We start from the raw sequence: 55,852 nt of genomic DNA, 5'->3' as shown, positions 1-55,852 counted from the left end.
GGCTCCAGGGAGAAGACGACGTAGTCGACGTCCTTGCCCTTGGTGTCCGCGACCTTGCGGCTCTGGTCGCCGGAGGCGCCGTACGAACCGGAGAAGGTGACGTCCTTGCCGGCATCGGTCTTCTCGAACTCCGTCGCGGCGGCCTTGTTGCCGGCCTCCGGCACGGCGAACCCGACGATGTTGATGGTCTTCCCGTCGTCCTTGCCACCGGCGGCGGAGCTGCAGGCGCCGAACGCCAGCACACCCACGAGCCCCACGGCAACGGCCTTGATCGATCGCTTCATCGCACCCATTCCTTGCTTCGGCCCGGTGTCTCGGTACACCAGGAACCTTCAAACCAGATCGAAATAATACACATTAGTGAGTTAGTCGAACTGCTCGATAGACAAATCGACGAGTTGGCGTGACCGACGACACAGGCCTCCGAGCGCTTCCGCAGTGCCCATCTGGCGGCCTCGCGTGGGGCGCGGAGCGCAGGCGGACTATCGTGGTGAGGCCGCGCCGATCGGGCGGCCAGGCGCGAACTGGACAGGTGTCCACTGAAAGTGGAACGTGTTCTAGATTGGCTCTAGACTCGCGGCACCTGTCGCTGCCGTGACGACACGGCCGACGCGTAGTCGAGAGAAGTGGAGCAGGTGTGAGCCAGACCAAGCAGGTCAAGCAGCTGGACCGGGTGATCATCCGGTTCGCCGGGGACTCCGGTGACGGCATGCAGCTGACCGGTGACCGGTTCACCCAGGAGTCGGCCGTCTTCGGCAACGACCTGGTGACCCTGCCCAACTTCCCCGCCGAGATCCGGGCGCCTCAGGGCACCATCCCCGGCGTCTCGTCGTTCCAGATCCACTTCGCCGACCACGACATCCTCACCGCCGGCGACCGGCCCGACGTCCTGGTCGCGATGAACCCCGCCGCCTTGAAGGCCAACCTGGGCGACCTGCCCAAGGGCGCGACGATCATCGTCGACACCCACGACTTCACCAAGCGCAACCTCGACAAGGCCGGGTACTCCTCGAACCCCCTCGACAAGCTCGGCGAGGTCGACGACATCCTGGCCGGCTTCCAGGTCCAGCCCGTCGACCTGACCGGCATCACCGTCGAGGCCGTCAAGGAGTTCGGCCTCTCCCGCAAGGACGCCGCCCGCGCGAAGAACATGTTCGCCCTGGGCCTGCTCTCCTGGATGTACGGGCGCCCGACCGAGCCCACCATCGCGTTCCTGGAGAAGAAGTTCGCCAAGGTCGCCGACATCCTCGGCGCCAACATCGCCGCCTTCAAGGCCGGCTGGAACTACGGCGAGACCACCGAGACCTTCGTGGTCCAGTACGAGATCAAGCCCGCCACGATGGCAGCGGGCACCTACCGCAACATCACCGGCAACCTGGCCCTGTCCTACGGCCTGGTCGCCGCCGGCGTCCGCTCCGAGCTGCCGGTGTTCCTCGGCTCGTACCCGATCACGCCGGCCTCCGACATCCTCCACGAGCTGAGCAAGCACAAGGGCTTCGGCGTGACCACGCTGCAGGCCGAGGACGAGATCGCCGGCATCGGTGCCGCCATCGGCGCCGCGTTCGCCGGCCAGCTCGCCGTCACCACCACCTCCGGGCCCGGCATCGCGCTCAAGTCCGAGGCCATCGGCCTGGCCGTGATGACCGAGCTCCCCCTGCTCGTGGTCAACGTCCAGCGCGGCGGACCCTCGACCGGCCTGCCCACCAAGACCGAGCAGGCCGACCTCCTCCAGGCGATGTACGGCCGCAACGGCGAGGCACCCGTCCCGATCGTCGCGCCCCAATCACCCGGCGACTGCTTCGCCGCCGCCGTCGAGGCCGCCCGGATCGCGATCACCTACCGCACCCCGGTCTTCCTGCTCTCCGACGGCTACCTCGCCAACGGCTCCGAGCCCTGGGCGATCCCCTCGATCGACGCCCTCCCCAAAATCGACGCCAACTTCGCCACCGAGCCCAACCACTCCACCACCAACGCCAAGGGCGAGCCGGTCGAGGAGTTCTGGCCCTACCTGCGCGACGAGACCACGCTCGCGCGTCCGTGGGCGATCCCCGGCACCGCAGGTCTCGAGCACCGCATCGGCGGGCTTGAGAAGGGCGAGGGCCACGGCAACATCTCCTACGACCCGGCCAACCACGACCGCATGGTCCGCATCCGCGCCGAGAAGGTCCAGCGGATCGCCGACTCCCTGCCCCCGCTCGAGGTCGACGACCCCTCCGGGGAGGCCAAGGTCCTCGTCATCGGGTGGGGCTCCACCTACGGGCCCATCGGCGCCGCGTGCCGCCGCGTGCGCCGGGCCGGCTACAACGTCGCCCAGGCCCACCTGCGCCACCTCAACCCCTTCCCCAACGACCTCGGCGACATCCTCAAGCGCTACGACAAGGTCCTGGTCCCCGAGATGAACCTCGGCCAGCTCTCCCGCCTGCTGCGCGCCGAGTACCTCGTCGACGCCATCGGCTACAACCACGTCTACGGCCTGCCCCTCAAGGCCGCCGAGCTCGCCGAGGCCGTCGGCGCCCTGGTCGGCCAGGCCGAGGGTCGCGACGTCGACCTCGGCGAGCACGGAACCAATGCCCCTGCTGACCACGAGGAGGCTCCGGCCCGATGACGACCATCGACCTCGGAAACCCGTCCCTGCGCTCCGGCACCGAGCTGGTGCCCTCGCTCGCCGAGGGCGAGACCCAGACCGGCAAGGACTTCTCCAGCGACCAGGAGGTCCGCTGGTGCCCCGGCTGCGGTGACTACGCCGTGCTCAAGGCCGTGCAGTCGTTCCTGCCGGACCTGGGCCTGCGCCGCGAGAACATCGTCTTCGTCTCCGGCATCGGGTGCAGCTCGCGGTTCCCGTACTACCTCGACACCTACGGGATGCACTCCATCCACGGCCGCGCACCCTCGATCGCCACCGGCATCGCCACCGCCCGCGAGGACCTCAACGTCTGGGTCGTCACCGGCGACGGCGACGCCCTCTCCATCGGTGGCAACCACCTCATCCACGCGCTGCGCCGCAACGTGAACATGACGATCCTGCTGTTCAACAACCGGATCTACGGACTCACCAAGGGCCAGTACTCCCCCACCTCCGAGACCGGCAAGGTCACCAAGTCCACCCCGGTGGGCTCGATCGACCACCCGTTCAACCCGGTCTCGCTGGCCCTGGGCGCCGAGGCGTCGTTCGTGGCGCGCACCATCGACAGCGACCGCAAGCACCTCACCGCCGTCCTCGCCGCGGCCGCCGCCCACCGCGGCACCTCGCTGGTCGAGATCTACCAGAACTGCCCGATCTTCAACGACGGGGCGTTCGACGCGATCAAGGACAACGACACCAAGGCCCACGCGATCATCCCGCTGGTCCACGGCGAGCCGATCACCTTCGGCACCCGCGACGAGGCCACGGGGCTGGGCGACAAGGCCCTGGTCCGGACCGCGTCCGGCGCCATCGAGGTCGCCGACACCGCGGCGGTGGCCGCCGACGCCATCCTCGTCCACGACGCCCAGAACCCGGACCCGTCGACGGCGTTCGCGATCTCCCGGCTGACCGACGCCGGCTACCTCAACCGCAGCCCGATCGGCATCTTCCGCCAGGTCGACCGCCCGACGTACGACGACCAGGCCCGCGCCCAGGTCGCCGACGCCGTCGCCAAGGTGCAGGGCTCGCCCGAGGACCGGCTCGCCGCGCTCATCAACGCCGGCGACACCTGGACCGTCGGCTGACGCTTCACATCGCAGCACGAAGGGCCCCGCCGTACGGCGGGGCCCTTCGTGTGTCAGCTCAGGCGAGGATCAGTAGCAGATGATCTTGCCGAGCTTGATCGTCGTCTTGGCGTAGCCGCCGCTGGCCTTGAGGACCAGGCGCCACTTGCTGCCGCACTTGCCGCGGAACTTCACCTTGAAGCGGCCGGTGCTGGCGTCGGTGCGCTGCTTCTGCGCGGTGCTCCAGTTGCGCGCGCCCTTGTTCTTGCGCTGCAGGATGATCTTCTTGCCCTTGTAGGTGACGGCGTTGCCCTTGGCGTAGAAGCGACCCGTGTTGCGGATCTCACCGGCCTGCAGGTTGGGGATCTGGTGCTGCGGGGCCGCGGCGGCACGGTCGGAGACGCCGGTCGCGGCCTGGCTGGGCGCCATCGTCAGGCCCAGCATGGCCGCGGTGAACGCCGCGACGAAGGCGGTGATGATGCGAGTGATACGCATGGGTGGAACTCCCCCTCGAGATCGGGATGGTGCAAGTGGACTAGATGTGTCGTGCCCACCGCGCGCGGCCCGAAACCTGGGGGGTCGTAAGGTCGGCACGCGCCTGACCAGCGACGCGGGCTCCTCCTCGGGTTCTCGGCCTACCTGATCTGGGGAGCCTTCCCGCTCTTCTGGCCGCTGCTCGCGCCGTCCAGCCCGGTCGAGATCCTCGCCCACCGGATCGTCTGGTCGCTGGTGGTCATGGGCGTGCTCCTCCTCTCGCTGCGGCGTACGGCGTCCCTGCGCGCGGTGCTGCGCAGCCGTCGCAAGACCACGCTGCTGGTGGTCGCCGCGGTGACGATCACGCTCAACTGGGGCACCTACATCTACGGCGTCAACAGCGACCGCGTGGTCGAGACGTCGCTCGGCTACTTCATCAACCCACTCGTGACCGTGCTGCTGGGCGTCCTCGTGCTCGGGGAGCGGCTGCGGCGTCTGCAGTGGGTGGCGCTGGTGATCGGGTTCGTGGCGGTCACGGTGCTGACGGTCGACTACGGGCGGCCGCCGGTGATCGCGCTGGTGCTGGCGTTCTCGTTCGGCACGTACGGGCTGGCCAAGAAGTCCGCGGACGTCGGGGCCATCGAGAGCCTGACCTTCGAGACGGCGGTGATCGCGCCGTTCGCGCTGGTCTTCCTGGTCTGGCTCGGCAGGTCCGGCGAGGGGCACTTCCTCGGCGAGGGCGTCGGGCACGTCGCGCTGCTCGTCGGGAGCGGCGTGGTGACCGCGATCCCTCTGCTGTGCTTCGGGGGCGCCGCGACCCGGGTCTCGATGACGACCCTCGGCCTGCTGCAGTACCTCACGCCGACGCTGCAGTTCGCGCTCGGCGTCACCCTCCTGGGCGAGCACATGCCGGCGGGGCGCTGGGTGGGCTTCGCGCTGGTCTGGCTCGCGCTGGCGATCTTCACCGCCGAGGCGCTGCGCCACCACCGGCGCGAGCTGGGACGGGCCGCGGAGGCCACCGCCCTCTGAACCCGGTCCCGTCGTACCGGACGAAATGGTCGTGGATCGGGCCGAATCACGACCATTTTGTCCGGTGCGACGGGGGTTGGGAGCCTCGTACGACGGCGGCGGGGTGCACGCCACCGCCGTACGAGGCGATCGGGGGCGGCCCTAGGCGGGTCGCTCGAGACGGCCGAAGCCGCTGCGGTGGAAGACCAGCGGGTGGCCGGCGTCGTGCTGGGCGCCGGGCTCGACCGCGCGGACGCGGAGCAGGACGAGCACGTGGTCGCCGGCCTCGACCTCGCGGTAGAGGCTGCAGGTGAAGCGGACCAGGCCCTCGTCGAGGGTCACCGCGCCGCCCTCGCCGACGCTCAGCCGCACGCCGTCGAAGCGCGAGTCGACGGGTCCGGAGAGCTGGCGGCACACGGCGTCGTGGTGGTCGGCGAGCACGGTGACGCCGTACTGCTCGGCGCGGCGCAGGTCCGGCCAGGTCTTGGACGTCGTCGCGACCGAGACCGAGACCAGGGGCGGGTCGAGGCTCACCGAGGTGAAGGAGCTCGCCGCGAGCCCCACGGGCCGTCCGTCGACCTCGGCCGCCAGGGCGACCACGCCGGTCGGGAACACCCCGAACGCCTGGCGCAGGGCGGCGGGGTCGAGGTCCTGGTTCGTGGCCAACACGGTCATGCCAACAAAGTTAACCGGGCTAGTAGCATTTCACGAGCCGGAGGCGCCATGGTTCGGCCGAGCCCGTGACAGGTGGAGCCTGTCAGGCTGGCTGCTCCGCCTGGGGCGTGGTCCTAGGGTGGCGGGATGGAGCCCGACGTCGCCCTGGTGACCGGCAGCACCCGCGGGCTCGGCGCCGCCATCGCCGCCCGGCTCGCCGCCGAGGGCGTCACGGTGGCGGTCAACGGCCTCGACCCGGACGAGGCGGACGCCGTCATCGCGCGCATCCGGGCGGCGGGCGGCACCGCCGCGCCGGCGCTCGGGGACGTCACCGACCCCGACCAGGTCGCCACCCTCGTCGACGGCGTACGACGCACGCTCGGCCCGGTCCGCACGCTCGTGCTCAACGCGACCGGCCCGCAGCCCGACATCGCCGTCGAGCACACGAGCTGGCGCGACCACCTCGACCAGCTCGACTTCTTCGCCCGGAGCCCGGTGCTGCTGCTCGACGCCCTGCTCGACGACCTGACCGCCAGTGGCGCCGGGCGGATCGTGATGGTCGACTCCGAGGTGGTGGACCGGCCACCGCCGGGCCGCTCGGCCTACGCCACCGCGAAGAGCGCCCAGGTGGGGCTGATGCGGGCCTGGGCGGTCGAGCTGGCCGGGCGCGGGATCACCGTGAACGCGGTCGCGCCCGGCTTCGTGCCGGTCGAGCGGCACGAGGGCGTCGACGTCACCGGCTACCTCGCCACCGTCCCGGTCGCCCGGATGGGCACGCCGGACGACGTCGCGAACGCGGTCGCCTTCTTCGCCGCCCGGGCGGCGTCGTTCGTGACCGGCCAGCGGCTCACCGTCGACGGCGGCCGCTCGCTCGCCTGAGCGGGCGAGCTCAGGCCGAGCGGACCGCCACGACGTCGGCGAACGCCTCGAGAGCCCCGCGGACCGCACCCTGCGGGAGCACCTCGAGCAGCTGCTTGGCCTCCTGGGCCCGGGCCACGACGTAGGCCTGCGCCTCGGCCATGGCCGGGTGCTTGCGGAGCAGGTCGAGCGCCTCGGCGTGGAGGTCGGCGTCGGCGGCGAGGTCGGTGCGCTCGGGGTCGAGCAGCTCGAGCAGACGGGCGTCGGCCGGGTCGGTGGACGCACGGGCCATCAGGACCGGGAGCGTCGGGACGCCCTCCTTGAGGTCGGTGCCCGGCGTCTTGCCGGACTCCTCGGTCTCGGAGGCGATGTCGAGGATGTCGTCGGAGAGCTGGAAGGCGGTGCCGACGAGCTCGCCGTAGGCCGTCAGCGCGTCGACGACGGCCGGCTCGGCCCCCGCGAAGCGGGCGCCGTAGTGGGCCGAGGTGGCGATGAGCGAGCCGGTCTTGCCGGCGACGACGTCGAGGTAGTGGGCGAGGGCGTCCTCGCCGGGGCCGGGCTTCACCGTCTCGAGGATCTGGCCCTCGACGAGCCGGGTGAAGGTCTCGGCCTGGATCTTGACCGCCTCGGGGCCGAGCTCGGCAGTCAGCTCGGAGGACTTGGCGAACAGGAAGTCACCGGTCAGGATCGCGACCAGGTTGTCGTAGCGCGCGTTGGCGGAGTCCTCGCCGCGGCGCAGCGCGGCCTCGTCCATGACGTCGTCGTGGTAGAGCGAGCCCACGTGGGTGATCTCGACGACGCAGGCCGCGGTGAGCACCTCGGGCGCCTCGGGCCGCGGTCCGGCCTCGGCGGCGAGGAGCACGAGCAGCGGCCGGAAGCGCTTTCCGCCGGCGGCGAGGAGGTGCCGCGCCGCCTCGGTGACGTACGTCGTCCGGCTCGCCGCATGGCCGTAGAGCGCCTCTTCGACGGACGCCATCCGCGCCCTGAGCCGGTCGGCCAGGGCGGGGTCGTCGATCGGCAGGGCCAGGTCGGCGGGACGCGCAGCGGAGGTCACCTGATGAAGTCTCCCGCACTGGTGACCAGATCGAGAACCGGGCCCGGCAGGATGCCCAGCGCCAGGGTCGCGACGAGGCACACGACGATGGTCCCCGAGGTCAGCAGGGACGAGCGGGTGACCGTGCCGGCGCCGTCCGGGTGGGGGTCGGTGAAGAACATCAGCCGGATGTGGCGCACGTAGAACGTGATGGCCACGATGCTGCACCCGATCGCGACCAGGACCACCGGCCAGGCGCCCGCCGACATCGCGGAGGTGAAGACCGCCCACTTGCCGATGAAGCCCGCGGTGAGCGGGATGCCCGCCATCGAGAGCAGGAAGAAGGCGAAGGCGCCGGCCACCAGGGGGGAGGTCCGGCCCAGCCCGGCCCACCGGTCGTACGCCGTCGCCTCGCCGCCCGCGTCGCGCACCAGCGTGACGATGGCGAAGGCGCCGATCATCGCGAAGCCGTAGGTGGTGAGGTAGAAGAGCACGCCCTCGAGCGAGGTGTACTGGCCGTCGGCCAGCTCGCCCGCGCTCTGGACGCCGAGCACGCCGACGAGCAGGAAGCCGGTGTGGGCCACCGAGGAGTAGGCGAGCATCCGCTTCACGTCGCTCTGGACGATGGCGAGGACCGCGCCGAGGACCATCGAGGCGATCGCGATCACCCAGAGCATCGGCTGCCAGCTCCAGCGCTCGCCGCCGAAGGCGACGTACATGAGGCGGAGCAGGGCGCCGAACGCGGCGACCTTGGTGCCGGCCGCCATGAACGCGGTGACCGCGGTGGGCGCGCCCTGGTAGACGTCGGGGGTCCAGGCCTGGAAGGGCGCGGCGCCGACCTTGAAGAGCAGGCCGACGGCGAGCAGGCCGATGCCGGCCAGCAGCAGGACGTGGTTGTCGGCGCCCGCACGGACCGCCTCGTTGATGCCCGCGAAGGTGACCGAGCCGGCGTAGCCGTAGACCAGCGCGGCGCCGTAGAGGAAGAAGCCGGAGGCGAAGGCGCCGAGGAGGAAGTACTTCATCGCCGCCTCCTGGCTCAGCAGGCGCCGGCGCCGGGCCAGGCCGCAGAGCAGGTAGAGCGGGAGCGAGAGGATCTCGAGGGCGACGAACATGGTGAGCAGGTCGCCGGACGCCGGGAACATGAGCATGCCGCCGACCGCGAAGAGCAGCAGCGGGTAGACCTCGGTGTGGTCGAGGCCGCGGGTGGAGGCCTCGCGCTCCCCCTCGGTGCCGGGCAGCGCCGCCGCCTGGCCGGTGAAGGCGGACACGCCGCCCTCGAGCCGCTGCTCGGCGAAGAGCGCCACGCCACCGAGGGCGAAGACCAGGATGAGTGCCCAGAGGTAGATCGTCGGGCCGTCGACCACGATGCTGCCCATCGCGCCGACCAGGCCGCGACCGGTCGCGCCGGCGGCACCGGTGTGCTCGTCGAGGTGGGTGCCGACCAGGATCGTCGCGACCAGGGCGCCCACCACGACCAGTGCCGAGAGGACGATCTGGGGCAGCCGGCGCAGGCCGCGCGGCACGAACGCCTCGATCGCCACGCCCACGCAGGCGCCGCCGAGGACGATGAGGAGCGGGAGGAGCTCGGCGTACTCGAGCTCGGGCTTCACGAACTCCATCAGTGCGCCTCCTCGGTCTCGTTGCCGGCATGCTCCACCGTGGGTGCCGGATCGTGGACGCCGACCTGCTGCATCAGGTCACCCACCATCGGGTTGCTCACGTCGAGCAGCGGCGCCGGGTAGAAGCCGAGGAACACCAGCGCCACCACGAGCGGCGCGACGGCGGCGATCTCGCGGACGCCGAGGTCCTTGGTGCCCTCGACCTCGGGCGGGGTCGGGCCGGTCATGGTGCGCTGGTACATCCAGAGCACGTAGATCGCGGCCAGGACGACCGCGGTGATCGCGATCGCGCCGACGTACCAGGCGTACTGGAAGGCACTCATCAGCACCAGGAACTCGCTGACGAACGGCGAGAGCCCGGGCAGGCCGAGGGTCGCGAGGCCGGCGACGAGGAAGAGCCCGGCGAGCACCGGCGTCACCTTCTCGAGGCCGCCCATGCGGCTGATCAGCGGCGTGCCCCGGCGCTCGCTGAGGTAGCCCGCGACCAGGAAGAGCGCGGCGGTACCGAGGCCGTGGTTGACCATGTAGAGGATCGCGCCGGTGTTGCCCTGGCTGGTCATCGTGAAGATGCCGAGCGTGATCAGGCCGAAGTGGCTCAGCGAGGTGAGACCGATGAGCCGGAAGACGTCGTCCTGGCCGATCGCGACGAGCGCGCCGTAGACGATCGAGATGAGCGCGAGCGTGACCACCAGCGGCGTCGCCCACTGCGAGGCCTCGGGGAAGATCCCCAGGCAGAACCTCATCATCCCGAACGTGCCGATCTTGTCGAGGATGCAGACGAGCAGCACGCCGGTGCCGGGCGTCGCCTTCTCGGTGGTGTCGGCGAGCCAGGTGTGCAGCGGGAACAGCGGTGCCTTGATCGCGAACGCGATGAAGAACCCGAAGAACAGCCAGCGGCCCGGACCGGTCGCGATGTCGAGGTCCTGCAGGTCCGAGAGGAGGTACGACGGCGTGCCCTGCTGGGCCGAGACGACGTAGAGGCCGATCACGGAGGCGAGCAGGATCAGGCCACCGGCGAGCTGGAACATCAGGAACTTGAGCGCCGCCGCGCCCCGGCCCTCGCGGCCGAAGCCGCCGACCAGGAAGTAGGCCGGGATGAGCGTGGCCTCGAAGACGACGTAGAACAGGAAGACGTCGGTCGCGCAGAAGACGGCGAGCGAGAGGCCCTCGAGCGCGAGCGCCCAGGCGAAGAAGGCGCGCGCGCCGGCGCTGCCCTCGGCGTCGGACTTGAACCACTCGGCGCCGAGCACGAGCGGCACGAGCAGGACGGTCAGCAGCACCAGGAGCAGCGCCAGGCCGTCGACGCCGAGCGCGTAGTGGACGCCGAAGGCCTCGATCCACTCGTGCTCCTCGCGCAGCTGGGTGCCGCCGTCGAGCTCGTAGGACGCCGCGACCACCACGCCGATGACCAGCGTGGCCAGCGCGACGCCGAGACCGGTGACCTTGGCGAGGTGGCGCGGCAGCAGCGCGACCGCGACGGCACCGGCGATCGGGAGCCAGACGAGCAGGCTGAGGATCGGGAAGTCGTTCACAGGTTCACCGCCACCAGGGTCAGGACGAGGACAACGGCGCCGCCGAGGATGCCGAGGGCGTAGGACCGTACGTAGCCGTTCTGCAGGCGCCTCAGCAGCTCTCCGGTGCCGGCGAGCACGGTGGCCCCGCCGGTGAAGAGGCCGTCGACGAGCGTCCGGTCGCCCGCGACCAGGCTGCGGACGCCGGCCTTGCCCGGGTTGACCACGAGGCCGTCGTTGATCGCGTCGCCGTAGAGGTCGGCCCGGGCCGCGCGGGTGGCGAACGAGACGTCGGCGGGTGCCGTGCGCGGCACGTCGCGCTGGCCGACCAGGAACCAGGCCAGGCCGACGCCGGCGAGCACGACCGCGATCGTGATGACGGTCAGCACGATGACCGGCAGCGGGGGCTCCGCGTGCTCGGCGTGACCGACGACCGGGCTGAGCCAGTCGACGATCCAGTTGCCGGCGAGCATCAGGCCGCCGAGGGCGGAGAGCGCGGCGAGGACCATCAGCGGGATGGTCATCACGAGCGGGCTCTCGTGGGGGTGGACGCCCTTCTCCCAGCGCTTCTTGGTGAAGAAGGTCATCAGCATCATCCGGGTCATGTAGAAGCCGGTGATGCCCGCACCCAGGAGCGCGCAGATGCCCACGATCGGGTTCTCGGTGAGCGCGACCTCGATGATCTTGTCCTTGGACCAGAAGCCCGCGAAGGGCGGGATGCCGATGATCGCCAGGAAGCCGAGCGCGAACGTCGCGAACGTGATGGGCAGCGCCTTCTGCAGCGCGCCGTAGTGGCGCATGTCGACGTCGTCGTCCATCGCGTGCATCACCGAGCCGGCCCCGAGGAACATGTTGGCCTTGAAGAAGCCGTGGGTCAGCAGGTGGAAGATCGCGAACGCGTAGCCCGCGACGCCGAGACCGGCGCCGAGCATCATGTAGCCGATCTGGCTCATGGTCGAGCCGGCCAGGCCCTTCTTGATGTCGTCCTTGGCGCAGCCGATGATCGCGCCCCACAGCAGCGTCACGGTCGCCACGATCACGACGACGGTCTGCGCGGTCGGGGCGAGCTCGAAGATGAAGTTGGAGCGGGTGACCAGGTAGACGCCGGCGGTCACCATGGTGGCCGCGTGGATGAGCGCGGAGACCGGCGTCGGGCCCTCCATGGCGTCGAGGAGCCAGGCCTGGAGCGGGACCTGGGCCGACTTGCCGCAGGCGCCGATGAGCAGCAGGACGCCGACCCAGTTGAGCGTCGTGGTGGTCGCGCCGCCGCTCAGCTCGCTGATGCCGGTGAAGCTGGTCGTGCCGAAGGTGACGAACATCAGGAAGATCGCCAGGCCCAGGCCCATGTCGCCGACCCGGTTGATGACGAACGCCTTCTTGGCCGCCGCGGCCGCGGAGGGCTTGTGCTGCCAGAAGCCGATGAGGAGGTACGACGCGAGGCCGACGCCCTCCCAGCCCAGGAAGAGGCCCACGTAGTTCTCGGAGAGGATCAGCATGAGCATCGCCGCGACGAACAGGTTCAGGTAGGCGAAGAACCTGCGCCGGCGCGGGTCGTGCGCCATGTAGCCGATCGAGTAGACGTGGATCAGCGAGCCGACGCCGGTGATCAGCAGCAGGAAGAGCGCCGACAGCGGGTCGTAGAGCAGGTCGAGGCCGACGTCGAGGCGGCCCGCCTGGATCCAGTCGTAGAGGTGCTGGCTGATCTGCCGCTCACCCTCGTCGCGCCCGAGGAGGTTGACGAAGAGAACCAGGCTGAGCACGAACGACGCCGCGGACGTCGCCGTACCGAGCAGGTGACCCCACTTGTCGGTGCGGCGGCCGCCGAGGAGCAGCACCGCGGCGCCGAGCAGCGGCAGCGCGATGATCAGCCAGAGCAGCTGGAAGGGGCCGCTCGCGTCGGTCGGCGCGACCACCGGGACATGGGTCTCGGTGGCCGCGAGGGACAGCGCGGAGAGTGCGTTCACTGGCCAGGGCCTCTCAGAACTTCAGCAGGCTCGCGTCGTCGACCGAGGCCGAGCGACGGGTCCGGAAGATGGTCATGATGATCGCGAGGCCGACCACCACCTCGGCAGCGGCGACGACCATGACGAAGAACGCCGCGACCTGGCCGTCGAGATTGCCGTGCTGGCGGGCGAACGCGACGAAGGCGAGGTTGCAGGCGTTGAGCATGAGCTCGACGCACATGAACACCACGATCGCGTTGCGCCGGGTCAGCACGCCGATCGAGCCGATGGTGAAGAGGATGGCGCTCAGGACGACGTACTCAGTCATCGGACTCCCCCTTGTCGTCGCGGTCGTCGCGGTCGTCGTCGCGGTCGTCGTCGACGCCGAGCTGCGCCTTGATCGCCTCGATGTCGGTCAGGCCGGCGGACTGCATGGTGCCGCGGGCCGCCAGCACCCGCGAGACCGACGCCGGCGCGGGGCTGCCGTCGGGCAGCAGCGCCGGGGTGTCGACCGCGTTGTGCCGGGCGTAGACGCCGGGCGGAGGCAGCGGACCGAGGTGGGCGCCGGTCTCGGCGTAGGCCTTGAGCCGCTGGGCGGCGAGGTCGGCCTGGGTCTGCTTCGGCGAGAGCCGCTCGCGGTGGGCCAGGACCATCGCGCCGACGGCGGCCGTGATGAGCAGCGCGCTCGTCGCCTCGAAGATGAAGACGTAGCGCGAGAAGAGCAGGTCGGCCAGCGCCTGGACGTTGCCGCCGGCGTTGGCCTCGTCGAGCCCCGCCGAGCTGGTGAAGGTCAGCTGGGTGAGCGCGACGACCATCGTCACCACGAACAGCAGGCCGACGAACCAGGCCATCGCGCGCTGGCCCTTGATCGTCTCGACCAGGGAGTCGGAGGCGTCGACGCCGACCAGCATGAGCACGAACAGGAAGAGCATCAGGATCGCGCCGGTGTAGACGATGATCTGCACCGCGAAGAGGAACGGCGCCTCGAGGACGGCGTACAGGATCGCGAGGCTGATCATCACGACCGCCAGCAGCAGGGCCGCGTGCACCGCCTTGCGGACGAACAGCAGGCCGAGCGCCGCGACCACCATGATCGGCGCGAGCACCCAGAACGCGATCACGACCGGTCCTCCTTGAACTCGCCCCGGTAGTAGTCGTCGTCGTTGCCGAGCAGCATCGCGTGGGGCGGCTGCTCCATGCCCGGCAGCAGCGGGGCGAGCAGGTCGGACTTCTCGTAGATCAGGCTGGCCCGGCTGTCGTCGGCAAGCTCGTACTCGTTGGTCATCGTGAGCGCCCGGGTCGGGCACGCCTCGATGCACAGGCCGCAGAGGATGCAGCGCAGGTAGTTGATCTGGTAGACGCGGCCGTAGCGCTCGCCGGCGGAGTAGCGGCCCGACTCGGCGTCGCCGTCGGCGCCGGTCACCGGCCCGTCGATGTTCTCGGCGCCCTCGACGTAGATCGCGTCGGCCGGGCAGGCCCACGCGCACAGCTCGCAGCCGACGCACTTCTCGAGGCCGTCGGGCCAGCGGTTGAGCTGGTGGCGGCCGTGGAAGCGCGGCGCGGTGGGCAGCTTCTCCTTGGGGTACTGCTCGGTGACCACCTTGCGGAACATCGTCCGGAAGGTGACGCCGAACCCGGCCACCGGGTCCCAGAGCTGCTCCTTGAGCGTGGGCCCCTGCGGGCTCTGGTCCGTGGGCTTGTCAGCCATTGCTCACCTCTCGGTCGGCCTCGGAGCGGAAGACGATCGGCGCCGCGGCACCGCGCACCGCACCTCCCGCGGGCATCGGCGGCGTCGGGAAGCCACCGGCACGCGGGGCGGCCGGCGCGGCCACCGCCTCGTCGGCGTCCTTCTCGGGCAGGAAGAACGTGAGCAGCAGGACCGCCAGCACCACGCCGATCACGATCAGCCAGAACTGCGGGTTGCTGCTGAAGCCCTCGTCGAAGACGCCCTCGTTGCGGGCGACCCGCATGGTGGCGACGGCGACGATCCAGACCAGCGAGATCGGGATCAGCCGCTTCCAGCCGAACGCCATGAACTGGTCGTAGCGCAGCCGCGGCAACGAGCCGCGCAGCCAGATGAAGATGAAGATGAAGAACAGCACCTTGCCGAAGAACCAGAGCACCGGCCAGTAGCCCTGGTTGGCGCCCTCCCACACGTGGTCGATCCAGAACGGCGCGTGCCAGCCGCCGAGGAACAGCGTGGTCGCGAGCGCGGAGACCGTCGCCATGTTGATGTACTCGGCCAGGAAGAAGAGCGCGAACTTCAGGCTGGAGTACTCGGTGTGGAAGCCGCCGACCAGCTCGCCCTCGGCCTCGGGGAGGTCGAACGGCGCGCGGTTGGTCTCACCGACCATGGCGATCGTGTAGATGATGAACGACGGCAGCAGGATCAGGCCGAACCACAGGTTGTCCTGGGCGGCGACGATGTCGCTGGTCGACATCGAGCCGGCGTACATGAAGACGGCGACCAGGGCCAGGCCCATGGCGACCTCGTAGGAGATCATCTGCGCGCTGGAGCGCAGGCCGCCGAGCAGGGAGTACGTCGAGCCGCTCGACCAGCCGCCGAGCACGATGCCGTAGATGCCGATCGAGGCGATCGCCATGACGAAGAGCACGGCGACCGGCATGTCGGTCAGCTGGAGCGGCGTCTGGTGCCCGAAGAAGCTGACCTCGGGGCCGAAGGGGATGACGCTGAACGTCACGAACGCCGGCACCACCACGATCACGGGCGCCAGGACGAAGACCACCTTGTCGGCGGCCTTGGGGATCAGGTCCTCCTTGAACGCCAGCTTCACGCCGTCGGCCAACGACTGCAGCAGGCCGAAGGGACCGTGCACGTTGGGACCGATCCGGTGCTGCATCCGGGCCACGACCCGGCGCTCCCACCAGATGTTGAAGAGCGTCAGCAGGACCAGGATCACGAAGATCAGCAGCGTCTTGAGCCCGATCACCCACCAGGGATCGTTGCCGAACGCGCTCAGCCCGTCGCTCATCCGTGCACCCCTTCCGCTCCGGAGACGGTGACCCCGGTGCCCGGGGAGGCCAGGTCGGCCAGGACGCCGTTGCCGACCGAGTTGGCCGGCACCCAGACGGTGCCGGCGACGAGGTCGTCGCAGATCTCGGCCGGCAGCGTCATCGACCCGCGGTCGCCGGTGAGGGTGACGGTGGGGCCGAGCCGGTCGTAGAGCGCCGGTGGGACCAGGACGACCGGCGTGCGCGCGGTCGCCTTGAGGTACTTGTCGCCGTCCTGGAGCGAGCCGTTGTCGAGCAGCTGCTTCCAGGTGGCCAGCGCGTGGACGCCGTCGGCGGGGGCCGTGGCGTCGGCGGCCACGCTCGGCGCGGCGGCGCGAGCGCCGTCCCAGGGGCCGAGCTGGCCCATCTCGGCACGGACCTCGTCGACGGTGCGGAAGCCGAGCGGCGTGCCGAGCTCGTCGGCGATGCCGGAGAGTGCGCGCAGCTCGGGCAGCGAGGCCGGGTGGTGCAGCGCGGCCTCCCAGGAGCGGACCCGCCCCTCCCAGTTGACGAAGGTGCCGGACTTGTCGGTGGTCGGCGCGACCGGGAAGACGACGTCGGCCGCGTCGGTGACCTCGGTGCGGCGCAGGTCGAGCGCGACGACGAAGCCGGCCGCCGCGATCGCGGCGCGGGTGGCGACGGGGTCGGCGGTGTCGTCGGGGTCGACCCCGGCGACGACCAGGCCGGACAGCTCGCCGGCACCGAGCGCGGCGACGATGGCGTCGGCGTCGCGGCCCGGCGTCTCGGGCAGGTGCGCGACGCCCCAGGCGGTGGCGACGTCGACCCGGGCGCCCGCGTCGGCGACCGGACGGCCGCCGGGCAGCAGGGTGGGCAGGCAGCCGGCCTCGATCGCCCCGCGGTCACCGGCGCGGCGCGGCACCCAGGCCAGCCGGGCACCGGTGGCGGCGGCCACCTCGGCGGCGGCGCTCAGCGCCCCGGGGACGACGGCGAGCCGCTCCCCCACGAGCAGGACGCTGGTCGCGTCGAGCTCACCCGCGAGCTCGCGCAGCGCGGCCGGCTCGGTGCCGGGCACGGTCGGGACCAGGCGGCCGGACAGCTTGTCGAGCCCGCGCGTCGTGAACGGCGCGAGCGCGACCACCTCGGTGCCGCCGGCGCGGACCGACTTGCGCAGGCGCAGGAAGATCGCGCCGGCCTCGTCCTCGGGCTCGAGGCCGACGAGCACGACCTTGGCGGCGGTCTCGAGGTCGGCGTAGGTGACCGCGCCCGCCTCGGGACCGGTCAGCACCACGTGGCTGGCCAGGAAGTCGGTCTCCTCGGCGGAGAGCGGGCGGGCCCGGAAGTCGATGTCGTTGGTGCCGAGCGCAACCCGGGCGAGCTTGGCGTAGGCGTAGGCGTCCTCGACGCTCAGCCGGCCGCCGGTGAGCACGCCGACGCCCCGGTCTGCCGTGGCCGCCGCCAGGCCACGGGCCGCGACGGCGAACGCCTCGGGCCAGGACGCCGGGCGCAGCGCGCCGTCGTCGTCGCGGACCTGGGGGTAGGTGATCCGGTCGTCGGCCTGCGTGTAGGCGAAGGCGAACCGGTCCTTGTCGGTGATCCACTCCTCGTTGACGGCCGGGTCGTCGCCGGACTGGCGGCGCAGCACCTTGCCGCGGCGGTGGTCGATCCGGATCGCGGAGCCGCACGCGTCGTGCTCGGCGACACCCGGCGTGGAGACCAGGTCGAAGGGCCGCGAGCGGAAGCGGTACTGCTCGGAGGTCAGCGCGCCGACCGGGCAGATCTGGATGACGTTGCCCGAGAAGTACGAGAGGAAGGGCGCGTCCTCGGCGATGCCGATCTGCTGCTGGGCACCGCGCTCGACCAGGGCGATGAACGGGTCACCGGCGATCTCGTCGGCGAAGCGGGTGCAGCGCTGGCAGACGATGCAGCGCTCGCGGTCGAGCAGCACGGTCGGCGAGAGGTTGATCGGCTTGGGGAAGGTCCGCTTCACGCCGCGGTTGCGCTCGTCGGAGAAGCGCGACTCGCCACGGCCGTTGGACATCGCCTGGTTCTGCAGCGGGCACTCACCGCCCTTGTCGCACACCGGGCAGTCGAGCGGGTGGTTGATGAGCAGCAGCTCCATCACGCCCTGCTGCGCCTTGTCGGCGACCGGGCTGGTGACCTGGGTGTTGACCACCATGCCCTCGGCGACCGGCAGCGTGCACGACGCCTGCGGCTTGGGGAAGCCGCGACCGTTGCCGGCGTCCGGGACGTCGACCAGGCACTGCCGGCAGGCACCGGCCGGGGCCAGCAGCGGGTGGTCGCAGAAGCGCGGCACCTGGACGCCGATCTCCTCGGCCGCGCGGATCACCAGGGTGTCCTTGGGCACGCTGACCTGGACGCCGTCGATGGTGACGGTGACCAGGTCGGTCTTCTCGATCTCGGGGGCGCTCATGCGGTCACCTCCTGTCCGGCCCAGGCGGTCGCGCGGGCGGGGTCGAAGGGACACCCGCCGTGGCTCAGGTGGGCGAGGTACTCGTCGCGGAAGTACTGGATGGAGCTGGAGATCGGGCTCGTCGCGCCGTCGCCGAGCGCGCAGAACGAGCGGCCCAGGATGTTGTCGCACTGGTCGAGGAGCTGGTCGAGGTCCTCCTCGGCGCCCTGGCCGTTCTCGAGCCGGGTGAGCGCCTGCACCAGCCACCAGGTGCCCTCACGGCAGGGCGTGCACTTGCCGCAGGACTCGTGCTTGTAGAACTCCGTCCAGCGCAGCACGGCGCGCACCACGCAGACCGTCTCGTCGAAGATCTGCAGCGCGCGGGTGCCGAGCATCGAGCCGGCCGCGCCGACGCCCTCGAAGTCGAGTGGGACGTCGAGGTGCTCGGCGGTGAGCAGCGGGGTGCTGGAGCCGCCCGGCGTCCAGAACTTCAGCTGGTGGCCCTCGCGGACGCCGCCGGCCAGGTCGAGCAGCTCGCGCAGCGTGATGCCGAGCGGCGCCTCGTACTGACCGGGCCTGGCGACGTGGCCCGAAAGGGAGAAGATGCCGTGGCCCTTGGACTTCTCGGTGCCCATGGCGCCGAACCAGGCTGCGCCGTTCTTGACGATGGCGGGCACCGACGCGATCGACTCGACGTTGTTGATGACGGTCGGGCTGGCGTAGAGACCGGCCACCGCGGGGAACGGCGGGCGCAGCCGCGGCTGGCCACGGCGTCCCTCGAGACCCTCGAGCAGCGCGGTCTCCTCGCCGCAGATGTAGGCCCCGGCACCGGCGTGGACGACGACGTCGAGGTCGTAGCCCGAGCCGTGGATGTCCTTGCCCAGGTGGCCGGCGGCGTAAGCCTCGGCGACGGCCGCCTGCACCCGGCGGATCACGTGGACGACCTCGCCCCGGATGTAGATGAACGCCTTGTTGGCGCGGATGGCGTAGGAGCTGAGGATCACGCCCTCGACGAGCACGTGCGGGTTGCCCATCATGAGCGGGATGTCCTTGCAGGTGCCCGGCTCGGACTCGTCGGCGTTGACGACGAGGTACTTCGGCTTCGGGTTGTCCTGCGGGATGAAGGACCACTTCATGCCGGTCGGGAAGCCGGCACCACCGCGGCCGCGCAGACCGCTGTCCTTGACGGTGGCGATGACGTCGTCGGGGCTCTGCGCGAACGCGACGTCGAGGGCGGCGTACCCGCCCTTGGCCGCGTAGGTGGCGAGCTTCCAGCCCTGCTCGGCGTCCCAGGTGTCGGTGAGGACCGGGGTCAGGGTGTCGGTCACTGCTGGCCCTCCGCCTTCTGTGCTGCCTCGACGGCCGGCAGGGCTGCCGGGTCGGGGGCGGTCCACCCGCGCTCGCGGGCGATCTGCAGTCCGGCCAGCGACGCCGGTCCCGCGGTGGGCCCCTCGTCGACGCGGCCGTCGGGGAAGCCGGCGAGCACCCGCTCGGCCTCGCGCCAGGTGCAGAGCTTGGGGCCGCGGGTCGAGCTGACCTCGTGGCCGGCGCGCAGCGCCTCGACCATCTGGACCGCCGACTCGGGCGTCTGGTTGTCCATGAACTCCCAGTTGACCATCACGACCGGCGCGTAGTCGCAGGCGGCGTTGCACTCGATGTGCTCGAGGCTGACCGTCCGCGAGTCGCCCTGGCGCTGGGCGGCGACCTCGTCGTTGCCGATCTCGAGGTGGTCCTTGAGCCGCTCGAAGATGGCGTCGCCGCCCATCACCGCGCACAGCGTGTTGGTGCACACCCCGACGTGGTAGTCGCCCACGCCGTGGCGCTTGTACATCGTGTAGAAGGTCGCGACGCCGTTGACCTCGGCGGCGCTGATCTCGAGGATCGCCGCGCACGCCTCGATGCCCTCGGGCGTGATCCGGCCCTGGACCGACTGCGCCAGGTGGAGCATGGGCAGCAGGCCCGAGCGCGGCTCGGGGTAGCGGGCCGCGATCTCGCGCAGCTCGGCGATCGTCTTGTCGTCGAGGGGCTGGGTGCTCATCGGTCGACGCCTCCCATGACCGGGTCGATGCTCGCGATGGCGACGATGACGTCGGCGATCTGGCCGCCCTCGCTCATCACGCCCATCGCCTGGAGGTTGTTGAACGACGGGTCGCGGAAGTGCGCCCGGAAGGGACGGGTGCCGCCGTCGGAGACGACGTGCGCCCCGAGCTCGCCGCGCGGCGACTCGACCGGCACGTACGCCTGGCCGGCCGGCACCCGGAAGCCCTCGGTGACGAGCTTGAAGTGGTGGATCAGCGCCTCCATCGACTCGCCCATGATGTGGCGGATGTGGTCGAGGCTGTTGCCCATGCCGTCGCTGCCGATGGACAGCTGGCTGGGCCAGGCCACCTTCTTGTCGGCCACCATCACCGGGGCACCCTCGAGCCGGGCCAGCCGGTCGGCGGCCTGCTCGATGATCCGCAGCGACTCCCACATCTCGTTGAGGCGGACCCGGAACCGGCCGTACGAGTCGGAGGTGTCCCAGGTCTGCACGTCGAAGTCGTAGGTCTCGTAGCCGCAGTACGGCTGCGCCTTGCGCAGGTCGAAGCCGTAGCCGGTGCTGCGCAGCACGGGCCCGGTCAGGCCGAGCGCCATGCAGCCCTCGAGGTCGAGGTGGCCGACGTTCTCGAGGCGGGCCTTGAAGATCGGGTTCGCGTTGCACAGGGCGGCGTACTCGGGGAGCCGCTTCTTCATCAGCGCCACGAAGTCGCGGATCTGGTCGAGCGCGCCCGGGGGCATGTCCTGGGCGACACCGCCGGGGCGGATGAACGCGTGGTTCATGCGCAGCCCGGTGATCAGCTCGAACAGGTCGAGCACCAGCTCGCGCTCGCGGAAGCCGATCGTCATCACGGTCAGCGCGCCGATCTCCATGCCGCCGGTGGCGATGCAGACCAGGTGCGAGGAGATCCGGTTGAGCTCCATGAGCAGGACCCGCATGACCTGGGCCTTCTCGGGGATCTGGTCCTCGATGTCGAGCAGCCGCTCGACGCCCAGCACGTAGGTCATCTCGTTGTAGAACGGGCTCAGGTAGTCCATCCGGGTGCAGAACGTGACGCCCTGCGTCCAGGAGCGGAACTCCATGTTCTTCTCGATGCCGGTGTGCAGGTAGCCGATGCCGCAGCGGGCCTCGGTGACCGTCTCGCCCTCGATCTCGAGGATCAGCCGGAGCACGCCGTGCGTCGACGGGTGCTGCGGGCCCATGTTGACCACGACCCGCTCGGCCGCGTCGTTGTCGCCCATGCCGGCGGCGATCTCGTCCCAGTCCTGGCCCGAGACGGTGAAGACCTTGCCGTCGCTGGTGTCCGCGCTGTCGGCGTAGAAGTCGGTGCTCATCAGTTGTAGCTCCTCCGCTGGTCCGGCGGTGGGACGCTCGCGCCCTTGTACTCGACGGGGATGCCGCCGAGGGGGTAGTCCTTGCGCTGCGGGTGGCCCGGCCAGTCGTCGGGCATCAGGATCCGGGTCAGCGCCGGGTGCCCGTCGAACTGCAGCCCGAACATGTCCCAGGTCTCGCGCTCGTGCCAGTCGGCCGCCGGGTAGATCGGCACCAGGCTCGGGACGTGCGGGTCGGCGTCGGGGGCGGCCACCTCGACCCGGATCCGGCGGTTCCAGGTGAAGGACATGAAGTGGTAGACCGCGTGCAGCTCGCGCCCGGCGTCGCCGGGGTAGTGCACTCCGCTGACCCCGGAGAGCAGCTCGAAGCGCAGGTCCGGGTCGTCGCGCAGCTTCTGCGCGATCTCGAGCAGGTGCTCGCGGCGCACGTGGAAGGTGATCTCGCCGCGGTGGATCACGACCTGCTCGATCAGCGGGTCGAGCCGGTCGGCCACCCCGTCGAACCAGCCGCCGTAGGGACGCTGCGCGGCACCGGGCAGGACCACGGGGGCCACCAGGCCGCCGTACCCGCTGGTGTCGCCGGAGCCCTGGACGCCGAACATCCCGCGCCGCTCGCCGACCGCCCGGATCTCGAGGCCCGGCTCGCCCAGCGCCTCGGGGGCGTTCTCGGGCGACTGGTCGGTCGCGCGCTGCTCGACCGCCGTCTCGGGCTTGTCGGCCTTCTCGTCGCTCATCGCAGCAGCCCCCGCTGGTCACCGGTCGGCAGCGCCACCAGCGCCTCGGCCTCGAGCTCGCGGATCTGCGCCTCGCGGTTCTTGCCGAAGGGGGTGTCGTGCTGGACCTTGTCGTGGAGCTTGAGGATCGCGTCGATCAGCATCTCCGGGCGCGGCGGGCAGCCGGGGAGGTACATGTCGACGGGGACGACGTGGTCGACGCCCTGGACGATCGCGTAGTTGTTGAACATCCCGCCGCTGCTCGCGCACACGCCCATCGCCAGCACCCACTTGGGCTCGGCCATCTGGTCGTAGATCTGGCGCAGCACGGGCGCCATCTTCTGGCTCACCCGCCCGGCGACGATCATCAGGTCCGCCTGCCGCGGGCTGGCCCGGAAGACCTCCATGCCGAACCGGGCGAGGTCGTACTTCGGCCCACCGCTCGTCATCATCTCGATCGCGCAGCACGCCAGCCCGAACGTCGCCGGCCAGAAGCTGGCCTTGCGCATGTAGCCGGCCAGCCCCTCGACCGTGCTCAGCAGGACTCCGCTGGGGAGCTTCTCCTCGATGCCCATGGGTCAGTCCCAGTCCAATCCGCCGCGGCGCCACACATAGGCGTACGCGACAAAGACGGTGGCGATGAACAGGACCATCTCGACCAGCCCGAACCAGGACATCGCGTCGAAACGGACGGCCCACGGGTAGAGGAAGATGATCTCGATGTCGAAGACGATGAAGAGCATCGCGGTGATGTAGTACTTCACCGGGAAGCGGCCGCTCAACGCCTGCGGCGTCGGCTCGATGCCACATTCGTAGGAGTCGGACTTGGCGCGGTTGTAGCGCTTCGGCCCCACCATCGTGCTCATGGCGACCGACCCGACCGCGAACAACGCGGCGAGTGCCGCCAGGACGAGCACCGGCGTGTAGAGCTCCATGAGCCTCCCTCTCGTGATCTTGTGAACAGAATCACTAGTGGCGTGGAACACATACTGCCACCCCGGAACGGGCCCGTCACAGGGGGGTGGGCAATGCCACATCCGTCCCGCCTGACCGACCGAAAACCGCGCCTGACCTGGGGATTTAACGCACGACAGGTTTGCGAAAATCAGGTGCTGTCAGTGCCCCGCGAAGTGCGCGGGTTGCGGGCTCGAAGTGCGTGGGTTGCGGGGTCGAAGTGCGCGGGTTGCCGGGCCGTCTTCCTCCGCGCGCACACCTCGCACCCGCAACCTCCGCACTTCGAGCCCGCAACCCCCGCACTTCGGCGGGCCTGAACGAGTCTCAGGCGGTGGCGCGGTGGAGCGCGACGATCCCGCCCGACAGGTTCCGCCACTGCGGTCGCTGCCAGCCGGCGTCGGCGATGAGGTCGGCGAGGCCGCGCTGGTCGGGCCAGGCGCGGATGGACTCGGCGAGGTAGACGTAGGCGTCCGGGGCCGAGGAGACGGTGCGGGCGACTGCGGGGAGGGCCTTCATGAGGTACTCGATGTAGACGGTCCGCCACGGCGACCAGGTGGGGTGGCTGAACTCGCACACGACCAGGCGGCCACCGGGCTTGGTGACGCGGCGCATCTCGGCGAGGCCGGCGCCCGGGTCGACGATGTTGCGCAGCCCGAAGGAGATCGTGACGGCGTCGAAGGTGGCGTCGCGGAAGGGCAGCTTGGTGCCGTCGCCCGCCGTGAAGGGCAGGTGCGGGAGCTGCTTCTTGCCGACCTGGAGCATGCCGATCGAGAAGTCGCACGGGACGACGTCCGCGCCGGCGTCGCGGAAGGGCTGGCTCGAGGTGCCGGTGCCGGCGGCGAGGTCGAGCACCCGGTCGCCGTACGACGGGTCGACGGCGGCGAGCACCTCGCGGCGCCAGCGTCGGTCCTGGCCGAACGAGAGGATGTCGTTGGTCAGGTCATAGCGCCGCGCGACCGTGTCGAACATCCGTCGAACGTCGGCGGGCTGCTTGTCGAGCTCTGCGCGGGCCACCGCGGCAGCCTAGCCGCGTGAAATCGCGCGCAACCAACCGGCCGCCCGCAGCGTCTACCTGAGCATGAAGACAAAGCTGCGCATCGCCCGCCGGATCACGGTCGTCACCGTGGTCGCGGCGCTCTGCTCCGTCCTGGCCTACGGCGTCGGCTGGGCCGTGCGCGGCGACAAGCTCCCCTGGGAGGACGCGCCCCGCGCCGACTCGACCCCGCGGGCCCACGAGCCGGCCAGTCGGCCCGGCACCAAGCCGATCGGCAACCCGGCGTCCGAGCCGAGCGACACCCCGAGCGACTCCCCCGGCGACACTCCGAGCGAGACCCCCTCCACGCCCGCGCCGCCCCCCAAGGACCCCGGTCCCCCGCCGGCCGGCCCGGCGCTGCTCTCCCCCGGCGACATCGGCCCCGAGGTCCGCGACCTCCAGGCGCGGCTCAAGCAGATCGCCTGGTTCACCGGCGACGTCACCGACAAGTACGGCCCGGTCACCACCGAGGCGATCCGCGGCTTCCAGGCCAAGCGCGGCTTCGAGGTCACCGGCGAGGTCGACCGGCGCACGCTCGACCGGCTCCACGAGATGACCCGTCCGCCGACGCAGGCCGAGCTGACGAACCAGCCGCCGCCGGGCGGGGGCGGTAACACGCCGGGTCCCCTCGACGCGCGGTGCACCACGGGGCGGGTGCTGTGCATCGACAAGTCCAGCCGGACGCTGCGCTGGGTGGTCGACGGCCAGGTCCGCAAGACCGTCGACGTCCGCTTCGGCTCGGCCGAGCTGCCCACCCGCGAGGGCGTGTTCTCGATCCAGCGCAAGAGCCGCGACCACGTGTCGACGCTCTACCACACGTCCATGCCCTACGCGATGTTCTTCTCCGGCGGGCAGGCGGTGCACTACTCGCCGGACTTCGCGGCGCACGGCTACAACGGCGCCTCGCACGGCTGCGTGAACGTCCGCGACCAGGACGCCGTCGCCTGGCTGTTCGACCAGGTCACCGTGGGCGACCGGGTCGTCATCTACTGGAGCTGAGCGGCCTCGGCTCAGTCGTCCGAGGCCGTGCGCTCCAGGACGAGGTCGAGGTAGCTCGCGGCCTCGTCCGGCGAGAGCCCGGTGGCGTACACGTCGTACGACAGGCCGTCGCGCTCGGTGCGGCACTCGGTCTGGTAGCTGCCCGGCGGGACGTCGCCCTCGGTCGGCATCCCGGTGGTGGGGTCGGTCGGCTGCTGCCAGGCCACGGCGCAGCGGTGGCCGCCGACCTCGCGCAGCTCGTAGTGGGAGCCGCCGTTCTGGTTGATCTCGAACGGGCCGCTCGGGATGACCAGGCCGGTGCCGCCCGCGGTCACGGTCACCGCGACCTGGGCCGGGGCGCTCTGGGCGGTCGCCTGGGCCATCGCCTTGACGTCGATGTAGGCGCGGACCTCGGACGGACCGTAGATCGAGGCGACCTTGCTCGACGCCTTGGTGTCGCCGTCGGCGGCCGCGGTCGCGATCTGGTCGATCGCCTTGATGTCCTCGGGGTTGGTCGTGCCGGCGTCCTCGGCGGTGATCCGGGACAGCGCGACCATGCGGTCGTCGAGGCGGTCCGGCAGCTTCGGCAGGCTGTCGGCCGAGATCGACGCGCCGGGGTCCTCGGAGACCTTGGGCAGGCCGACGGCGAAGCCGACGGCTCCGCCGAGCAGGAGGACGCCGGTGACGGCGCCGGCGATGGTGGAACGAGCGATCGGCATCGGGCCATCATGCCCGCTCTGCCTGAGAGCGGCCCTCAGGGGGCCGCCGTAGGGGCGCTAGAGATCCGTGCCGTCGGCGAGCCGCCGGTACTCCAGACCCGCCGCCTCGAGGAAGCGACCGAACTGCAGGTCGACGATGCCCAGCCCCTCGGGCGAGAACACCCGGTCGTGGATGGCGACATTGCGCGCGGCGCCGAGCGAGCGGGCGAAGTCGACGCCCTCACTGACCCGCATCCAGGGCGCGCAGACCGGCGCCAGGAGGACGTCGACCGGCACCCCGGGCCCGGTCAGCGCGTCGCCGGGGTGGAAGACCGTCGTGTCGCCGGCGGTGAGCAGGTAGCCGCTGTTGTCGAAGCGCGGCAGCTCCGGGTGGATGACGGCGTGCAGCTCGCCCACCGCACGGACGCCGAGGCTGCCGATCGTCCAGCTCTCGTCAGGCCGTACGACGCTCACCCGCTCGGCCACGTCGGGGGCGTTCTCGCGGATCTGCGCGGCCACCGCGGCGATCGTGTAGATCGGGGCGTCGGTGGCGCGCAGGTGGTCGGGGTGGAAGTGGTCGACGTGCTCGTGGGTGATGAGCACCGCGTCGACGCCCTCGACGGCCTCGCGCTGGCTCCAGACGCCGGGGTCGACGGCCACGGTGGTGCCGTCGTGCTCGATCCGTACCGCCGAGTGGCCGAACTTCGTCAGTCGCATGGGCCCACGGTAGTCCGCACCCGCTCAGCCGGTCTGGTGGTGCACGAAGCACCACCGCCAGTCCTCGCCGGGCTCGACGGAGCGCATGACGGGGTGCTGGGTCTCGCGGAAGTGCGCGGTGGCGTGGCGCCGGGGCGAGGAGTCGCAGCAGCCGACGCTGCCGCAGGCCAGGCACATCCGCAGCGCGACCCAGCGGGTCCCCTCGGCGAGGCACTCGGCGCAGGCGAGCTCGGCGGGCGGGTCGAGGAGGGGGGCGTGCGCGAGGTGCTCGCAGCCGTCGGCGCGCGGTGCCCTCGTGGTGGTGCGCAGCTCGGAGCGGGCGGCGTCGGCGGCGTCGAGCATCGACTCCTCGACGTCGAGCATGGCGAGCACCTCGCTCACGATCTCGGACGGGACCGAGCCGGTCGAGCGGATCTCGAGCACCCGGCGGCGCTCGGCCTCGATCATGTCGCCGCGCCAGCGCGAGTAGAGGTCGCTCGGGCTCTCCTCGCCCTCGGTGGTGCCGAGCCGCTCCCACGCGGCGAAGTTGCGCTGCTCGATCCGCTGGATGATCAGCTCGCGGACGTGGTGGGGGTCGTCGGCGTCCTCCGCGAGCTCGTCGAGGCGGTGGATGCCCGCCTTGGCGGCCTGCTGGAGCAGCGTGGCCCGGGCCAGGGCGTCGTCGTGCGGGTCGGGCGAGGGCACCCGGAGCCGGCGGGCCACCCAGGGCAGGGTGAGCCCCTGGCCGAGCAGCGTCCCGGCGACGACGGTGAACGCGATGATGAGCAGCACCTCGCGGTGCGCCGTGTGCTCGGGGACGGTGAACGCGGCGGCGAGCGTCACCACGCCGCGCATCCCGGCCCAGCCGAGCAGGAACGAGTAGCGCCACGACGCCTTCTCGCCGGTCACCGGGTCGGGCCCGGGACGCAGCAGCAGGTAGCGCGAGGCGAACACCCACACCAGTCGCAGGACGACGACGGCGACGAACGCGGCGGCGCACGCCGCGACGATCGTCCCGACGCCGAACTCGCTGTCACCGACCTCGCTGAGCAGCCAGTCGGCCTGGAGGCCGATGAGCAGGAAGACGGTGTTCTCGAGGACGTAGGCCAGCGTGCGCCAGTTGGTCCGCTCCGCGATCCGCGACGGCGCGGTCTGCAGGACCGGCGCGACGTGGCCGAGCAGCAGGCCCGCCACGACGACGGCGACCACGCCGGAGGCGTGGAACTCCTCGGCCACGATGTACGCCGCGAAGGGGATCACCAGCGAGATGGCGGTGTCGAGCAGCGGGTCGGTGACCTTCTTGCGCAGGAAGCCGACGATCACGAAGGCGAGGCCGCCGACGAGCACGCCGCCGCCCGCGGCGATCACGAAGTCGCCGGCGACCGCCCAGGCGGTGGTCGCCGTCGCCAGCGCGGTGCGGAGGGCGACGAGGGCGCTCGCGTCGTTGAGCAGCGACTCGCCCTCGAGGATGGTCACGATCCGCCGGGGCAGCCCGATCCGGCGTCCGATCGCGGTGGCCGCGACGGCGTCCGGTGGCGCGACGACGGCGCCGATGGCGAGCGCGAGCGGCCAGCTGATCTCCGGGATCACCAGCCGGACGACGGCCGCGACGCCGAACGTCGTGAATGCGACGAGCCCCACCGACAGCAGCAGGATCGGCCGCCGGTTGGCGTTGAAGTCGACGAGCGAGGTGTTGACCGCCGCGGAGTAGAGCAGCGGCGGCAGCAGGCCGAGCAGCACGACCTCGGGCTCCAGCCGGATCTCCGGCACCCCGGGCACGTACGACGCCGCGACGCCCACGACGACGAGCGTCAGCGGGGCGGGCACCTCGAAGCGCTCCGAGATCGCCGTCACCGTCAGCACGGTGATGGCGATCGCCACGAGCAGGAAGGCGATCTCCATGGCGCGGTCTCCTCAGTCGGTCCCGGGAAGGTCCGCGGCGAGGCCGCGGATGCGGGCGTCCAGGTCTCGGCGGCCGGTCCGGGAGACCACCGCCTCGACGACCTCGATGCCGCCGTTGGGCATCGCCAGCGCCTGGTCGAGCTCGGGGCGCGAGGAGACCCGCAGGTGCGGGATCCGCGCCGCCGCGCAGAGGCTGGCGAGGTCGGTGCCGTGCGGCGTCCCGAAGAGACGCTCGAACGACGCCGCATGGGCGGGAGCACCCTGCTCCAGCACCGAGAAGATCGCGCCGCCGTCGTCGTTGGGGACGACGATCGTCAGGTCCGGACGTGGTTCGTCGGGCCCGAGAACGAGGGCGGTCTGGTCGTGCAGGAACGTCAGGTCGCCCATCAGGGCGAGGTTCCGGGTCGACCCGTCGCGCCCGAGCGCCGCGCCGATCGCGGTGCTGACGGTGCCGTCGATGCCGGCCAGGCCGCGGTTGGCGATCACCTTGCGGCGGGTGCCGACGGCGGGCGGGCGGACCATCAGGTCGAGGTCGCGGACCGGGCTCGACGCCCCGACGACGAGCAGTCCGCCGGCGGGGAGCGCGGCGTGCGTGGCCCCCGCGACGTCGTACGGCGTGAGGGCGGGCTCCGCGGCCAGCAGCCGGTCGAGCCGCAGCGAGAGCTCGCGGTCGGCCGCGCGCCAGGCGTCGAGCCAGGCCGGGTCGTCGGGCTCGTCGCCGGCCCAGAACGGCCCGTCGACGGCGATCGCGCCGGGCGGTCGCAGCGGCCAGGCGCCCCGGCCGGGGACGACGAGCACCTCGACGTCCGGGCGCTCGAGGAGGCGGGTGACCGGGCGCGAGAGGGTCGGGCGGCCGAGCACGACGACGCGCTCGATCCGCTCGCCGAGCCCGGTGCCGAGCAGCAGCCGGTAGGTCCGGATCGGGTTCGCGCCGGTCCGGGCGCCGCTGGTCGGCTCGGCGAGGAGCGGCCAGCCGGCCGCCTCGGCGAGCTGCCGGGCGGGCGGGCCGGCGTCGTCGCCCGCCACCACGACCGTCCGCGGGCCCCGCGGCAGGTCGGTCTCTCGTCGTACCGGACGTTTTGGTCGTGATCCGCCCCCGAACACGACCATTTCGTCCGGTACGACGGGGGCATCCGGGACGAGCGGGGTGTCGAGCTGGACGTTGAGGTGGACGACGTCGTCCCACCCGGCGGCGACGGCGTCGAGCTCGGCGGCCGTCGCGACGTCGTGGGTGGCGGCGAGGGGCCCGAAGATGCCGACCTGGTCGGTGGTCTGGTTGGCGCCGGTGCCGCGTAGCCGGGCCGGCCGGTCGGCCGAGACGACGACGAGCCCGACGCCGGAGTGGACGGCCTCGAGCACCGCGGGGTGCAGGTTGGCGACGGCGGTCCCCGACGTCGTGAGCACGGCGGCGCGCGCACCCGAGCGGGTCAGGCCGAGCGCCAGGAAGCCGGCGGTGCGCTCGTCGATCCGGGTGTGCAGCCGCGGTCCGCCGTCGTGCTGGGCCGCGGCCCAGAGCGCCATCGCGAGCGGCGCGTTGCGCGAGCCGGGGGCGACGACCACCTCCGTGACGCCGGCCCGGGCGAGCCAGGCGACGAGGGCATCCGCGAGCGCGGCGGAGGAGGTGCTCATGACCCCAGATCCTCGCGCAGCGCGCGCACGTCGGCGAGCCGGGCCTCCCAGTGCGCGACCCGCTCCGGGGACGCGCTCAGCAGCCCGACCTGCTGGACGTCGACCTTCGGGCGCCGCACGGGCAGCGCGCCGTCGACCGGCAGCAGCGGCTCGGCGACGACGTCGGCAGTCAGCAGCTGCACCGTGGCCAGGCCGCAGGCGTAGGGCAGCTCGGGCAGCGCGGCGGCCAGCGCGACGCCCGCGGCGATGCCGACGGAGGTCTCGAGCGCGCTCGAGACGACCACGGGCAGGCCGATCCGCTCGGCGATCTCGAGGCAGGCGCGGACCCCGCCCAGCGGCTGCACCTTGAGCACCGCGATGTCGGCGGCCTCCAGGTCGCGCACCCGGTAGGGGTCCTCGGCCCGGCGGATCGACTCGTCGGCCGCGATCGGCACGCCGACCCGGCGCCGGACCAGCGCCAGCTCCTCGACCGTGGCGACCGGCTGCTCGGCGTACTCCAGGCCCCCGGCGGCGCGGTCGAGCCGGCCGATGGCGGCGACCGCGTCGTCGACCGACCAGCCCCCGTTGGCATCGGCCCGGATCAGCCCGTCGGGACCGAGCGCGTCGCGGACCGCCTCGAGCCGGGCCTCGTCGTCGGCCGTGCTCTGACCGGGCTCGGCGACCTTGACCTTCGCCGTGCGGCAGCCGCCGGCGCGCACGATCGCGTGCGCGCGCTCGGGGTCGACCGCGGGCACCGTGACGTTGACCGGCACCCGGTCGCGGACCGGCGCCGGCCAGTCGCCCGCGGCGGCCTCCTCGGCGCAGCGCAGCCAGGGCTCGGCGACCTCAGGGGGGTACTCCAGGAACGGGCTCCACTCCCCCCAGCCACCCGGGCCGCGCAGCAGCGTCGCCTCCCGGACGGTGATCCCGCGGAAGCGGGTGGTCATCGGGATCGCCACGACCTTCACCGGGGCACCTCCTCGGACGCCGCCCGCAGCAGCGCCTGCCGGTCGGGCTTGCCGTTGGCGAGCAGCGGGATCGCGTCGAGCCGGACCAGCTGGTGCGGCGCCCAGGCCCTCGGGTGGGCCGCGGCGACCCAGTCGCGCAGGTCGCCGAGCCCCGGAGCGCCCACGACGAAGGCGACCACGCGGTTCCCCCACTCCGGGTCCGGGACGCCGAGCACCTCGGCCGCCGTGACGTCGGGGTGGGCGCGCAGCCGCTCGGCCACGGCCGGACCGGGCACGTTGAGCCCGCCGGTGACGATGACGTCGTCGACCCGGCCGATCACGACGAGGTGGCCGTCGTCGTCGATCCGGCCCGCGTCGGAGGTGCGGAACCAGCCGTCGACCAGCACCTCGCGGGTGAGCTCGGGCTGCCCGACGTACTCGGTGAACAGGGTGGGCCCGGCCAGCCGGATCCGCCCGCTCTCCCCCAGCGCGACGGCGACGCCGTCGAGCGGCAGGCCGTCGTACACGCAGCCGCCGGCGGTCTCCGCCGAACCGTACGTCGCGACCACCCGCACCCCCGCCTCGGCCGCCCTCGCCCGCAGCGTGCCCCCGATCGGCCCACCGCCGAGCAGCACGGTGTGGGCGCGGCGCAGCGCGGCGACGTCGTCCGGCACGGACAGCATCCGGGTCAGCTGGGTCGGCACCAGCGAGACGAACCAGCCCTCGCCGTCCGGCCAGCCGTCGCGCTCGTGGACGGTGGGGGTGTGCCCGGCGACCAGCGAGCGGGCCAGCACCTGCACGCCCGCGACGTACGTCGCCGGCAGCGCGAGCACCCACGGGCCGCTCGCCCCGAGCCGGGCCGCGGAGGCCCGCACGGAGGCCAGCACGGCCTCGCGCGAGAGCAGCACGCACTTCGGCGCACCGGTCGACCCGGACGTCTCGACGACCAGCCCGGGAGCCGCGCCGGACGGCGGATCGAGCAGCCAGTCGCGCAGCCGGTCGACGACCTCGCCGGGCTCACCCCTCGCCGTCCAGAAATCCACCTGACAGACGCTATCGCCCGGGCGGAGAATCCTCCCGATGAGCACTCCCGTCTCGGGCCGGGGAGCGGGACTGCCCGCTGCCCTCCGCCGCCTGGTCCCACCCACGCCGCTGTCCCGGCGCCTGGCCCTCCAGTCGGTGCTGTTCTCGACCGGCGACGGCGCGTTCAACACCGGCAGCGCGGTCTTCCTCACCCAGGTGGTCGGCCTGTCCGCGGCCAAGGTCGGCCTGGCGATCACCATCGCCGGCGTCGCGGAGTTCCTGCTCGCCTACCCCGCCGGCCGGGTCGTCGACCGGTTCGGGCCCAAGCGGATGTGGGCGCTGAGCAACCTCGGCAGGGTCGCGTGCTTCGTGGCGCTGCCGTTCGTCGGCTCCTTCACCGAGTACGTCGTGGTGGCCGTCGCGTTCGCCGCGTTCGAGTCGGCGGCGACGGCGGCCCGCAACGCCTACGTCCTCGACGTGCTGCCCACCAAGGAGCGGGTCGAGACGCAGGCGTACATGTACTCCTCGCTCAACGTCGGCTTCACCCTCGGCGCGATCATCGGCGGCGTCGCGCTCGCGTTCGACAGCCTCACCGTCATCCGCTGGACGCCGGTGTTCACGGCGGTCCTCCTGCTCGCCAACGCCTACTGGATCACCCGGCTGCCCGACGCGCCGCACGACCTGCGCGTGGCCAGCGGCGAGGCGCGGGTGCGGCCGGAGGGGCCGGGGCCGATGCGCCACCCGGGCTGGATCCTGACCAGCTTCTTCCTCGGCACGCTGTGGACCAACCAGGTCCTGCTCAACATCGTGATCCCCCTGTGGCTGGTCGAGGCCACCGATGCGCCGCACGTGCTGCTCGCCTGGCTGTTCGGCACCAACACGGTGCTGTGCATCTTCCTGCCGGCGTACACGGCGCGCGGGGTGCGGACCCTGCGCGACGGGATGCGCGCGATCTGGATCTCGTCGGCGTTCTTCGTCGTCTCGTGCCTGATCACGATGGTCACCCACTCGACCGTCGGCCTGGTCACGGTGCTGCTCGTCTGGATCGGCCACGTCACCGTGACCGGCGCCGAGGTGGCCGTCTCCGCCGCGGGCTGGTCGTTCCAGGCCGAGCTGATGGACCCGCGGCGGCGCGGCGAGTACCAGGGCGTCAAGGAGATCTTCGGCGCCCTCGGCGGTCGCTGGGCGCCCGCGCTCTACACGTTCCTCGCGCTGGAGTGGGGCGCCGAGGGCTGGCTGGTGATCGGTGGGATCATCGTCCTCGCGACGGTCGGCATGGGACCGTCGGTCCGGATGGCGCACTCGTTCGCGCGGCGGACCTGGACCCACGAGCACGAGGAGGCTGCCGCGTGAGGTGGCTCGTACGCCTCGCCGGCCCGACGCCCCTCGTCCGGCGGCTGTCGACGCAGTCGGTGCTCTCCGCCTTCGGCGACGGGGTGTTCCTCACCGGCAGCGCCGTCTTCTTCACCCAGATCGTCGGGCTGAGCGCGGCCCAGGTGGGTCTCGGCCTGACCATCGCGGGTGCCGTGACGTTCGCGCTCGCCGTACCGCTGGGCAAGCTCGGCGACCGGTACGGCGCCAAGCGGGTCTGGGCGGTCGCGTCGCTGGTCGAGGCGCTGCTCTACCTCGCCTGGCTGGCCATCGGCGGGCTCGGCACCTTCATCCTGATGATGATCGTGCTCGAGAACGTGTCGTCCGCGAGCCGCTCGGCGCGCAACGCCTACCGCTTCGACGTCTTCCCCCGTGAGGAGCGGGTGGCGTCCAACGCCTACTTCCGCGCGGCCCGCAACGTCGGCTACACGTTCGGCGCGCTGCTCGCCGGCCTCGCGCTGGCCACCAACGACGACGGGATGATCCGCGCGGTGCCCCTCGCCACCGCCGCGCTGCTCGTGCTCAACGCCGTCCTGGTCGCCCGGCTGCCCTCAGCGATCCACCACAGCGAGGAGACGCCCCTCGAGGCCGTCCTCGAGGACGCCGGCGACAAGCGCAGCGCCCTGCGCAACAAGGGGTACGTCGCGATGTCGGTCTGCGGCGGCGTGCTGGGCACCCACCAGGTGCTCCTCAACGTCGTCATCCCCCTGTGGCTGGTCTCCGAGACCGACGCCCCGCGGGTGCTCCTGGCCTGGCTGTTCGGCACCAACACCGTGATGGCGGTGCTGCTCCAGGTGGCCGCCGCCCGCGGCGTCACCACGGTCGCCGACTCGCTGCGCGCCCAGCGCCGGGGCGCCTACTTCTTCGTGCTCTCCTGCGGCATCGTCCTCGTCACCCACGACACCGTCGGCTGGGTCACGATCCTGCTCGTGTGGGTCGGCCACGTGACGGTGACCGGCGCCGAGCTCTTCCAGTCCGCCGGCGAGTGGGGCCTGCAGGCCGAGCTGTCCGACCCGTCGCGCCGCGGCGAGTATCAAGGCGTCTCCCAGCTGGGGTACACCCTCGGCACGGTCTGGGCCCCCGCGGCGTACACCTTCCTGGCGATGGAGTGGGGCACGCCCGGCTGGATCGTCATCGCCGCGATCGTCGGCGTCGCCGCCGTCGCCATCCACCCCGCCGCCCGGGCCGCCGAGCGGCACCTGACCCGGATGGGTGTCGACACGGCGCAACCTGCTTGAATCGATAGCTATGGCTACTGCTGCCCACTGGATCGCCGGCGCCCGGCTCCGCACCCTTCCCGCCGCCATCGCGCCCGTCCTCGCCGGCACCGCCGTCGCGGCGTACGCCGACGCCGCGGTGTGGTGGAAGGCGCTGCTGGCGCTCGTCGTCAGCCTCGCGCTCCAGGTCGGCGTCAACTACGCCAACGACTACTCCGACGGCATCCGCGGCACCGACGACGAGCGGGTCGGTCCGCTGCGCCTCGTCGGGTCCGGCCTCGCCACCCCGGGCGCCGTGAAGCGCGCCGCGTTCCTCTCGTTCGGTGTCGCCGCCGTCGCCGGCCTCGTCCTCGCCGCCACCACGTCGTGGTGGCTGGTGCTCGTGGGCGCGGTCAGCGTGGTCGCCGCCTGGTACTACACGGGCGGCTCCAAGCCGTACGGCTACCTCGGCCTCGGCGAGGTCATGGTCTTCGTCTTCTTCGGCCTCGTCGCCGTCGTGGGCACCACCTGGGTGCAGACCGAGGAGTGGGGCACCACCGGCTGGGCGGCCCTCGCGGCCGGTGCCGGCGTCGGCGCCCTCGCCTGCGCGATCCTCGTCGCCAACAACCTGCGCGACATCCCCACCGACACCGTCGCGGGCAAGATGACGCTCGCCGTGCGGCTCGGCGACCGCCGCACCCGGGTGTTCTACGGGGTCCTGGTCGCGCTCGCCGTGGTCGCGCTCGTCGTCGTCGCCGCCCTCACCACGTGGTGGGCGCTGCTCGGCCTGGGCTTCCTGCTGCCCGCCGTCCCGGCGACCCGGGTCGTGCTGGGCGGGGCGCGGGGACCGGGGCTGATCCCGGTGCTGCAGAAGACCGGTGTCGCCGAGCTGGTCTGGGCGGTGCTGACGGGCGTCGGACTCGTCGTCGGCGCCGCCTGAGCCCGGCGCCCACCAGCGACAGAGCGTCCGGATCCGGTCCGGGCGCCGACGGGATGCCAGGTACCCCGGCGCGCCGCGGGGCCCGACCCTCGACCGGGTGACCTCCTCCGCCCCACCACGCCTGGCGAGCCCCCGCCGCCTGCTCATCGTCCTTCCCCCGGCGGTCGGCTTCTTCGCGACGCCGTTCCTCCCCTTCGCCTCGACCCCGACGCTGTGGCTCGGCTGCCCGGCGCTGCTGTGGTGGATCGCCGCGATGGTCGCGGCGACGCTGGTCAGCCTGTTCGTCGTCGAGGCCACCTACCTGGCCGACGGCGGCGCCGAGCGCGACCGCCTCGAGGCCGCAGGCGGGCGTGAGTCATGAGCCTGACGAGCGTCCTCATCGTGCTGGGGCTGGTCGGCATCGGCCTGCTCGGCGTGGTCCGCAACCGGCGGCAGACCGACCTCGCGCAGTGGACGATCGCCGAGCGCGGCTTCCCGCGCTGGACGTCGTGGTTCCTCCAGGCCGGCGAGCAGCTCACCACGTTCAGCTTCCTCGGGCTCGCCGGGCTGGCGTTCACCGGCGGGATGAGCGCGACGTACGCCATCGCGTACCTGACGATGTCGTCCGTCGGGCTCTACTTCATCGCCCCCCGCTTCCGGGACCTCGGCGCCGACCGCGGCTACCTCACCATGGCCGACTTCTTCGCGGACCGCTTCCGGTCCCGCGCGCTGGGCCGCACGGTGGCCCTGCTCGGCGCGATCTTCCTGGTTCCCTACCTGCAGCTGCAGATCACCGGGCTCGGCCTGATCGTCGAGCTCGCCACCGGCAGCACCCGGACCAGCTCGCTCAGCATGGTCGTCGCGAGCGCTATGGTGGTGGGCTTCGTCCTCTGGGCCGGCATCCGGGGCATCATGCGGGTCGCGATCTTCAAGGACGTCGCCATGCTCGCCGCCCTGGTCGTCGTCCTGGTCGGCGTGACCTGGCACTTCGGCGGACTCGGCAACCTGTTCGGCGAGGTCGAGGCGCAGCGCCCCGAGCACCTCACGCTGCACGCCGGCGCCGGGTTCGACACGACGTTCTTCCTGACGGCGACGTTCATCACGACGCTGGGCGCCTCGCTCAACACGTTCCCGCACCTGTGGCCGCCGATCCTCGCGGCCGAGAGCGGCGCGGTGCTCCGCAGCAACTACAAGTGGCTGGCGCTCTACCAGTTCCTGGTCTTCATCCCGATCGTCGTCGGCCTCGGCGCGGTCGTCGTCCTCGACCCGGGCACGGCGGGCAACCACGCCCTGCTCACCATGGCCGACCGGACGCTGCCGGGCTGGCTGCTCGCTCTCGTCGCCATCGGCGGCGCCTCGGCCGCGATGGCGCCCGCCGCCGCGATCGCGATGGGCATCTCGACCCTGGTCTCGCACAACCTGCTCGACAAGGCGTCCCCGCGCGTCCGCTTCCGGGCCAACCACGCGACCGTGGTCGTCGCGATCGGCGCCGCCCTGGTGTTCGGCCTGCGCGGCGCCGACATCGGCGCGCTCCTGCTGCTGACCTACGGCGGGCTGACCCAGCTCGCGCCCGCGACGGCGCTCGCGCTGCCCGACCGGGTCCGGGTCGGCGCCGTCCCGGTGCTCGCGGGGGCGATCGCGGGGACCGCGACGGTGGCGCTGCTGACCTTCGCCGACCTGCCGATCGGCTCGTGGGACTCCGGGTTCATCGCGCTGGGGCCGAACCTGCTGGTCCTCGTCGCGCTCGAGCTGGCGCGCCGCTCACGCTCCCGTCGGGGCGCGCGGGGCGGGCACGCTCAGTCGTCGTCCTCCTTGGACCGCATGGTCTCGTAGCGCTCGGTGATCCGCCCGGCGCGGCCCTCGACCTTCACCGCGAAGGCGCTGCGCTGCCGCTCGAGCAGGACGTACGACGCGGCCCCGCTGATGACGAAGGCGATCACGACCACCCAGAGCAGCGGCACGGAGTCGGCGACGGCGTACCAGACGCCGAACACGATGCAGAACGAGCCGACGAACAGTCCCAGCCGCAGGCCGGTGTAGATCCAGAACTCCTTCACGCCACCAGCGTAGGTCGCGAGCCGGTGGCGGCGGACATCGGGAGTCCTGCTCCGCGGCTACCGGGCGGCGCCTACGCTGGAGGCGTGAAGCTCCTGCTCGTCGTCCTCGTGTTCGCAGCCGCGACCTACCTGGCGGTGCGCTGGATGCAGGACCGCGGGTACGGCGGCACGTCGGCCCCGCGCCGGCCCAGCAAGCCGCGGCCCCCGGCCCGGCCGGTCGCCCCGGACGACGACGAGTCGTTCCTGCGCGACCTGGAGCGCAAGCGGCGCCAGGAGCGCCGGCGCGAGCAGCAGCCGCCCGACGGCCCGGACGCCTGAGCCCCGCGCCGGCGACGGCTAGAAGCGGACGACCAGGCTGGCCGGGGCGGTGACGGTCCCGACGATCCGCTCGGCGGCGTAGGAGTGCTGGCTCGTCGTCGAGAAGTAGTTGATCCCGATGAAGTTGAACCAGAGCGTGGCCAGTCCGACGATCGCCAGCATGGCGGCCTTGCGGCCCTTCCAGCCGGCGGTGGCGCGGGCGTGGAGGTAGCCGGCGTAGACGACCCAGGTGATGAACGCCCAGACCTCCTTGGGGTCCCAGTTCCAGTAGCGGGACCAGGCCTCGTGCGCCCAGATCGGGCCGGTGATGAGGACCGCGAAGGTCCACACCGGGAAGGCGAAGGCGTGCACGCGGTAGGCGAGGCGGTCGAGCGCGTCGAGCTGGGGCACCCGGGCCACCCAGCCGGTCAGCTCGCGCTCGGCGCCCCGGGCGCGGCGCTCGGCGCGCATCCGGACCAGGTACATGATCGAGGCGATGCCGCCGAGGGTGAACGCGCCGGTGGCGATGATCGCGGACACCACGTGGATGACCAGCCACGGCGAGTTGAGCGCCTCGGTGAGCGGGGCGACCTCGTCGTGCAGCCAGATCACGGCGACCATCAGGGTGGCCACGATGAAGGTGACGACGATCGGGCCCATCCAGGCCAGGCCGAGCTTCTTGTAGAGCACGACGTAGAGCAGCGCCACGACGAACGTGCCCGACAGCGTGAACTCGTACATGTTGCCCCAGGGCACCCGGTTGGGGTCTGCGGCCATGCCGCGGCCCAGGAGGGCCACGAAGTGGACCGCGCAGCCGATCGCGGTGAGCAGGAAGCCCAGCCGGCCCAGGAAGGCGACGCGCTGGGCGTGCCCGGCGGACTCCTCGGCGGGAGCGACGACGGCGGCGCCGTCAGCACCGGCGGCGACGAGCTCGCGGTCGCGCGCCGGCTGGCGCAGCGAGGCCCACTCGGCGAGGTGCACGATGAGGGCGATGAAGTAGACGATGCCGGCCATGCCCACGGCCTGGTTGCTCAGCGTCTCCCATGCGGTGTTGCTCACTTGGCCGCCTCCTGCAGCTGTTGCACCAGTGCGGCCAGGACCTCGTCCATCTCGCCGTTGCCCGAGCGATCGAGCACGGCGATCTCGACGAGGGTGCCGCCGGTTCCGTTCATTGTGCCCTCCGCGTCGCCGTCGTCCGGCCCCGCCCCCGTGGTGGCCGGGGCGGGCAGCGCCCGCACCCACACCCGGCGCGGCCGGAGGAAGAGCGAGGCGCACAGGCCGATGAGGGCGAGGATGACGCCGCCGAGGGCGATCTCCTTGCCGGGGGTCTGGCTGATCTGGACCCGGATCCACGGGTCGACCCGGTCGAACGTGACCGTGCCGAGGCCGTCGGGCAGCTTGACCGTGTCGCCGACCTGGAGGTCGACGCGGAACGGCTTGCCGTCCTTCTTCTTGACCTGGGTGGCCTTGGACTTGTCGAGCACGTAGACCGACTGAGACGCCCCCGTGTCGAGGCCGAGGTCGCCGGTCCAGGCGAGCATCGAGAGGGTCGGCAGCAGGTCGTCGCCGAAGACGGTGACCGGGTTGCCGTCGATCATCTCGAAGGTCGGGTAGAAGAGGCCGTCGAGGCCGATCTGGCCGGGCTTCGCGGTGGGCGCCTTGATCACGCCGTACGACAGGAAGCTGGCGTCCTGCGGCAGGAAGACGGTGGGTCCGGTGTAGGCCACGTTGCCCTCGCCGTCGCGGACCGTGATCACCGGCGCGTAGCCGTGGCCGATGAGGAAGACGTCGGTGCCGTCGATCTCGAGCGGGTGGTTGACGCGCAGGTCGTACTTCTTCGCGGGGCCGTCGTCCACGTGGTAGGTCAGCGCGGCCTGGAACTCGCGGGCCTGGCCGGCCCGCGGGCCCGACTTGAGCCAGTCGACGGAGAACTTGTCGACCGAGAAGCGGAAGTTCTTCATCTGGTCCTGGCGGAACAGGCTGCCGGGCTTGAAGTCGTCGTACTGGGTGAGGTTGTTGCTGAACGTGGTGCCCTCGACGAGGATCACGCCGCCCTGGTAGCCCCACAGCCCGCCCATGCCGACACCGGCGAGCACGATCAGCAGCGACAGGTGGAAGACCAGGTTGCCGGCCTCGCGGAGGTAGCCGCGCTCGGCGGCGACGTAGTCGTCGCCCTCGGCCGCGGGGCGCACCCGGTGCCGCTTGCCCAGGAGCGTCCGCGCCCGGCCGAGGACGTCGTCGGCCGACGCCTCGGTGAGGTACGTCGTGTGCACGGGCAGCCGGGTCAGGTGCCGCGGCGCCGCCGGGGGCTGGGCCCGCATCGCGCGGTAGTAGACGAGCAGCCGCGGCACGATGCAGCCGACCAGCGAGATGACCAGCAGCAGGTAGATCGCGGAGAACCACGGCGAGCTGTAGACCCCGAACAGGTCGAGCTTCTCGTAGTACGGCGTGAGCTTGGGGTGCTCGCTCTTCCAGCGGGTGACGGCGAGCGAGTCGACGTCCTCCTGCGGGATCACCGAGCCGGGGATGGCCGCGAGCGCCAGCAGGAGCAGCAGCATCAGCGCGGTGCGCATGGACGTGACCTGCCGCCACGCCCAGCGGGCCAGCTCGCGGGCGGTCAGCTCGCCGGGACGGCGCTCTTCGGACTTGCTCACACCACGACCTCGAAGTTCTGGACCAGCTGCAGCTGCAGCCACTGCACGAGGTAGGTCCACCAGCCGGTCACCATGAGGATGCCGATCAGGACGAGGAAGCCGCCGCCGATCCGCATCACCCACTTCTGGTGACGGCGCACGAAGCCCGTGACGGCGAGCGTGCGGCGGTAGGCCAGCCCCGCGACGATGAAGGGGATGCCGAGCCCGAGCGCGTAGAAGAGCGACAGCAGCGCACCGCGCATGGCCGTCGCGTCGGTGTAGGTGAGCCCGATGATCGCGCCGTACGTCGGCCCGACGCACGGCGTCCAGCCGATGGCGAAGAGCGCGCCGATGAGCGGCGCGGCTCCGAGGCCGACCGACGGGATCTTGTGGATCCGCACGTCACGCTGCAGCCAGGGCAGCGCGCCCGCGAAGACCAGGCCGAGCACGATCAGCAGGACCCCGAGGCCCACCTGGATCTCGGTGTCCCAGCGCCGCAGCCACGGGCCGAGGGAGCCGAAGGCCGCGCCCATGAGGACGAAGACGACGGCGAAGCCGAGCACGAAGAGGAGCGAGCCGAGCAGCATCCGGCCACGGCGCCGCGTGGCCTCGCCGGCGGCGAGGTCGGCGCCGGACAGGCCGGTCGCGTAGGAGAGGTAGCCGGGAAGGAGCGGGAGCACGCAGGGGGAGAAGAAGGAGACGAGGCCGGCGATCATCGCGACCGGGACGGCGACGCCGAGGGAGCCGGCGACCGCCTGCTCCTGGAACCACTCACCCATCGGACTCGGCCAGCGTGTCCTCGACGACGGTCGTGAGCGTGCCCTTCGACGGGATCGGCCCGTTGATGAGCGCCGCCACCCGGCCCTCGCGGTCGAGGACCAGCGTCGCCGGCGGCGCGTACGGCGCGTAGCGGCCCATCTTGAGCAGCGTCTCGCTGCCCGGGTCGTAGAGCGACGGGTAGTCGACACCGCGGTCGCGCTCGAACGCCTCGGCCGTCTCGGGGGCGAGGTCGCGGATGTTGATGCCGACGAAGGAGACCTGGTCCTTGCCGAGCTCCTTCTCCGCCTCGACGAGCATCGGCATCTCGGCCCGGCACGGTCCGCAGCCGGACCACCAGACGTTGAGGACGACGACCTTGCCGCGCAGGTCGGTGATGTCGAGCGGCTCGCCCTGGACCGTCGTCCCGCCGAAGTCGAGCGGCTTCTCGCGGTCGCCCTGGGCGACCTCGACCACCTGGCCGTCGCCCTTGACGAAGTTGAGGTCGCCGGTGCCCTCGATCTTGGAGCAGGCCGAGGCGAGGAGGACCAGACCGACGAGGAGCAGGGCACGGACCGGGCGGGTGGAGCGGGTCATGCCGGCGGCGTCCCCTCGGGTTTGTTCTCCTCGGGCGCGTCACCGGCCGAGAACGGCGCGGCGATGTCGCCGGTCGGGATCAGGTCGATGGCGGGCTCGGCGTAGGAGACCTGGACCAGGTCGTCGCCGGCGAAGCCGAACGAGGTGACCGAGCACAGCGTGCACTGGCGCTTGCGCGGGTCGTGCAGGAACGAGCGGCCCTCGACGCTGAGCCGGGTGGTCCAGATCGGCAGCTGGTGCGAGACCAGCACCGCCTCGTGGCCGGCCGCGTCGCGGCGGGCGTCGTGGACGGCGGCCATCATCCGCTCGACGATCGCCCGGTAGGGCTCGCCCCACGACGGCTTGAACGGGTTGTAGAGGTGGCGCCACAGCAGCGGGTTGCGCAGCGCGTTGTTGCCCTTGCCGAAGGTCATCCCCTCGAACCTGTTCTCGGACTCGATCACCCGCGGCTCGACGCCGACCTCGAGCCCCAGCGCGGCCGCCAGCGGCGCCGCCGTCTCGCGGGCGCGCTCGAGGGGCGAGGAGCGGATCAGGGTGACGTCGTTGCCCTGGAGGTGGTCGGCGACCCGGTCGGCCATCGCCCGGCCGCGCACCGAGAGGTGGAAGCCGTCGCGGCGGCCGTAGAGGATGCCGCCGGGGTTGTGCACCTCGCCGTGGCGGACCAGGTGGACGACGGTGTCGGGTGTGGTCATCGGGTGCCCCCCTGGGCCGCGGCGGCCGCGGTCGCGGCGGCAGGCAGCGCGTCGAGGACCTGCTGGACCGCACGGTCGTCGTGGGAGGAGGAGACGAACCAGGCCTCGTACGCCGACGGCGGGAGGTGGACCCCCTGGTCGAGCATCGCGTGGAAGAGCGCGCCGTAGGCCGCGACGTCGGTGCGCTGCGCCTCGTCGTAGCTCGTGACCGGGGCGTCGGTGAGGAAGACCGAGAACATCGAGCCGGTCGACTGGATGACGTGGGGCAGGCCGGCCGCGGTGAACGTCTCGGCGATCCCGGCGCGCAGCGCGTCGGCGACCACGCCGATCCGGTCGTAGACGGCGTCGTCGGCGGCGGTGAGCGTGGCGAGGCCGGCCGCGGTGGCGACGGGGTTACCGGAGAGGGTGCCCGCCTGGTAGACCGGCCCCTCGGGCGCCAGGTGCGACATCACGTCGGCGCGACCGCCGAACGCCGCGGCCGGGAAGCCGCCGCCCATCACCTTGCCGAAGGTCATCAGGTCGGGGGCCCAGCCCTCGACCGCGCCGTCGGTCCCCCACTGCCCCGCCTTCGAGACGCGGAAGCCGGTCATCACCTCGTCGCTGACGAACAGCGCGCCGTGGGCCCGGCAGGTCTCGGCGAGGAACTGGTTGAAGCCCGGCGCCGGCGGGACGACGCCCATGTTGCCCGGCGCGGCCTCGGTGATCAGGCAGGCGATGCGGTCGCCGTGCTCGGCGAAGGCCGCGGTGACCGCGGCGCGGTCGTTGTAGGGCAGCACGAGCGTGAGCTCGGTGGAGCTGGCCGGCACCCCCGGCGTCCCCGGGAGCGAGAAGGTGGTCAGCCCGGAGCCCGCCGCGGCGAGGAGCGAGTCGACGTGACCGTGGTAGCAGCCGGCGAACTTCACGACCACGTCGCGGCCGGTGAACCCGCGGGCGAGCCGGATGGCCGACATGGTCGCCTCGGTGCCCGACGAGACCAGGCGCAGGCGCTCGACCGGGGTGCGGGCCACGATCGCCTCGACGAGGGCCACCTCGCCCTCGGTCGGCGTCCCGTACGACGAGCCGCGGGCCGCGGCGGTCTGGACCGCCTCGACCACCGCCGGGTGGGCGTGGCCGAGCAGCATCGGGCCCCACGAGCAGATCAGGTCGACGTAGGTGTTGCCGTCGACGTCGGTGAGCCAGGGCCCGGTGGCCTCACGGATGAAGCGCGGCGTGCCCCCGACCGCGTTGAACGCGCGGACCGGGGAATTGACGCCGCCCGGCGTCACGGCACGGGCTCGGGCGAAGAGCGCCTCGGAGCCGGAGGTCAGTGGTGCGGGCACCGCGCCATTGTCGCCGATGGGCCCTAATGGACCCGCACCGCGGTCGGTCTTGGACACCCGTCCATATCACGTGGCTCACGTTGTCCGACGGAACATGTGACACCCGTAACGTCGGTGTGTCACGATTCGTTGGCCAAGTGTCGCCCGTCGAGCGGACCTGCACTGGGGTCAGCACGCCGTGCGCGACCGATCAGGTGGGCGCTGAGGGAGCGGCTCACGCGAGACGGCCACATGGCCATGGGGAGAGATACGACATGACGAGGAAGCGACTGGGACGGCTGCAACGCGCCGCCACCATCATTCCGCTCGCTCTGCTGTCGGCAGCCTGGACCGCCTCGGTCGCCGGGATCGGTGGCGTCAGCGCCCCCGTCGCCGCCGCCGAGTCGCCCGGTCAGGTCACCGACGGCACCAGCGTCCCCGAGGAGTCCATCGAGGACCCGGCGAGCCTGTCCGACCCGGCCACCGTCGAGGGCATCGACGACGGCAACGAGGCGGGCATCGTCTCCGCCGCGTCGACCAACGCGATCCCGGCCGCCGCGCTCGCGGCGTACCAGCGGGCCGAGACGGTGATCAACTCCGCCGACAAGACCTGCAACATCACCTGGCAGCTCATCGCCGCCATCGGTCGCGTCGAGTCCGACCACGGCCGCGTCGGGGGCAACGTCCTCAACGACGACGGCATGGCGACCCCGGGCGTCTTCGGCCCCGCGCTCAACGGCCGCAAGGGCACCAAGGCGATCTCCGACACCGACGCCGGCGTCTACGACAACGACCCGCAGTGGGACCGCGCCGTCGGCCCGATGCAGTTCATCCCCTCGACCTGGCAGGTCGTCGGCGTCGACGCCGACGACGACGGCCGTCGCGACCCGCAGGACATCGACGACGCCGCGCTCGCCGCCGCCGTCTACCTCTGCTCCGGTGACGGCGACCTGTCGACCGTCGTCGGCCAGCGCGCCGCGGTCTACCGCTACAACCACAGCCAGGCCTACGTCGACCTGGTCCTCAAGATCATGAACGCCTACCTCGAGGGCGACTTCACCTCGGTCCCGAACAACTCCACGGCCGCGGGCTACATCGTCCCCGAGCCGCCGAGCTTCGGCGTCGACGGTCCCAAGAACATCAAGCCGGGCAAGAACGGCTCGAAGGGCGGCGGCAAGGGCTCCACCGGCGGTGGCACCGACACCCCCGGCACCGGCACCCCCGGTGGCACGCCGACCAACCCGGGCAACCCCGGCAACCCGGGCGGCAAGCCGACCACCCCGCCGACCAAGCCCACGCCTCCGAAGACCCCGCTCGACCCGGTGGTCGAGGGTGTCGACGAGGGTGTCGGCGCCGTCACCTCCGGTCTGATCAGCGGCGTCCTCGGCCTGCTGACCAAGCAGGAGGCGGCCGACGCGTGCCGCGCCGAGTACCCCAAGCTGACCCAGACCGTGCAGCTGCTCGGCTGCCTCGTGAGCTACGGCCTCAAGACGCCGTAGCCACCTCCGCACCGAAACGTGCGAGAGCCCCGGACCCACCCCCCGGTCCGGGGCTCTCGTCTTTTTGCTCGGCCGGTGCCCGGCTGGGCTCAGCGCTGCAGCAGCCCCGCGGCCTCGGTCGCCCAGTAGGTCAGGATCATGTCCGCGCCCGCCCGGCGGATCGACGTCAGCGTCTCGAGGATCGCCGCCTCCCGGTCGATCCAGCCGTTGGCCGCGGCGGCCTCGACCATGGAGTACTCCCCCGAGATGTTGTACGCCGCCACCGGCACCCCGAGCTCACCGGCCGCGTCGGCGACCTGGCGGAGCACGTCGAGGTAGGCCAGGGCCGGCTTGACCATGACGATGTCGGCGCCCTCCTCGAGGTCGAGGAGCATCTCCCGAACGCCCTCGCGGGCGTTGCGCCGCCCGTCCTGCTGGTAGGTGCGGCGGTCGCCCTGGAGGGCGCTGTCGACGGCCTCGCGGAAGGGACCGTAGAAGGCGGAGGCGTACTTGGCCGAGTAGGCCAGGATGCCGGTGTCGGTGAACCCCGCCTCGTCGAGCGCGTCGCGGACCACCGCGACCTGGCCGTCCATCATGCCGCTGGGGCCGACCAGGGCCGCGCCGGCCCGGGCCTGGACGACGGCCATCTCGGCGTACCGCTCGAGGGTGGCGTCGTTGTCGACGCGCCCGGCGGCGTCGAGGACGCCACAGTGACCGTGGTCGGTGAACTCGTCGAGGCACAGGTCGCTCATCACGACCAGCGCGTCCCCCACCTCCGCGGCGACGTCGGCCAGCGCCACGTTGAGGATGCCGTCGGGATCGGTGGCTCCCGACCCGACGGCGTCCTTGGTCTCGGGGACGCCGAAGAGCATGATGCCGCGCAGCCCGGCCTCGGCCGCCTCAGTCGCCGCCTTCCGGAGCGAGTCGCGGGTGTGCTGGACGACGCCGGGCATCGAGCCGATCGGGATCGGCTCGCTCGCGCCCTCGCGGACGAACGCGGGGAGCACGAGCTGGCTGGGGCGCAGGGTGGTCTCGGCGACGAGGTCCCGCATCGCCGCCGTGGTCCGGAGACGGCGGGGGCGGACGACGGGACGCAGGAAGTCGCTCATGCCTCCGAGTCTAGGAGCGCCACCGGATGAGCCACTGGACAGCACCCTTGTCGGGGATCATCGACGCGGAGCTCCCGCCGTCCTCGCCGTAGGCGCGGTCGACCAGCAGCGAGCCCGCGGGCACCGGTCCGCCCATCGACCACGACGAGACGGAGTCGCTCACCCGGAGCAGGCGGTCGGTGTCGAGGTCGTACACGAGGTCGCCCTCCTGGTCGGGCCGCCAGGCCCGGACCTGCACGAGGTGGCCGTCGCCGGAGCCGTCGGCGAGCCAGCCGTCGATCGAGTCGCCCTGGAGGGTGGTCACGGTCTCGCCGTCGGTCGTCAGGACCTGGATCCGGTCGTCGCGGCCGTCGTCGTAGGTGCCGCAGTACTGCCCGATCACGATCCGGTCGCCGCTGGCCCGGAACGACAGGACGTTGCAGCGCGCCCCGAGCCGCGGGTCGAAGTCGTGCTCGGCGCCGGTCCGCAGGTCCCGCACGTGCACCTGCTCGCGCGTCCCGTCGCGCTGCGTGGTCCACACGAGAGCGCTCTCGGTGAAGGTGAAGACGCCCACCCGGGTCTTCTCGTCGCGGACGTCGGCGAGGTCACCGGGCGCGACCGACCACAGGTCGTTGGTGTCGTCCTCGGCCGCGGCGTCGTCCGCCTCGCCGTCGGGACCGGTCGGCCAGCCGCCGGGCGGCGGGGACGCGGCGGCGGCCTGCACGCCCACGTAGATCCGGCCGTCGGGGCCGAACGCGGCGTCGTACTCCTCGGCACGGGGCAGGCCGGGCCAGACCAGGGTCGACCAGGTCCGGGTGGCCCGGTCGAGGACGAGGAGCCGGAACGGGCCGCGCCCGTCGAGCGGGGTGGCGAGGAAGTAGAGCCGGTCCGCGCCGAGCCGGAGGGCCCGCGGCTGGTCGACGCCGGCCGGCGGGTCCGGCAGCCAGTCGTTCACGCCGGTGGCGGGGTCGCGCAGCGCCCACCGCACCCGGTTGCGGAGGCCGTGCGGCCCGTCGCGGAAAAGGATCAGGCCGTCGTCGGTGACGCCGTCGAAGTACTGCCCGTTGCGACTCTCCAGGTCCCGGTTCGTGTACGACGCGAGCAGGTCGTAGTCGCGACCCTCGACCGCCGTCCCCGCGTCGGAGACCCGGAGCACCGGCCCCTCGGGCCGCGGCACCCGGTGCTCGGCCACCCGACCCGGATCGGCTCCGCCGGAGGTCACCAGCGTGAGCGTCGCCGCGGCGACACCGAGCGCGACCGTCGACCCGAGCACGCCCCCACCCCGGCGCCGGCGCACCCGCTGCCGCCCCCCGAGCAGGACGGCGGACAGGTCGGTCTCGTCGCCGGGCGGGTCCGCCACGGCCTCCTGCAGCAGTGCACGCACGTCGTTCACCATGAGGTGCCTCCTCCGACGGTCAGCTCGCCGAGCGGCGAGTCCTCGAACACGGAGCGGAGCCGGTCGAGCGCCCGCGCGGTCTGGCTCTTGACGGTGCCCTCGCTGCAGCCCAGGGCCCGCGCCGCGTCGGCGACGCTGAGGTCCTCGAAGTACCGCAGGACGACGCACGCCCGCTGCCGCGGCGGCAGGTCCGCCAGCACGGCGAGCAGCGCCGCCCGCGCGGTCACCTGCTCGGCCAGGTCGTAGCCCGAGTCGACGGAGTAGCCCGCGCCGATGGAGGCGTCGACGTCGGCGACGACCTCCGTGCTCGAACGCCGGCGGGCGTGGTCCAGCACGACGCTGACCAGTGCCTTGCGGGCGTAGCCGTACTCGCGGCCGGCCTTGGTGAGCCGCGGCCACGCGACGTACACCCGGATCAGGGCCTCCTGGACGTGGTCCGCCGCGCGGTCCCAGTCGCCGCACAGGAGGTATGCCGTGCTCCGCAGCCGCCCGCGGGCGCCCTGGGCGAACGCGACGAACGCGTCTTCGTCGCGCCGCTCAGGCATCGCTCACTCGCTCCATGCCCGACTCAACGTGGTGACCACGGCACCAGGTTGCATGGAGACGCTGGGCAGTTTCACCGCTTAGGCGGTGAAACTGCCCCTTAGCGCACGGATATCCCGACGCCAACCGGCAGTTTCACCGCCTAGGCGGTGAAACTGCCGCCCGGCGAGGACGCTCAGGCCTTGCGACGCCGCGCAGACGGCTTCCGGTCGCTGGGCTTGGTGACCGGCTCACCCGCCTCGAGCAGCGCGGCGCGGCGGTCCGCGCCGAAGCCGGCGAGGGCCTCGACGAGCAGCTCGACGTCCGGCTTGGGCGCCAGGACGTCGACCCGCAGGCCGTGCTCCTCGGCGGTCTTGGCCGTGGCGGGCCCGATCACCGCGATGATCGTCGACGGGTGCGGCTTGCCGGCGATGCCGACCAGGTTGCGCACGGTCGAGGACGACGTGAAGACGACCGCGTCGAACTTGCCGGTTTTGATCGCGTCGCGGGTCGGCGCCGGCGGCGGGGCCGCGCGGACGGTGCGGTAGGCGGTGACGTCGTCGCACTCCCAGCCGAGGTCGATCAGGCCGGCGACGAGGTTCTCGGTGGCGATGTCGGCGCGCGGGAGGAAGACCCGGTTGATCGGGTCGAGCACCTCGTCGTACTCCGGCCACACCTCGAGGAGACCGGCGGCGGACTGCTCGCCCGAGGGGACGAGGTCGGCGCGCAGGCCCCAGTCGGCGATCGCCTGGGCGGTCTTGTCGCCGACGGCGGCGATCTTGAGGCCGGAGAAGGCGCGGGCGTCGAGGCCGTACTCCTCGAACTTCTCGCGCACCGCCTTGACCGCGTTGACCGAGGTGAAGGCGATCCACTCGTAGCGGCCCTCGACCAGGCCGCGGACGGCCTTGTCCATCTGCTGCGGGTTGCGCGGCGGCTCGACGGAGATCGTGGGGACCTCCTCAGGGACGCCGCCGAACTCGCGGATCCGGTTCGACAGCGAGGCGGACTGCTCCTTGGTGCGGGGCACCAGGACGCGCCAGCCGAAGATCGGCTTGGTCTCGAACCACGAGAGCTTCTCGCGCAGGTCGACCACGGCGCCGATGACGACGATGGCCGGCGGCGAGATCCGGGCGGCGCGGGCGTCGGCGGCGATGTGCTCGAGCGTCGAGGTGATCGTCTGCTGCTCGGTGGTGGTGCCGACCCGGGTCATCGCGACGGGGGTCTGCGGCGAGCGGCCGATGGCGACGAGCTGCTTGGCGATGTCGCCGATCTGGCCGACGGCCGAGAGCAGGACGAGGGTCGGGGTGTCGGCGTACCGGCTCCAGTCGACCTTGTCGCCGCAGGTGACCACGGCCATCTCGCGGTGGTCCTTGGTGGTCAGCGGGATGCCGGCGTACGCCGGGACCGCGGCGACCGACGAGACGCCGGGGACGACCTCGAAGCCGAGGTTCGCCTTGGCGACCGCCTGCGCCTCCTCGGGACCCGAGGCGTAGAGGAACGGGTCGCCACCCAGCAGGCGGACGACGCGCAGGCCGCGCTTGGCCTGCTTGACGACGACCTTGGCGCGGGCGGCGTGGGTGAGCGGCTGCCCGTCCTCGCCGAAGCCGCCGTCGACGATCTCGGCCTCGACCGGCTCGACCGGCTGCTCGCCGGGCGCGACCACCCGGTTGGCGGCGGCCCGGTTGCGGATGATCCGGACCATGTCGGCGTGCCCGGCGTCCTCGGTGATGATGACGTCGGCGTCCTCGATGAGCTTCACGGCGCGCACCGTCAGCAGGTCGGGGTCACCGGGTCCGGTGCCGACGAAGGCGACACCTCCGGGCTGGGCGGCCTGGGGAGCGGCGGGAGTCGGGGCGGCCTTCTTGGCCGCGGTGGCTCGCGTCATGCGTTGTGCACCTCTGCAGATCGTGCGGACGGGTGGGAAGTCGATTCGGGGGTGGCCAGCAGCTCGGCGGCGCCGTCGGCCAGCATCTCGGCGGCCAGCGCCTCGCCGAGCGCGGTCCCGGCGGCGGGCCAGCCGGCCGGGTCGGCGCCGAGGGGCGCCGCGGCGGAGCGGCGGACGGAGAGTCCCCCGTCCGCGGTCAGGACGACGGCCCGCAGCCACAGCTCGGGACCGTCGTCGCCCTCGGCGAGGTCGGCGAGGGCACCGATCGGCGCCGCGCAGCCGCCCTCGAGGACGGCCATCACGGTGCGCTCGGCGTGGATGGCGGCGCGGGTCGCCGGGTCGTCGAGCACGGCCAGCGCGGCGAGGGTCGCGGTGTCGTCGCTGCGGCACTCGACGGCGAGCGCGCCCTGCCCGGGGGCGGGGAGGACCTGGAGCGGGTCGAGCACCTCGGTGACGTCGTCGAGCCGGCCGAGCCGGGCCAGGCCGGCCCGGGCGAGCACGACGGCGTCGAGGACGCCCTCGCGGACCCGGCCGATCCGGGTGTCGACGTTGCCGCGCAGGCCGAGCAGCTCGACGCCGAGACCGAGCGCCTCGATCTGGGCGACCCGGCGCGGGGAGCCGGTGCCGACCTTGCTGCCCGGGGGCAGCTCGCCGAGGGTGAGGCCGTCGCGGGCGACGATGACGTCGCGCGGGTCCTCGCGGGGCGGGATCGCGGCGAGCGTGATGCCCTCGGTCGGGTAGGTCGGCAGGTCCTTGAGCGAGTGGACCGCGACGTCGACCTCGCCGGCGAGCAGCGCGTCGCGCAGCGCACTGACGAAGACGCCCGTCGAGGGCGCGCCGACCAGCGAGGTGCCGGCGGCCTGGCTGCGGTCGCCGTCGGTGGTGATCTCGACCAGCGTGGTCGGGACGCCGAGCTTCTCGGTGAGCGCGGCGGCGACGTGGCCGGACTGGGTGGTGGCGAGGGTGCTGCGGCGGGTGCCGATGCGCAGGGTCATGAGGTGCCCTCCTCGACGACGACGGGACGGGTGACCGCGTCGACCGCCTCGGGGTCGAGCGCGAAGAGCTCGGCGAGCGCGGCCGCGTAGGACACGGCGCCCTGCTCGTTGGCGAGCTCCTTGACCCGGACGGTGGGCTCGTGGAGCAGCTTGTCGGCGACCCGGCGCACGGTGTGCCGGATCTCGGCGCGGGTGGCCTCGTCGAGGTCGGGCAGGCGCGCGTCGAGGCGGGTCATCTCGGCGTCGACGACCGAGGTGGCCATCGAGCGGAGCGCGACCACGGTGGGCGTCACGCTGGCCTGGCGGCGGGCGGCGAGGAAGGCGGTGACCTCCTCGCCGAGGATCCGGCGCACCTCCTGGACCTCGCGGCCGGTCGGGCCGCCGTGGAGCACCTCGGCGAGCTCGGCCAGGCCGACCCGCGAGACGCCCGGCAGGTCGACGACGTCGAGCGCGATGTCGTGGGGCAGGGCGAGGTCGATGAGCGCGAGCGGCCGGTCGGACCCGGCGCGGGCGGCCTCGAGCTGGGCCCGGTCGACGACCGTGCCCGACGAACCGGTGCAGCTGATGACGACGTCGGCGCGGCCGAGCTCGTCGCCCAGGTCGGCGAGGCGGACCGCCTGCCCGGCGTACTGGACGGCGAGGCGGACCGCGCGGTCGACCGACCGGTTGACGATGGCGAGGTGCCCGGCGCCGAGGCGCTGGGCGGTCGCGGTGGCGAGGCCGGCCATCGCGCCGGCGCCGACCACGACGACGTACTTGCCCTCGAGGGGGCCGACTGTCTTGGCGGTCTCGTCGAGCGCGGCGCTGACCAGCGTGGGGGCGACCTGGTCGATCTCGGTCTCGGCACGGGTCCGCTTGCCGACCCGCAGCGCCTGCTGGAAGAGCGAGTTGAGGGCGGGACCGACGGTGCCGAGCTCCTGCCCGCGGCGCAGCGCCTCGCGGGTCTGGCCGAGGATCTGGCCCTCGCCGACCGCCATCGAGTCGAGGCCGGCGGCGACCTGGAAGAGGTGCGAGATCGCGCCGTCGTCGTAGTGCACGTAGAGGTGCGGGAGCATCGCCTCGGTGGTGCCGCCGGCGCGGTCGACGAGCAGCCGCGAGAGCTGCTCGATGCTGCCGTGGAAGCGCTCGACCTCGGTGTAGATCTCGAGCCGGTTGCAGGTGGCGATGACCGTCGCCTCGGTGACGTGCTCGCACGCCGCCGCGTCGGCCATCAGCTTGTGCACGCCGTCGTCGTCGAGGGCGACCTGCTCGAGCAGCGACACGGGGGCGGAGTTGTGGGAGATCCCGACGACCAGCACGCTCATGCCGCACCTCCTCCGGCCGCGTCGACGCCGTCGGCGGCGGCTGCGGCCGCCTCGGCTCCGCCGTTGGCCTTGCGCTGCTCGTGGTAGGCGAGGATCTGCAGCTCGATCGACAGGTCCACCTTGCGCACGTCGACCCCCTCGGGCACCGCCACGACGGCCGGTGCGAAGTTCAGGATGCTGGTGATGCCGATGCCGACCATCCGGTCGGCGACGTCCTGCGCGGCGTGCGCCGGGGTGGCGATGACGCCGATCGCGACGTCGTGCTCGCGGACGATCTCGTCGAGGTCGTCGAAGGGACGCACCGCGATGTCGGCCACGGTGCGACCGACCAGTGCCGGGTCGGCGTCGAGCAGCGCGACGACCCGGAAGCCGCGGCTGCGGAAGCCGGAGTAGTTCGCCAGGGCGTGGCCCAGGTTGCCGATGCCGACGATGACGACGGGCCAGTCCTGGGTGACGCCGATCTCACGGGCGATCTGGTAGCGGAGGTAGTCGACGTCGTAGCCGACTCCGCGGGTGCCGTAGCTGCCGAGGTAGGACAGGTCCTTGCGCAGCTTGGCGGAATTGACGCCCGCCGCCGTCGCGAGATCCTCGCTCGAACAGGTGCGAATGCCGTTGTCGGCCAGGGCCGTCAGCGCCCGCAGGTAGACGGGCAGCCGGGCGACCGTGGCCTCCGGGATCACCCGGGCGGCATCCGTCGAACTCCGTGTGGTCACAGCTCCGCTTTCCAGCCGGACCCAACCGATCATCGGGGCCCGGCTCGATCACTGTAGGAGTTTGTGAACGTGAGAACAAAATGCGCGGGAGCGCAACTCGACAGACGTCAGGTCGGTCACATCGCGGGCGGGACGGGTGCCTCGTCGCCGCGGTGCTCGACCGGCCAGACCACGAAGCGGTAGGCGAGGAAGTTGAGCACGAGGCTGCAGGCGATCGAGGCGAGCTTGGCCACCCAGATCCGGACGTCGCCCGCGCCCATGCCGCCCAGCGCGACGTCCGGCCCGCGCTCGAGCAGCCACAGCCAGCCGTGGATGAGCAGCGGCTGGGCGACCCACATCACGAGCCCGGTCGAGGCGACGAACAGGACCGCGTGGCGCAGCGTGAGCCGCTCGGCGCGGAAGGTGAACAGCCCGTTGACCACGAAGCTGAACACCATGCCCGCGCTGCTGGAGACGAAGTTCGCCAGCGTGATCCCGAGGCTGCCGTGCAGGAGCACGAACACGACGGTGTCGATCGCCGTGTTGCAGACCCCGACCGCGGCGAACCGGACGGCGGTCGCGCGGTGGCCGTGGTCGCTCAGCGCACCGCTCCCTTCGAGCCGGTCCCGTCGCGCGCGACCATGGCCAGCGTGTAGAGCGGGCGGTCCTGGGTCTCGATGTAGACCCGGCCGAGGTAGCTGCCGATCACGCCCATCATGATCAGCTGGATGCCGCTGAGCATGAACATGCCGACGCCGAGGAACGCCCAGCCGGGAACCGACTCGTCGGGCTTGAAGACCCGGACGAAGAGCACGTAGCAGCCGAGCAGCAGGCTGAACGCCGAGATCGCGAAGCCGAAGCGGGAGATCATCTTGAGCGGCGTCGTGGAGAAGCCGAGGATGCCGCTGGCCGCGAAGTTGAGCATCTTGCGCAGGGGGTAGCCGGTCTCGCCCGCGTGGCGCTCGTCGCGGTCGAAGAGCAGCGCCTCCTGGCGGAAGCCGACGTGCGCGACGATGCCGCGCAGGAAGCGGTCGTGCTCGCGGTAGCGCGAGACCTCCGCCACGACGCGCGCGTCCATGAGCCGGAAGTCGCCGACGTTGCGCGGGATCTCGATCGAGGCGAGCCGGTCGAGCACCCAGTAGAAGCCCCACGCGGTGGCCCGCTTGAAGGGCGTGTCCTTGCGCGTGCGCCGCTGGGCGTAGACCACGTCGACGCCGGCCTCCCAGCGCTCGATCATCTCCAGGCTCACCCGCGGCGGGTCCTGCAGGTCGGTGTCCATCACGATCACCGCGTCGGCGTCGCCGGCCTGGGCGACGAGGTCGAGCCCGGCGGTCACCGCGAGCTGGTGGCCGAAGTTGCGCGAGAACTGGACGACGCTCACCCGTGGGTCCTGCGCGCGGAGGTCGACGAGCCGCTCGAGCGAGGCGTCGCGGGAGCCGTCGTCGACGTACACGAACTCGAACGCGAGGTCCGGTCGCTTGTCGGTCGCCTCGACCAGGGCGGCGTGGAAGACGCCGATGTTCTCCTCCTCGTTGTAGACGGGGAGGACGTAGGCGACCCGGCGGGGACCGGAGGGGGAGGCGTCGTCGTGCATGACGTCGAACCTAGAGGATCGCCGCGCCGATCAGCACGACCACGACGACCGCCGTGGCGGCGCTGAGCAGCACCTGGAACCGGCCGAGCCACCGCTCGACCGCCACGTCGTTCGCGCCGACGACGCCGTCGGGTGCGCGGGGCGCCCCGGACCGGGCGAGCTCGCGCTCGCGCAGGAGGGAGAAGGCGCCGATGGCGAGCATCGGCGCGGCGGTGGTCCAGTAGCGGCCGCCGGCGATGTGCACGAACGGCTGGATGAGCAGCCCGCCGAGCGCCACCTTGGTCAGGACGTCGAGCACCCGCGCCTCGATGCTGCGCCGGGCCTGGAAGAGCAGCGAGACGAGCCCGAGCACGAACATCGGTACGTAGAGCGCCCAGGTGAAGATGTCGGCCGTCAGCTCACCGGCCCGGCCGAAGGCACCGCGCCCCTCGGGCGGCGCGAGGTAGCGCGTGAAGTTGGTCGGCTGCAGGGAGTAGGCGCCGAGGTTGTGCACGACCTGGTCGAGGTAGTGCGACGCGGTGAGATCGCGGGTGGCGTAGTCCGACATCACCTTGAGCGTGTCGACCTCGCTCGTGTCGGTCGCGCGGCCGAGCTCGCGGGCGTAGCGCAGCGGCCGGAACCACAGGGTGCTGTCGGGATCGCAGGGACCGAAGCAGACCTCCTTGCGGTCGCCGAACGTGTTGGCCATGACCGTCGGGACGGTCGTCGTGGTGATCACCCGGCCGTCGAGGGTCTGGGAGGCGTAGATCGACCAGGGCGCGAGCAGCACCACGAAGACGAAGCCGGCGAGCCCGGCGGCGCCGAGCGCGCGGAGCCGGACCCGGCCGCGCAGCAGCAGCACCGCGGCGACGAGGGTCAGGAGACCGAGCGCGGCCAGCAGCACCGACGTGCTGGACCGCAGGTACAGGACGACGATGGCGAGCAGGCCGAGCACGAGGCCCTCGCGCAGCGTGGGTGCCTCACCCTGGCGCAGGCCCCGGAACATCGTGAA

At 72.1% G+C, this 55,852-nt stretch carries 54 protein-coding genes (2 of these 54 running past the window's edge); 12 read left to right on the top strand and 42 right to left on the bottom strand.

The window, feature by feature from the left end:
• Window positions 1-284 carry the 5' end (the start) of an extracellular solute-binding protein gene (locus BM223_RS22045; RefSeq protein WP_038676772.1) on the bottom strand. It extends 745 nt beyond the left edge of the window, so only the first 284 of its 1,029 coding nucleotides appear in the window; the start codon lies at window positions 282-284; the stop codon falls past the left edge of the window.
• A gap of 353 nt (window positions 285-637) precedes the next feature.
• Here BM223_RS22045 and BM223_RS22040 point away from each other — a divergent pair, with 353 nt between their 5' ends.
• Window positions 638-2,605, top strand: coding sequence for a 2-oxoacid:acceptor oxidoreductase subunit alpha (locus tag BM223_RS22040; RefSeq protein ID WP_052138209.1), 1,968 nt, complete (start codon window positions 638-640; stop codon window positions 2,603-2,605).
• Entirely contained in the window at window positions 2,602-3,708 is a 1,107-nt protein-coding gene (locus BM223_RS22035; RefSeq protein ID WP_038676770.1) for a 2-oxoacid:ferredoxin oxidoreductase subunit beta, read from the top strand. Before BM223_RS22040 ends, BM223_RS22035 begins: the two co-directional genes overlap by 4 nt.
• A gap of 69 nt (window positions 3,709-3,777) precedes the next feature.
• Here the strand turns inward: BM223_RS22035 and BM223_RS22030 are convergent, their stop codons facing one another.
• A complete protein-coding gene (locus BM223_RS22030) occupies window positions 3,778-4,182 on the bottom strand; it encodes a hypothetical protein (RefSeq protein ID WP_038676769.1) in 405 nt (134 codons plus the stop codon).
• A gap of 144 nt (window positions 4,183-4,326) precedes the next feature.
• On the opposite strand from BM223_RS22030, the gene rarD reads away from it, so the two are divergent.
• Window positions 4,327-5,190, top strand: a complete 864-nt coding sequence (rarD, locus tag BM223_RS22025; protein WP_052138208.1) for an EamA family transporter RarD — start codon at window positions 4,327-4,329, stop codon at window positions 5,188-5,190.
• A gap of 141 nt (window positions 5,191-5,331) precedes the next feature.
• Here the strand turns inward: rarD and BM223_RS22020 are convergent, their stop codons facing one another.
• On the bottom strand, window positions 5,332-5,844 hold the full coding sequence (locus BM223_RS22020; RefSeq protein WP_038676768.1) for a flavin reductase family protein: 513 nt from the start codon (window positions 5,842-5,844) through the stop codon (window positions 5,332-5,334).
• Window positions 5,845-5,970: 126 nt separating this feature from the next.
• On the opposite strand from BM223_RS22020, the gene BM223_RS22015 reads away from it, so the two are divergent.
• Window positions 5,971-6,702: an SDR family NAD(P)-dependent oxidoreductase gene (locus BM223_RS22015; protein ID WP_038676766.1), complete on the top strand. Its 732-nt coding sequence runs from the start codon at window positions 5,971-5,973 to the stop codon at window positions 6,700-6,702.
• Between the two features lie 10 nt (window positions 6,703-6,712).
• On the opposite strand, the gene BM223_RS22010 is transcribed toward BM223_RS22015, so the two are convergent.
• The 16 genes from BM223_RS22010 to BM223_RS21935 all read right to left on the bottom strand — a co-directional run bounded on the left by BM223_RS22010 (window position 6,713) and on the right by BM223_RS21935 (window position 24,220).
• Complete coding sequence (locus BM223_RS22010; protein ID WP_038676764.1) at window positions 6,713-7,735, bottom strand: polyprenyl synthetase family protein; 1,023 nt, start codon at window positions 7,733-7,735, stop codon at window positions 6,713-6,715.
• The gene (gene nuoN / locus BM223_RS22005) at window positions 7,732-9,333 is read right to left on the bottom strand and encodes an NADH-quinone oxidoreductase subunit NuoN (protein WP_038676762.1); all 1,602 of its coding nucleotides are present in this window, start codon (window positions 9,331-9,333) and stop codon (window positions 7,732-7,734) included. Before nuoN ends, BM223_RS22010 begins: the two co-directional genes overlap by 4 nt.
• Entirely contained in the window at window positions 9,333-10,865 is a 1,533-nt protein-coding gene (locus BM223_RS22000) for an NADH-quinone oxidoreductase subunit M (protein WP_038676760.1), read from the bottom strand. Before BM223_RS22000 ends, nuoN begins: the two co-directional genes overlap by 1 nt.
• Window positions 10,862-12,757 (bottom strand): NADH-quinone oxidoreductase subunit L, encoded by a 1,896-nt coding sequence (gene nuoL, locus BM223_RS21995; RefSeq protein WP_052139223.1) that lies wholly within the window; start codon window positions 12,755-12,757, stop codon window positions 10,862-10,864. Before nuoL ends, BM223_RS22000 begins: the two co-directional genes overlap by 4 nt.
• A gap of 64 nt (window positions 12,758-12,821) precedes the next feature.
• The gene (gene nuoK, locus BM223_RS21990) at window positions 12,822-13,115 is read right to left on the bottom strand and encodes an NADH-quinone oxidoreductase subunit NuoK (protein WP_028657221.1); all 294 of its coding nucleotides are present in this window, start codon (window positions 13,113-13,115) and stop codon (window positions 12,822-12,824) included.
• Window positions 13,108-13,908, bottom strand: a complete 801-nt coding sequence (locus BM223_RS21985) for an NADH-quinone oxidoreductase subunit J (RefSeq protein WP_082003535.1) — start codon at window positions 13,906-13,908, stop codon at window positions 13,108-13,110. Before BM223_RS21985 ends, nuoK begins: the two co-directional genes overlap by 8 nt.
• Window positions 13,905-14,495, bottom strand: coding sequence for an NADH-quinone oxidoreductase subunit NuoI (gene nuoI / locus BM223_RS21980; RefSeq protein WP_052138207.1), 591 nt, complete (start codon window positions 14,493-14,495; stop codon window positions 13,905-13,907). The genes BM223_RS21985 and nuoI overlap by 4 nt, the downstream gene beginning before the upstream one ends.
• A complete protein-coding gene (gene nuoH / locus BM223_RS21975; protein ID WP_038676757.1) occupies window positions 14,488-15,780 on the bottom strand; it encodes an NADH-quinone oxidoreductase subunit NuoH in 1,293 nt (430 codons plus the stop codon). Before nuoH ends, nuoI begins: the two co-directional genes overlap by 8 nt.
• A complete protein-coding gene (locus BM223_RS21970) occupies window positions 15,777-18,191 on the bottom strand; it encodes an NADH-quinone oxidoreductase subunit G (RefSeq protein ID WP_038676756.1) in 2,415 nt (804 codons plus the stop codon). Before BM223_RS21970 ends, nuoH begins: the two co-directional genes overlap by 4 nt.
• Window positions 18,188-19,498: an NADH-quinone oxidoreductase subunit NuoF gene (gene nuoF, locus BM223_RS21965; protein WP_038676754.1), complete on the bottom strand. Its 1,311-nt coding sequence runs from the start codon at window positions 19,496-19,498 to the stop codon at window positions 18,188-18,190. The genes BM223_RS21970 and nuoF overlap by 4 nt, the downstream gene beginning before the upstream one ends.
• Window positions 19,495-20,208 (bottom strand): NADH-quinone oxidoreductase subunit NuoE, encoded by a 714-nt coding sequence (gene nuoE / locus BM223_RS21960; protein ID WP_038676752.1) that lies wholly within the window; start codon window positions 20,206-20,208, stop codon window positions 19,495-19,497. Before nuoE ends, nuoF begins: the two co-directional genes overlap by 4 nt.
• Entirely contained in the window at window positions 20,205-21,542 is a 1,338-nt protein-coding gene (locus tag BM223_RS21955) for an NADH-quinone oxidoreductase subunit D (protein WP_038676750.1), read from the bottom strand. Before BM223_RS21955 ends, nuoE begins: the two co-directional genes overlap by 4 nt.
• Complete coding sequence (locus BM223_RS21950; protein ID WP_038676748.1) at window positions 21,542-22,273, bottom strand: NADH-quinone oxidoreductase subunit C; 732 nt, start codon at window positions 22,271-22,273, stop codon at window positions 21,542-21,544. Before BM223_RS21950 ends, BM223_RS21955 begins: the two co-directional genes overlap by 1 nt.
• Complete coding sequence (locus tag BM223_RS21945) at window positions 22,270-22,827, bottom strand: NuoB/complex I 20 kDa subunit family protein (RefSeq protein WP_038676745.1); 558 nt, start codon at window positions 22,825-22,827, stop codon at window positions 22,270-22,272. Before BM223_RS21945 ends, BM223_RS21950 begins: the two co-directional genes overlap by 4 nt.
• Window positions 22,828-22,830: 3 nt before the next feature.
• Window positions 22,831-23,187: an NADH-quinone oxidoreductase subunit A gene (locus BM223_RS21940; RefSeq protein WP_038676743.1), complete on the bottom strand. Its 357-nt coding sequence runs from the start codon at window positions 23,185-23,187 to the stop codon at window positions 22,831-22,833.
• 343 nt (window positions 23,188-23,530) lie between these two features.
• A complete protein-coding gene (locus BM223_RS21935) occupies window positions 23,531-24,220 on the bottom strand; it encodes a demethylmenaquinone methyltransferase (protein ID WP_038676742.1) in 690 nt (229 codons plus the stop codon).
• A 64-nt stretch (window positions 24,221-24,284) separates the two neighbouring features.
• Here BM223_RS21935 and BM223_RS21930 point away from each other — a divergent pair, with 64 nt between their 5' ends.
• Entirely contained in the window at window positions 24,285-25,238 is a 954-nt protein-coding gene (locus BM223_RS21930) for a L,D-transpeptidase family protein (RefSeq protein WP_082003534.1), read from the top strand.
• Between the two features lie 11 nt (window positions 25,239-25,249).
• Here BM223_RS21930 and BM223_RS21925 read toward each other — a convergent pair whose 3' ends face one another.
• The 6 genes from BM223_RS21925 to BM223_RS21900 are packed head-to-tail and all read right to left on the bottom strand — an operon-like array spanning window position 25,250 to window position 32,111.
• Window positions 25,250-25,936 carry a hypothetical protein gene (locus tag BM223_RS21925; RefSeq protein ID WP_038676740.1) on the bottom strand — a complete coding sequence of 229 codons (687 nt, stop codon included), beginning with the start codon at window positions 25,934-25,936 and terminating at the stop codon, window positions 25,250-25,252.
• Window positions 25,937-25,993: 57 nt separating this feature from the next.
• Window positions 25,994-26,632 carry an MBL fold metallo-hydrolase gene (locus BM223_RS21920; protein WP_038676739.1) on the bottom strand — a complete coding sequence of 213 codons (639 nt, stop codon included), beginning with the start codon at window positions 26,630-26,632 and terminating at the stop codon, window positions 25,994-25,996.
• Window positions 26,633-26,656: 24 nt separating this feature from the next.
• Window positions 26,657-28,513, bottom strand: coding sequence for a Na+/H+ antiporter (locus BM223_RS21915; RefSeq protein ID WP_038676737.1), 1,857 nt, complete (start codon window positions 28,511-28,513; stop codon window positions 26,657-26,659).
• A 12-nt stretch (window positions 28,514-28,525) separates the two neighbouring features.
• Window positions 28,526-30,142 carry a 2-succinyl-5-enolpyruvyl-6-hydroxy-3-cyclohexene-1-carboxylic-acid synthase gene (gene menD / locus BM223_RS21910; protein WP_038676735.1) on the bottom strand — a complete coding sequence of 539 codons (1,617 nt, stop codon included), beginning with the start codon at window positions 30,140-30,142 and terminating at the stop codon, window positions 28,526-28,528.
• A complete protein-coding gene (locus BM223_RS21905) occupies window positions 30,139-31,089 on the bottom strand; it encodes an o-succinylbenzoate synthase (protein ID WP_052138206.1) in 951 nt (316 codons plus the stop codon). Before BM223_RS21905 ends, menD begins: the two co-directional genes overlap by 4 nt.
• Window positions 31,086-32,111: an AMP-binding protein gene (locus tag BM223_RS21900; protein WP_075018711.1), complete on the bottom strand. Its 1,026-nt coding sequence runs from the start codon at window positions 32,109-32,111 to the stop codon at window positions 31,086-31,088. Before BM223_RS21900 ends, BM223_RS21905 begins: the two co-directional genes overlap by 4 nt.
• Window positions 32,112-32,148: 37 nt before the next feature.
• Here BM223_RS21900 and BM223_RS21895 point away from each other — a divergent pair, with 37 nt between their 5' ends.
• The 5 genes from BM223_RS21895 to BM223_RS21875 all read left to right on the top strand — a co-directional run bounded on the left by BM223_RS21895 (window position 32,149) and on the right by BM223_RS21875 (window position 37,410).
• Window positions 32,149-33,444, top strand: a complete 1,296-nt coding sequence (locus BM223_RS21895) for an MFS transporter (RefSeq protein WP_052138205.1) — start codon at window positions 32,149-32,151, stop codon at window positions 33,442-33,444.
• Window positions 33,441-34,700 carry an MFS transporter gene (locus BM223_RS21890; protein ID WP_038676733.1) on the top strand — a complete coding sequence of 420 codons (1,260 nt, stop codon included), beginning with the start codon at window positions 33,441-33,443 and terminating at the stop codon, window positions 34,698-34,700. Before BM223_RS21895 ends, BM223_RS21890 begins: the two co-directional genes overlap by 4 nt.
• A 10-nt stretch (window positions 34,701-34,710) precedes the next feature.
• Complete coding sequence (locus BM223_RS21885; protein WP_038676731.1) at window positions 34,711-35,598, top strand: 1,4-dihydroxy-2-naphthoate polyprenyltransferase; 888 nt, start codon at window positions 34,711-34,713, stop codon at window positions 35,596-35,598.
• 97 nt (window positions 35,599-35,695) lie between these two features.
• Complete coding sequence (locus BM223_RS21880; protein ID WP_038676729.1) at window positions 35,696-35,959, top strand: hypothetical protein; 264 nt, start codon at window positions 35,696-35,698, stop codon at window positions 35,957-35,959.
• Window positions 35,956-37,410 (top strand): sodium:solute symporter family protein, encoded by a 1,455-nt coding sequence (locus BM223_RS21875; RefSeq protein ID WP_038676727.1) that lies wholly within the window; start codon window positions 35,956-35,958, stop codon window positions 37,408-37,410. Before BM223_RS21880 ends, BM223_RS21875 begins: the two co-directional genes overlap by 4 nt.
• On the opposite strand, the gene BM223_RS21870 is transcribed toward BM223_RS21875, so the two are convergent.
• Window positions 37,374-37,634 carry a DUF4229 domain-containing protein gene (locus tag BM223_RS21870; RefSeq protein ID WP_038676725.1) on the bottom strand — a complete coding sequence of 87 codons (261 nt, stop codon included), beginning with the start codon at window positions 37,632-37,634 and terminating at the stop codon, window positions 37,374-37,376. The two genes, BM223_RS21875 and BM223_RS21870, sit on opposite strands and share 37 nt — an antisense overlap.
• Window positions 37,635-37,718: 84 nt before the next feature.
• Between BM223_RS21870 and BM223_RS21865 the strand changes: the two genes are divergently transcribed.
• The gene (locus BM223_RS21865; protein ID WP_052138204.1) at window positions 37,719-37,952 is read left to right on the top strand and encodes a hypothetical protein; all 234 of its coding nucleotides are present in this window, start codon (window positions 37,719-37,721) and stop codon (window positions 37,950-37,952) included.
• An 18-nt stretch (window positions 37,953-37,970) separates the two neighbouring features.
• Here BM223_RS21865 and ccsB read toward each other — a convergent pair whose 3' ends face one another.
• The 6 genes from ccsB to hemL are packed head-to-tail and all read right to left on the bottom strand — an operon-like array spanning window position 37,971 to window position 43,916.
• A complete protein-coding gene (ccsB, locus tag BM223_RS21860; protein WP_038676721.1) occupies window positions 37,971-38,990 on the bottom strand; it encodes a c-type cytochrome biogenesis protein CcsB in 1,020 nt (339 codons plus the stop codon).
• Window positions 38,987-40,585, bottom strand: a complete 1,599-nt coding sequence (gene resB / locus BM223_RS21855) for a cytochrome c biogenesis protein ResB (protein WP_038676719.1) — start codon at window positions 40,583-40,585, stop codon at window positions 38,987-38,989. The genes ccsB and resB overlap by 4 nt, the downstream gene beginning before the upstream one ends.
• Window positions 40,582-41,343 carry a cytochrome c biogenesis CcdA family protein gene (locus BM223_RS21850; protein WP_038676718.1) on the bottom strand — a complete coding sequence of 254 codons (762 nt, stop codon included), beginning with the start codon at window positions 41,341-41,343 and terminating at the stop codon, window positions 40,582-40,584. Before BM223_RS21850 ends, resB begins: the two co-directional genes overlap by 4 nt.
• On the bottom strand, window positions 41,336-41,917 hold the full coding sequence (locus BM223_RS21845) for a TlpA disulfide reductase family protein (RefSeq protein ID WP_038676716.1): 582 nt from the start codon (window positions 41,915-41,917) through the stop codon (window positions 41,336-41,338). Before BM223_RS21845 ends, BM223_RS21850 begins: the two co-directional genes overlap by 8 nt.
• Window positions 41,914-42,609 (bottom strand): histidine phosphatase family protein, encoded by a 696-nt coding sequence (locus tag BM223_RS21840; protein WP_038676714.1) that lies wholly within the window; start codon window positions 42,607-42,609, stop codon window positions 41,914-41,916. Before BM223_RS21840 ends, BM223_RS21845 begins: the two co-directional genes overlap by 4 nt.
• On the bottom strand, window positions 42,606-43,916 hold the full coding sequence (hemL, locus tag BM223_RS21835; RefSeq protein WP_200887133.1) for a glutamate-1-semialdehyde 2,1-aminomutase: 1,311 nt from the start codon (window positions 43,914-43,916) through the stop codon (window positions 42,606-42,608). Before hemL ends, BM223_RS21840 begins: the two co-directional genes overlap by 4 nt.
• Window positions 43,917-44,182: 266 nt before the next feature.
• Here hemL and BM223_RS21830 point away from each other — a divergent pair, with 266 nt between their 5' ends.
• Window positions 44,183-45,406: a lytic transglycosylase domain-containing protein gene (locus BM223_RS21830; protein WP_052138203.1), complete on the top strand. Its 1,224-nt coding sequence runs from the start codon at window positions 44,183-44,185 to the stop codon at window positions 45,404-45,406.
• An 89-nt stretch (window positions 45,407-45,495) separates the two neighbouring features.
• On the opposite strand, the gene hemB is transcribed toward BM223_RS21830, so the two are convergent.
• The 10 genes from hemB to BM223_RS21780 all read right to left on the bottom strand — a co-directional run.
• A complete protein-coding gene (gene hemB / locus BM223_RS21825; protein WP_174823529.1) occupies window positions 45,496-46,494 on the bottom strand; it encodes a porphobilinogen synthase in 999 nt (332 codons plus the stop codon).
• Window positions 46,495-46,504: 10 nt separating this feature from the next.
• Window positions 46,505-47,869 carry a hypothetical protein gene (locus BM223_RS21820; protein ID WP_038676710.1) on the bottom strand — a complete coding sequence of 455 codons (1,365 nt, stop codon included), beginning with the start codon at window positions 47,867-47,869 and terminating at the stop codon, window positions 46,505-46,507.
• On the bottom strand, window positions 47,863-48,414 hold the full coding sequence (locus BM223_RS21815; protein ID WP_038676708.1) for a SigE family RNA polymerase sigma factor: 552 nt from the start codon (window positions 48,412-48,414) through the stop codon (window positions 47,863-47,865). Before BM223_RS21815 ends, BM223_RS21820 begins: the two co-directional genes overlap by 7 nt.
• 173 nt (window positions 48,415-48,587) lie before the next feature.
• Window positions 48,588-50,276, bottom strand: a complete 1,689-nt coding sequence (locus tag BM223_RS21810; protein ID WP_038676706.1) for a bifunctional uroporphyrinogen-III C-methyltransferase/uroporphyrinogen-III synthase — start codon at window positions 50,274-50,276, stop codon at window positions 48,588-48,590.
• Window positions 50,273-51,271, bottom strand: coding sequence for a hydroxymethylbilane synthase (gene hemC, locus BM223_RS21805; RefSeq protein WP_052138202.1), 999 nt, complete (start codon window positions 51,269-51,271; stop codon window positions 50,273-50,275). Before hemC ends, BM223_RS21810 begins: the two co-directional genes overlap by 4 nt.
• Window positions 51,268-52,575, bottom strand: a complete 1,308-nt coding sequence (locus BM223_RS21800; RefSeq protein WP_038676704.1) for a glutamyl-tRNA reductase — start codon at window positions 52,573-52,575, stop codon at window positions 51,268-51,270. The genes hemC and BM223_RS21800 overlap by 4 nt, the downstream gene beginning before the upstream one ends.
• Window positions 52,572-53,321 carry a redox-sensing transcriptional repressor Rex gene (locus tag BM223_RS21795; RefSeq protein WP_200887059.1) on the bottom strand — a complete coding sequence of 250 codons (750 nt, stop codon included), beginning with the start codon at window positions 53,319-53,321 and terminating at the stop codon, window positions 52,572-52,574. The genes BM223_RS21800 and BM223_RS21795 overlap by 4 nt, the downstream gene beginning before the upstream one ends.
• A gap of 83 nt (window positions 53,322-53,404) precedes the next feature.
• Window positions 53,405-53,869 carry a GtrA family protein gene (locus BM223_RS21790; protein WP_075018722.1) on the bottom strand — a complete coding sequence of 155 codons (465 nt, stop codon included), beginning with the start codon at window positions 53,867-53,869 and terminating at the stop codon, window positions 53,405-53,407.
• Window positions 53,866-54,861, bottom strand: a complete 996-nt coding sequence (locus tag BM223_RS21785) for a glycosyltransferase family 2 protein (RefSeq protein ID WP_075018710.1) — start codon at window positions 54,859-54,861, stop codon at window positions 53,866-53,868. Before BM223_RS21785 ends, BM223_RS21790 begins: the two co-directional genes overlap by 4 nt.
• Before the next feature lie 10 nt (window positions 54,862-54,871).
• Window positions 54,872-55,852, bottom strand: partial view of a DUF7982 domain-containing protein gene (locus BM223_RS21780; RefSeq protein ID WP_038676701.1) — the 3' portion only. It continues 516 nt past the right edge of the window; 981 of the gene's 1,497 nt are visible here — the last part of the coding sequence; the start codon falls outside the window, past its right edge — the gene reads right to left on this strand; its stop codon occupies window positions 54,872-54,874.

The organism is Pimelobacter simplex (assembly GCF_900114845.1).
Classification (GTDB): Bacteria; Actinomycetota; Actinomycetes; order Propionibacteriales; family Nocardioidaceae; genus Nocardioides; species Nocardioides simplex.
This window is presented reverse-complemented; position numbering and strand designations above follow the sequence as displayed.

What these genes read in the sequence shown, in the direction of transcription:
- BM223_RS22035 (WP_038676770.1), top strand. Translation starts at nt 2,602, where the DNA reads ATGACGACCATCGACCTCGGAAACCCGTCCCTGCGCTCCGGCACCGAG.
- BM223_RS22030 (WP_038676769.1), bottom strand. Translation starts at nt 4,182, where the DNA reads ATGCGTATCACTCGCATCATCACCGCCTTCGTCGCGGCGTTCACCGCG.
- BM223_RS22020 (WP_038676768.1), bottom strand. Translation starts at nt 5,844, where the DNA reads ATGACCGTGTTGGCCACGAACCAGGACCTCGACCCCGCCGCCCTGCGC.
- BM223_RS22015 (WP_038676766.1), top strand. Translation starts at nt 5,971, where the DNA reads ATGGAGCCCGACGTCGCCCTGGTGACCGGCAGCACCCGCGGGCTCGGC.
- nuoN (WP_038676762.1), bottom strand. Translation starts at nt 9,333, where the DNA reads ATGGAGTTCGTGAAGCCCGAGCTCGAGTACGCCGAGCTCCTCCCGCTC.
- nuoK (WP_028657221.1), bottom strand. Translation starts at nt 13,115, where the DNA reads ATGACTGAGTACGTCGTCCTGAGCGCCATCCTCTTCACCATCGGCTCG.
- nuoI (WP_052138207.1), bottom strand. Translation starts at nt 14,495, where the DNA reads ATGGCTGACAAGCCCACGGACCAGAGCCCGCAGGGGCCCACGCTCAAG.
- nuoH (WP_038676757.1), bottom strand. Translation starts at nt 15,780, where the DNA reads ATGAGCGACGGGCTGAGCGCGTTCGGCAACGATCCCTGGTGGGTGATC.
- BM223_RS21970 (WP_038676756.1), bottom strand. Translation starts at nt 18,191, where the DNA reads ATGAGCGCCCCCGAGATCGAGAAGACCGACCTGGTCACCGTCACCATC.
- nuoE (WP_038676752.1), bottom strand. Translation starts at nt 20,208, where the DNA reads ATGAGCACCCAGCCCCTCGACGACAAGACGATCGCCGAGCTGCGCGAG.
- BM223_RS21955 (WP_038676750.1), bottom strand. Translation starts at nt 21,542, where the DNA reads ATGAGCACCGACTTCTACGCCGACAGCGCGGACACCAGCGACGGCAAG.
- BM223_RS21950 (WP_038676748.1), bottom strand. Translation starts at nt 22,273, where the DNA reads ATGAGCGACGAGAAGGCCGACAAGCCCGAGACGGCGGTCGAGCAGCGC.
- BM223_RS21945 (WP_038676745.1), bottom strand. Translation starts at nt 22,827, where the DNA reads ATGGGCATCGAGGAGAAGCTCCCCAGCGGAGTCCTGCTGAGCACGGTC.
- BM223_RS21940 (WP_038676743.1), bottom strand. Translation starts at nt 23,187, where the DNA reads ATGGAGCTCTACACGCCGGTGCTCGTCCTGGCGGCACTCGCCGCGTTG.
- BM223_RS21930 (WP_082003534.1), top strand. Translation starts at nt 24,285, where the DNA reads ATGAAGACAAAGCTGCGCATCGCCCGCCGGATCACGGTCGTCACCGTG.
- BM223_RS21925 (WP_038676740.1), bottom strand. Translation starts at nt 25,936, where the DNA reads ATGCCGATCGCTCGTTCCACCATCGCCGGCGCCGTCACCGGCGTCCTC.
- BM223_RS21920 (WP_038676739.1), bottom strand. Translation starts at nt 26,632, where the DNA reads ATGCGACTGACGAAGTTCGGCCACTCGGCGGTACGGATCGAGCACGAC.
- BM223_RS21915 (WP_038676737.1), bottom strand. Translation starts at nt 28,513, where the DNA reads ATGGAGATCGCCTTCCTGCTCGTGGCGATCGCCATCACCGTGCTGACG.
- menD (WP_038676735.1), bottom strand. Translation starts at nt 30,142, where the DNA reads ATGAGCACCTCCTCCGCCGCGCTCGCGGATGCCCTCGTCGCCTGGCTC.
- BM223_RS21895 (WP_052138205.1), top strand. Translation starts at nt 32,149, where the DNA reads ATGAGCACTCCCGTCTCGGGCCGGGGAGCGGGACTGCCCGCTGCCCTC.
- BM223_RS21885 (WP_038676731.1), top strand. Translation starts at nt 34,711, where the DNA reads ATGGCTACTGCTGCCCACTGGATCGCCGGCGCCCGGCTCCGCACCCTT.
- BM223_RS21875 (WP_038676727.1), top strand. Translation starts at nt 35,956, where the DNA reads ATGAGCCTGACGAGCGTCCTCATCGTGCTGGGGCTGGTCGGCATCGGC.
- BM223_RS21850 (WP_038676718.1), bottom strand. Translation starts at nt 41,343, where the DNA reads ATGGGTGAGTGGTTCCAGGAGCAGGCGGTCGCCGGCTCCCTCGGCGTC.
- BM223_RS21845 (WP_038676716.1), bottom strand. Translation starts at nt 41,917, where the DNA reads ATGACCCGCTCCACCCGCCCGGTCCGTGCCCTGCTCCTCGTCGGTCTG.
- BM223_RS21840 (WP_038676714.1), bottom strand. Translation starts at nt 42,609, where the DNA reads ATGACCACACCCGACACCGTCGTCCACCTGGTCCGCCACGGCGAGGTG.
- BM223_RS21830 (WP_052138203.1), top strand. Translation starts at nt 44,183, where the DNA reads ATGACGAGGAAGCGACTGGGACGGCTGCAACGCGCCGCCACCATCATT.
- hemB (WP_174823529.1), bottom strand. Translation starts at nt 46,494, where the DNA reads ATGAGCGACTTCCTGCGTCCCGTCGTCCGCCCCCGCCGTCTCCGGACC.
- BM223_RS21820 (WP_038676710.1), bottom strand. Translation starts at nt 47,869, where the DNA reads ATGGTGAACGACGTGCGTGCACTGCTGCAGGAGGCCGTGGCGGACCCG.
- BM223_RS21815 (WP_038676708.1), bottom strand. Translation starts at nt 48,414, where the DNA reads ATGCCTGAGCGGCGCGACGAAGACGCGTTCGTCGCGTTCGCCCAGGGC.
- BM223_RS21810 (WP_038676706.1), bottom strand. Translation starts at nt 50,276, where the DNA reads ATGACGCGAGCCACCGCGGCCAAGAAGGCCGCCCCGACTCCCGCCGCT.
- hemC (WP_052138202.1), bottom strand. Translation starts at nt 51,271, where the DNA reads ATGACCCTGCGCATCGGCACCCGCCGCAGCACCCTCGCCACCACCCAG.
- BM223_RS21800 (WP_038676704.1), bottom strand. Translation starts at nt 52,575, where the DNA reads ATGAGCGTGCTGGTCGTCGGGATCTCCCACAACTCCGCCCCCGTGTCG.
- BM223_RS21795 (WP_200887059.1), bottom strand. Translation starts at nt 53,321, where the DNA reads ATGATCGGTTGGGTCCGGCTGGAAAGCGGAGCTGTGACCACACGGAGT.
- BM223_RS21785 (WP_075018710.1), bottom strand. Translation starts at nt 54,861, where the DNA reads ATGCACGACGACGCCTCCCCCTCCGGTCCCCGCCGGGTCGCCTACGTC.